This window comes from Pseudomonas sp. MF4836, assembly GCF_002018875.1.
In the GTDB taxonomy this organism is placed as follows: domain Bacteria; phylum Pseudomonadota; class Gammaproteobacteria; order Pseudomonadales; family Pseudomonadaceae; genus Aquipseudomonas.
The window spans coordinates 229,348-285,549 of record NZ_MVOL01000005.1; the positions used below are offsets into that span (position 1 = coordinate 229,348).

Genomic DNA, 56,202 nt, shown 5'->3' on the forward strand with positions numbered 1-56,202 from the left:
TCCGGTAAGCCTGCGTTATGCCATGGGCGCCGGGGTCGGCTTGTTCCTTGGGCTGATCGGCCTGAAAACCGCAGGCATTGTCGTCGATAGCCCGGCCACTCTGATCAAGCTCGGTTCGTTGCGCGAACCCGGCCCATTGCTGGCAGCAATCTGCTTCCTGATGATCGCCGTACTCAGCTACCACCGGGTGTTCGGCGCGATCCTGATCAGCATCATCGCCGTGACCGCAGCCGGCTGGGGCCTGGACCTGGTGCATTACAACGGCATTCTCTCGACCCCGCCGAGCCTGGCCCCGACCTGGATGGCAATGGATATCGCCGGGGTGTTCAACGTCAGCATGATCAGCGTGGTCCTGGCCTTTCTGTTTGTGCACATGTTCGACACCGCCGGCACCCTGATGGGCGTGGCCCAACGCGCTGGGCTGGTCAACGCCGATGGCCGGATCGAAAACCTCTCCCGGGCTCTCAAGGCCGACAGCGCGTCCAGCGTATTTGGGGCCATGGTCGGGGTGCCGCCGGTAACCAGCTACGTCGAAAGCGCCGCGGGGGTCGCGGCAGGTGGTCGGACTGGTCTTACCGCGGTCACCGTCGGCGTGCTATTTATCGCTGCCATGTTCTTTGCACCGCTGGCCGGCATGATTCCCGCTTATGCCACCGCCGGCGCATTGATTTACGTGGCGATGCTGATGATGGGCGGCATGGCCCATATCAATTGGGACGAGGCTACGGACAGCATTCCGGCGATCGTCACGGCAATCATGATGCCGCTGACGTTCTCAGTGGCCGATGGCATCGCCCTGGGCTTTATCACCTATGTGGTGCTGAAGGCCGGGACCGGCAAGCACAAGGAAATTTCCGTCAGCCTGTACGTGCTGTGCGCGATCTTTATCGCCAAGTTCATTTTCTTGTAGGCGACACCGGTTTTAACCGCCTCACCCCGTCGGGTGGGGCTTTTGTGCATTGGGAGGAAAGTGATGAGTGTGGAAACCTGGCTGCTGTTCAGCGGCGCGGCGCTGGTGGTAATCCTGATTCCGGGGCCCCTGTCTTTGCTGATGATCAGCAACAGCCTGAACTACGGCTTGCGCCGTTCGTACCCGGCGTTTCTCGGCGGGGTGTTTGCTTCGATCTGCCTGCTGAGCGCTTCGGCGCTGGGCCTGGGTGCGTTGCTGCTGGCCTCTGAACAGCTGTTCAGCGCCCTGAAAATCGTCGGCGCGCTGTACCTGTTCTACCTCGCCTGGCAGAGCTGGCAACAATCGCGGCAGCCTTCCCGGGGGGCCCATGTGCCCGAGGCTGCACCGACTCCGCGCTTTCGTGCACTGTTTGGGCGCGCATTCGTCCTGGGGGCGAGCAATCCCAAGGACATCCTGTTCTTCGCCGCCTTCCTGCCGCAGTTTCTCAGTGCCGAGCAGCCGTTCCTGCCACAGCTGCTGATCATGATCGCCACCTGGACCGTGCTCGACCTGCTGTGCAAGCTGGCCTACGGCCTTGGCGCACACGGTGCCGCGCGCTATCTGCGCAGCGGCAAGGGCCAGAGCTGGTTCAACCGCATCAGCGCCGGGTTGTTCAGTGGCGCCGGTGCGGCATCGCTGCTGAGCCGCTGAGGACAACATCGGCGAGCCGCCTCCTGCGGGGGGCGGTTGCCGGCAACGGTTTTCAGCAGACGAAAAAAAGCCCGCAGTGTGAGCGGGCGAAAGACCAAAGAAGCTATTTGCGCAGGATTCTTGGGGGAGCCTCCTAGCTTCCTCTATAGGTCGAATAGCTGTAGGGCGAAATCAGCAGTGGCACGTGGTAATGGTCCTGCTCGGCCGAGATACCGAAGCGCAGCACCACCACATCGAGGAACGCCGGCTCAGGTAGCTGAACGCCACGGGCGCGGTAGTAGTCCCCGGCGTGGAATTGCAATTGATAAACCCCGGAACGGTAGTCATCGCCTTGCAGCAAGGGTGCATCGCAACGGCCGTCGCTGTTGGTCAGGGCGCTGGCGACCAGCTCCAACTGGGCTCCCTCGACCCGGTACAGTTCAACCTTGATTGCGCTGCCAGGGCAGCCATGTGCGGCATCCAAAACGTGTGTAGTCAAACGTCCCATTGATTGTGCGTGGCTGGCGCGCTTCAAGCACCCAGACCTCGCGCCTCCCGGAGTCAGTTAATAAGGAGGCCGCACCCTTTCAGGGCCTGAAAAAATGCGGCGAGCGACTGATTAAGACATTTTTCAAAAAAATTGTACACAATAAAAATCACAAATTAAGTCACCTGACAGCCATAAAGCGTTTAACCACCGTCCGGCGGGCACACCATGGGAATAGAAGGTTTATTGTCGATTAGCTGACCAGTCAGGCAGGTTTCTTGCAGTATCACAATGCGCCAGTAACCGATGAAAAATGCAAAAATTCAGGCTTACAATGTGATTACAGTTTTGTATACAATCACTCCATCGCAGTGACGCCAGCCTGGCTTTTCTTTTTCAGGCCACGCCACGCCACCGTTATCACGCACAAGAAGGAAGACTGCAGTGAGCGCTGACTACCCACGCGACCTGATCGGTTACGGCTCCAACCCACCTCATCCTCACTGGCCGGGTAATGCCCGGATTGCCCTGTCCTTCGTGCTCAATTACGAAGAAGGCGGCGAACGCAACATCCTGCACGGCGATAAAGAGTCGGAAGCCTTCCTCTCGGAAATGGTTTCGGCACAACCGCTGCAGGGCGAACGCAACATGAGCATGGAGTCGCTGTACGAGTATGGCAGCCGTGCCGGCGTGTGGCGGATTCTCAAGCTGTTCAAGGAATTCGACATCCCCCTGACCATCTTCGCCGTGGCCATGGCCGCCCAGCGCCACCCGGATGTGATCCACGCCATGGTCGATGCCGGCCACGAGATCTGCAGCCATGGCTACCGCTGGATCGACTACCAGTACATGGATGAGGCCCAGGAGCGCGAGCACATGCTCGAAGCGATCCGCATCCTCACCGAAATCACCGGTGAACGCCCACTGGGCTGGTACACCGGCCGCACCGGCCCCAATACCCGGCGCCTGGTGATGGAGGAAGGAGGCTTCCTCTATGACTGCGACACCTACGACGATGACCTGCCGTACTGGGAGCCGAACAATCCTACCGGCAAGCCGCACCTGGTGATCCCCTACACCCTCGATACCAACGACATGCGCTTCACCCAGGTCCAGGGTTTCAACAAGGGCGATGACTTTTTCGAGTACCTCAAAGACGCCTTCGACGTCCTGTATGCCGAGGGCGCGCAAGCACCGAAGATGCTTTCTATCGGCTTGCACTGCCGCCTGATCGGCCGCCCGGCGCGCCTGGCCGCCCTCAAGCGATTTATCGAGTACGCCAAGAGCCATGACCAGGTGTGGTTCACCCGCCGCGTAGACATTGCCCGTCACTGGCATGACGTACACCCTTTCCAGGGAGCCGCCAAATGACTGCGTTCCAGACCTTGAAACCGTCGACCCTGAGCCGTGACGAATTCGTCAAAGCCTTCGCCGACATCTACGAACATTCGCCATGGGTGGCCGAAAAGGCCTTCGACCTGGGCCAGGACGCTTCGATCGACGAGATCGAAACCCTGCACCAGCGCATGAGCGACATCCTGTTGAGCGCCGATCATGCCAGCCAGCTGGCCCTGATCAACGCTCACCCGGACCTGGCCGGCCGTGCCGCCGTCCAGGGCCAACTGACCGAAGCCAGCACCAACGAACAAGCGGGCGCCGGTATTCACCAATGCACGGCCGAAGAGTTTTCTCGCTTCACCGAGCTGAACGATGCCTACAAGGCCAAGTTCAAGTTTCCCTTCATCATGGCGGTAAAAGGCAGCAACCGGCATCAGATCCTCGCGGCGTTCGAAACGCGCATCCACAACTCGGTGGACACCGAATTCAAATGCGCGCTGGCGGAGATCAACAAGATCGCCCTGTTCCGTTTACTGACCCTATAGCGACCTTAGCCCGAGAAATCACCACGTACGCAACGGTTTCCCAGGGCTCTGCAAGCATCCCCAGCCACTTTATTAAAGGCAGACAAGAAGAATGAAAGCTTACGCCGTACCTTTCGAGAAGTTCGTCAACCTGGCCGATGCCCGCCTGGGCACCAAGATCATTTCGGTGACCGATGACTGGTTCGCCGATGCCAACCGGATGTTCCAGCCGACCCCGGCCGTATGGAAGGAGGGCGTTTTCGATGACAACGGCAAGTGGATGGACGGCTGGGAGTCGCGCCGCAAGCGCTTCGAAGGCTACGACAGCGCAGTGATCCGCCTGGGCGTGCCAGGTTCGATCAAGGGCGTGGACATTGACACTTCATTCTTTACCGGCAACTTCCCGCCTTCGGCCTCCCTGGAAGCCTGCTTCCTGGCCTCCGGCGAGCCCAATGAAAACACCCAGTGGGTGGAAGTGCTGTCGGCCGTCGAGCTGCAAGGCAACAGCCACCACTACCACGAGATCAGCAACGACCAGGCCTTCAGCCACCTGCGGTTCAATATCTACCCGGACGGTGGCGTGGCCCGCCTGCGGGTGTACGGCATTCCGTTCCGCGACTGGTCGGCGATTGGCGACAACGAACAGGTCGACCTGGCCTCGGCCCTCAACGGTGGCCGCGCCCTGGCATGCTCCGATGAACACTTCGGCCGTATCAGCAACCTGCTCAACCCGGGCCGCGGGATCAACATGGGCGATGGCTGGGAAACCGCACGTCGCCGTACCCCTGGCAACGACTGGGTGATCGTCGCCCTCGGCCATGCCGGCGAAGTCGAGAAAATCGTCGTCGATACCCTGCACTTCAAGGGCAACTACCCGGACAGCTGCTCGATCCAGGGTGCCTTTGTCAAAGGCGGCACCGACAGCCAGATCGAAACCCAGTCGCTGTTCTGGCGTGAACTGCTGCCGAGCCAGAAGTTGGAAATGCACGCCGAACACACCTTCGCCGAGCAGATCAAGGCCCTGGGCCCAATCACTCATATCCGTCTGAACATCTTCCCGGACGGTGGCGTCAGCCGCCTGCGGATTTTGGGCAAGGTCGCTAAATAAGCAGTGCCCCGCGGAGAGGGAGCGTGCTCCCTCCTCCCCACAACAGCAGAACAAACAACACAGAATCCGGATAAGAGACAGCCATGCGCACACTGATGATCGAACCCCTGACCAAAGAAGCCTTCGCCCCCTTCGGTGACGTGATTGAAACCGACGGCAGCGACCACTTCATGATCAACAACGGTTCGACCATGCGCTTTCACAAACTGGCGACGGTCGAAACCGCTACGCCGGAAGACAACGCGATCATCAGCATCTTCCGCGCCGACGCGCAGGACATGCCGCTGACCGTGTGCATGCTGGAGCGTCACCCGCTGGGCAGCCAGGCTTTCATCCCGCTGCTCGGCAACCCCTTTCTGATCGTGGTCGCGCCACTTGGCGATGAACCTGTATCGGGCTTGGTCCGCGCCTTTGTCAGTAATGGCAGGCAGGGCATTAATTACCATCGCGGCGTTTGGCACCATCCGGTGCTGACGATCGAAAAGCGGGATGACTTCCTGGTGGTTGATCGCAGTGGCACAGGCAATAACTGCGATGAGCATTTTTTCAAAGAGGATGAGCGTTTGATCCTCGCCCCCCACCAATAAGAGAAGGTCTGATCACCCGACAACAAGGGTGACAGGCGAGAGGTAAAGACTGTGGAAGCACATCTGTTGGAATGGCTCAACCTGAGCGTGCGTTGGGTACACATGATCACCGGCGTGGCCTGGATCGGCGCATCGTTCTACTTCGTCTGGTTGGAAAACAACCTCAACCGCGTCAACCCCAAGGATGGACTGGCCGGCGACCTGTGGGCGATCCACGGCGGCGGTATCTACCACCTGGAAAAATACAAACTGGCCCCGCCGACCATGCCGGACAACCTGCACTGGTTCAAATGGGAAGCCTACTTCACCTGGATGTCGGGGATCGCGCTGCTGTGCGTGGTGTTCTACTCCAACCCCACGTTGTACCTGCTGGCACCGGGCAGCGGCCTGAGCGGCCCTGAAGGCGTGGCCATCGGTATCGGCTCGCTGTTCATCGGCTGGTTCGTCTACTCCTTCCTCTGCGACTCGGCCCTGGGCAAGCGCCCAGCCCTGCTCGGCCTGATCCTGTTTGTGCTGCTGATTGCAGCCGCCTACGGCTTCAGCAAGGTATTCAGCGGTCGCGGTGCGTACCTGCATGTCGGCGCCATCATCGGCACCATCATGGTCGGGAACGTGTTCCGCATCATCATGCCGGCCCAGCGCGCACTGGTCGCCGCCATCGCGGAAAACCGCACCCCCGACCCGGCACTGCCGGCCAAGGGCCTGCTGCGCTCGCGCCACAACAACTACTTCACCCTGCCGGTGCTGTTCATCATGATCAGCAACCACTTCCCGAGCACCTACGGCAGCTCGTACAACTGGCTGATCCTGGCCGGGATCGCGGTGTTGGCAGTACTGGTACGTCACTACTTCAACACCCGCCACAACAGCCACAAGTTTGCCTGGACCCTGCCCGTGGCAGCCCTGGGCATGATTTGCCTGGCGTACGTCACCGGCCCGGCGACCGCCCCCACCGCCGCACCGGTGGCCAAGGCCGCGGGCCAGATCGACTACCAGCCTCTGCCGGAAACCGCCCTGGGCGGTGGTGCCAAACCCGCTGTACCGGCCGCGCCAGCCGCCGCGACCCAGGCGTCCAGCGCCGGGCCCGCGTTCGATAAGGTGCACAGCGTGATCCAGGAACGCTGCGCAGTCTGCCATTCAGCCAAGCCCACCAGCCCGCTGTTCAGTGCCGCGCCAGCCGGGGTGATGTTCGATACACCGGAGCAGATTCGCCAACAGGCCGCACGCATCCAGGCCCAGGCCATCACCACGCAGATCATGCCCCTGGGCAATATCACTCAGATGACCCAGCAGGAACGTGACCTGATCGGTGCCTGGATCAACCAGGGGGCACAGACCAACTAAGTAATGCCGAGAAAGGCTGCGCTACCGGAAACGGTACCGCAGCCTTTGTTGCACAAGGCTGTGGGCAACCACACAGCCGCTAAATCACAAGAATAAAAAAGACCTGAGGTGTTGCATGTCCGAGTTATCCGAACCGCGCATCCCCGACGCGCCTGCGATTCAGCGCCTGCCGCTGCTGCAACTGATCCTGGTTGGCTTGCAGCATGTATTGCTGATGTACGGAGGTGCGATTGCGGTGCCGCTGATCATCGGACAGGCCGCAGGCCTGAGTCGTGAAGAAATCGCCTTCCTGATCAATGCCGACCTGCTGGTGGCCGGCATTGCCACTGTTGTTCAATCCCTCGGCATCGGCCCCATGGGCATCCGCATGCCGGTGATGATGGGCGCCAGCTTCGCCGCCGTCGGCAGCATGGTAGCCATGGCCGGCATGCCCGGTATCGGCATGCAGGGGATCTTCGGTGCCACTATCGCCGCCGGCTTCTTCGGCATGCTCATCGCGCCGTTCATGTCCAAGGTGGTGCGTTTTTTCCCACCCCTGGTCACCGGTACGGTCATTACCTCCATTGGCCTGTCGCTGTTTCCGGTGGCCGTGAACTGGGCCGGGGGCGGCAGCAACGCCGCTCAGTTCGGCTCCCCCATCTACCTGGCTATCGCCGCCCTGGTCCTGGGCAGCATCTTGCTGATTCACCGGTTCATGCGCGGCTTCTGGGTCAATATCTCGGTGCTGATCGGCATGGGCCTGGGCTACGTGCTGTGCGGGCTGATCGGCATGGTCGATCTCAGCGGCATGGCCGAGGCGCCCTGGCTGCAGATCGTCACGCCGCTGCATTTCGGCATGCCGCAGTTCCACCTCGCACCGATTCTTTCGATGTGCCTGGTGGTGGTGATCATTTTTGTCGAATCCACTGGGATGTTTCTGGCCTTGGGCAAGATCACCGGCCAAGAGGTCACACCCCGCATGCTGCGCCGTGGCTTGCTGTGCGATGCCGGCGCGTCATTTTTTGCCGGTTTCTTCAACACCTTCACCCACTCCTCGTTCGCCCAGAATATCGGCCTGGTGCAAATGACCGGCGTGCGCTGCCGTTCGGTGACCATCGTCGCCGGCGGCTTGCTGATCGTCCTCAGCCTGCTGCCCAAGGCGGCATTCCTGGTGGCGTCGATTCCAGCCGCGGTGCTCGGCGGTGCGGCCATCGCCATGTTCGGCATGGTGGCGGCCACCGGCATCAAGATTCTCCAGGAGGCCGACATCGCCGATCGCCGTAACCAGTTGCTGGTGGCGGTGAGTATCGGCATGGGCCTGATCCCGGTGGTACGTCCGGAGTTCTTCGCCCACCTGCCGCAGTGGATGAGCCCGATCACCCACAGCGGGATCGCCATGGCGACCTTGAGCGCCCTGACGCTGAACCTGTTGTTCAACATCCTCGGCGGCCATGAGCGCGCCGCCGAAAATGCCCGACACGCCCACCCGCACTGATCGCCAATCGGGCGAGCAACGCCTCGCCCCGCTCACCTGCTGCACCGCACGCCCACCCCGGTCGACACCCGGGGGCTGGCGCCGGCCCCCTACGCCCTGACAATAAAAACAACAGAGGCCACAGGATGCGCGCTCCACACTCTCGCTGCCTGACGAGCACCGAACCGTCGGTGGCCATCAACCAGCCCTGGAGGGCTGTGCCAGCGCCTGGGCCGCAAAATGCCCGGCATTGGCCACGTGAGGACTCCCCCTCTTTGCGTACCCCAGTCCAAAGCCAGGCCAAACATGCCCCAAAGTTGTTTCAAGTGCGCTGTTGCGGGGCACTTGAGCCAGGTCACGGGAGCCAGTATTCTCCGCGACCGCGCATATCCGGTGAAAAAAAAAGCCCGGATCTAAAACCTGACCAGAAAGCCAACTTACCCAGGCCCTGGACAGTATCAAGGCGCATTGAATTCAAGCCGAATCCACTCTCAATCGACTGTTTCGCTACAGCCGAGCGGGAGTTTTTTTGCTTTTTAAGCGCATTGGCTCAGCTCTTGCTATCAGCAATAAAGCTGACCGAATGGATGACTTTTACTGCAATTAAAAAGGCGCCACACCAGAGCGCCCATTTGAAAAAACGTCGGACCACTTAACTTTGGGAGCAACCGAATGAAACATACGTGCACACGCCTGATGCTTGCAGGATCCTTGCTGGCCGGGGGCCAGGCCATGGCCGGCGACCTGTTGCAATGGCAAAACAACAGCCTGACTTACTTGTACGGCAAGAACTTCGAAGTCAATCCACAAATCCAGCAGACCGTCACTTTCGAACACGCCGATGGCTGGAAATACGGCGACAACTTCTTCTTCCTCGACCGCATCTTTTACAACGGCAAGGAAGACGGCAACGTCGGCCCGGATACGTACTACGGTGAGTTCAGCCCACGCCTGTCGTTCGGCAAGATATTCGACCAGAAACTGGAGTTCGGCCCGATCAAGGACGTGCTGCTGGCACTGACTTACGAGTTTGGTGAAGGCGATAACGAGTCATACCTGATCGGCCCGGGCTTCGACCTGGCGATCCCCGGCTTCGACTACTTCCAGCTCAACTTCTACCAGCGCCACACCGAAGGCAGCCGCCCGGGCGACAACGTCTGGCAGATCACGCCGGTGTGGTCCTACACCATTCCAGTGGGCGACTCGAACATCCTGATCGACGGCTTCATGGACTGGGTGGTGGACAACGACAAAAACGCCCGTGGCACCTACCACGCCAACCTGCACTTCAACCCGCAGATCAAGTACGACCTGGGCAAGGCGCTGAACTGGGGTGAGAAGCAGTTGTACGTCGGTGTCGAGTACGACTACTGGAAAAACAAATACGGGATCGAGGATTCGCGCAACTTCGAAACCAACCAGGACACCGCCAGCCTGCTGGTCAAGTACCACTTCTAAGGTCGTGGATGGTGCGGCTTGCCTCGGTGCCTGAGGCAAGCCGCGTCGAGCCGGTGCTCAGGAACTGCGCGATCCCGGGCTCTGCCAAAAGGCCGGATCGGCGTTTTTCAGGCGTTCGACCGCGTTATGGATATGGGTCAGAGCCGCCTGCCGCGCGCCTTCCACATCCCTTGCGGCAATGGCCGCATATACGGCGAAATGCTCGGTACGCACCGTACTCGCCAGATCCCGCCGCCGCTCTTCATTGGAGCGCGTGATGCGGATCGCCTCCTTGATGAACTGCGCAATGAATTCATGCAACGAGGGATACAGCGGGTTGCCCGTGGCCTGGGAAATCGAAAAGTGAAAGGCCAGGTCCTGCTCCACTCCATCAAGGCCCGCCTGCTCGGCCGCATCGATGGCCAGCAAGGCCTGATGGATGGCCTGCAACTGTTCCGGGGTATGCCGCTGCGCCGCCAACGCTGCCGCCTCGCCTTCGATGCCGCGCCGCAACTCGGTGACCCGCAGCACCGCCTCGATCGAGCCGCGCACATCCAGGTCAATGGTGAAGGCCTTGATATGGGCCCCCTCGCTGACCACCGTGCCGCTGCCCTGGCGCACCTCCACCAGGCCGGCTGATTTCAGGCGCGAGATCGCCTCGCGAATCACGGTACGGCTGACACCAAAACGCTCGGACAACACCGGTTCAGTCGGCAGGCGCGAGCCCGGCAGCGCCTCGCCGCTGGCGATATGCGCCTTGAGCGCGGCCGTCACCTGATCCGCCAGCGTGCCCTTGGCCGAGTCCTTGAGCGACGCCAGGGAGTCGACGCGGGAAGAGTTATCAGGCTTGGACATGGGTATCTCTGTATTCAAATGGGCTAACGGTACTGGATTTCCGTTAAGCCGTCGCGTCCGGTCGCCGACCATTGAATTCGTATGATGTATTATGATATCTAAGACACCTCAGCGAGTCCGATAAAAACAAAATCACCCAAAACAAGAAACTAGGATGGGTAAAGACATGCCTGAATCACTGACGCAAACTGCTGCCCGCTCACCCACTGCCTCCCTCGAGGATGTGGCCTACCGCAAAGTTGCCTGGCGCATCCTGCCCCTGCTGTTGCTGTGTTACCTGGTGGCCTACCTGGACCGGGTCAACGTCGGTTTTGCCAAGTTGCAGATGTCGCAAGACCTGCAATTCTCCGAAGCGGTCTATGGCCTTGGGGCCGGGATCTTCTTCATTGCCTACTTCCTCGTGGAAATTCCCAGCAACCTGATCCTGCACCGGGTCGGCGCCCGCCTGTGGATCGCCCGCATCATGATCAGCTGGGGCATCATTTCCTCGTGCATGGCCTTCGTCACCACGCCGACCTCGTTCTACGTGATGCGCTTTTTGCTGGGCATCGCCGAGGCCGGGTTTTACCCAGGGGTGATTCTCTACCTCTCGTACTGGTTCCCCTCCAGCCGTCGCGGCAAGATGTACGCCCTGTTCGCCACCGCCGTGCCGCTCTCGGGGCTGATCGGCGCGCCCTTGTCCGGCTGGATCATGACCGCCCTCAACGGCTTGCATGGCTACGCGGGCTGGCAATGGATGTTCTTTCTCGAAGGGCTGCCGTCGATCCTGGTCGGTGGCCTGGTGATCTACTGCCTCAGCGACCGCATCGCCGATGCCCGCTGGCTGACCCGCGAACAGAAAACCCTGCTGCAAACCCGGATCGAAGCCGAGACCGATGGCCATCAGGTGCACAGCGTCCGCCAGGTATTCCGCCAACCGCGGATCTGGCTGCTGACCGCGATCTACTTCTGCATGATCGCCGGCTTCTACACCGTGGGTTTCTGGCTGCCGTCGCTGATTCGCCAGGCGGGCGTCAGCGATGTGTTCGAAGTCGGCATGCTCACCGCGATTCCCTATGCCGCTGCGGCGCTGACCATGGTCCTGATCTCGCGCAGCGCCGACCGCCTGCGTGAACGTCGCTGGCACCTGGCGTTGACCGCCGTGCTGGGTGGTGTCGGGCTGATGATCTCCGCGACCTGGAGCGACAATTTCACGGTGTCGATGATCGGCCTGACCCTGGGCGCCATGGGTGCCTTCAGCACGCTGCCACTGTTCTGGAGTTTGCCGACGGCCTTCCTCGGCGGCACGGCTGCCGCAGCCGGCATCGCCCTGATCAACTCCTGGGGCAACCTCGCGGGCTTTGTCTCGCCCTACCTCATGGGCTTTCTCAAGGACCTGACCCACAGCACCACGATCGGCATGTACGTCATGGCCAGCGCGTTGTTCATCGGTGCCCTGCTGGTCTTCAGAATTCCCGGAAAACTCGTCAATCGCTGATAGTTGGAGTCACTCATGAATATTCTCGTCACCGGCGCGGCCGGCTTTCTCGGACGGCGCCTGATCGAAGCCCTGCTGCAACTCGGCTCGCTCGCTGATCGGCACGGCCAGTTGCAGCCCATCACCCGCATCACCGCGTTCGACCGCGAACCTGTGCAAGGCATCACGGACCCTCGGGTCCTGGTCAAAGGCGGAGACATCACCGATGAACAGGTGCTGGCCAACCTGATCGACGCCGATACCGACAGTATTTTCCATTTGGCGGCCGTGGTTTCGAGCCAGGCCGAAAGCGATTTCGAGCTGGGCATGCGCGTCAACTTCAGCGCCACCCAGGGCCTGCTGGAGCGGGCGCGGCAATTGGGCACCTGCCCGAAGTGGGTCATGACCAGCTCGGTGGCGGTGTTCGGCGGGCAACTGCCCCAGGTCGTCGACGACGATCAGGTCTGGGCGCCGCAAAGTTCCTACGGCACCCAGAAAGCCATGAATGACCTGCTGCTGGCCGACTACAGTCGCCGCGGCTTCGTCGATGGCCGCAGCCTGCGCATGCCGACCATCGTCGTGCGCCCGGGCAAGCCGAACCTGGCAGCGTCAAGCTTTGCCAGCGGCATCATCCGCGAACCGCTCAATGGCCTGGCCAGCGTCTGCCCGGTGCCTTTGAGGACCCGACTGTGGCTGATGTCGCCAGCCCAGGCCATTGCCAACCTGATTCATGGCCATGAGCTGGCGGCGCAGCGCCTGACTGAAGGCCGGGTGATCAACATGCCCGGCCTGTCGCAGACGGTGGAGCAGATGATCGGCGCCTTGCGCGAGGTCTCGGGCGACGAGGTGGCGCAACGCATTGAGCTGCGTCCGGATGCCAGCATCGAGCGGATTGTCGGCTCATGGCCCGGAGAGTTCAGTGCCCGCTACGCCCGTAGCCTGGGGTTTACCGCCGATGAGAATTTTGCCAGCGTGATCCGCCAGTTCATCCGGGATTACCCGCCCCAGTGACTGGGTTTGCCTCTCCTGCCAACCCCGCGGGAGAGGCGGCCGCCAACCCGAGAAAGCGCGACAACTCCTCGCGCTTGGCCAAGGCGTCCTTGCGTCCCAGCTCGATCAGTTCGCTGCAATATCCGGACTCGAACAACAGATAGCTGAGCACCCCGGCGCCGCTGGTCTTGGTGGCCCCCGGGCCACGCAAGAACACCCTCAGAGGCGCCGGCAATTCCTGGCGGTGACGGGCGGCGATCTCGTCGATCGGCTGGCTCGGGGCAATTACCAGCACCTCGACCGGCGCCACACCCAGGCCATTGCCCACGAACTCCGGAGGTAACAGGCGGCCGAACTGATTGAGCCGTTGCAACAGTTCGATATCGCTTTCAAGACTGTCAATAAAGGTGCTGTTGAGCATGTGCCCGCCGATCTGCGCCAGGGTCGGCTGCTGCCCGGTGTAGGAGCGCGGCCCGGCAGCATCCGAGCCTCGCGGGTTGCCGCTGACGCCCACCACCAGCACCCGCCGTGCGCCCAGGTGCAACGCCGGGCTGATGGGGGCCGACTGGCGTACGGCGCCGTCGCCAAAAAACTCCTGGTCGATCTTGACCGGCGCAAACAGCAACGGAATCGCCGAGCTGGCCAGCAAATGCTCCACCGTGATCCGCGTAGGCACGCCGACACGACGATGGCGCAACCAGGCATCAATCACCCCGCCGCCCTGATAGAAGGTCACTGCCTGCCCCGACTCGTAGCCGAATGCCGTCACCGCCACCGCGTGCAACTGGTTTTGCTCGATGGCTTCCTGGATACCCGACAGGTGCAACTGATCATTGAGCAAGTCGCGCAATGGCGAGCTGTTGATCAATGCCACGGGAACCTGGGCACCGAGGCCCAGCAGGCTATGGCCGACAAACCGACTGGCCTGGCTGATCACGCCGGGCCAGTCGCTGCGCATCACCTGGTGGCTGCGAAAGTTCTGCCAGAACGCCGTCAGACGCTGGATGGCCGCAGTAAAATCCATGGCACCGCTGGCCAGGCTGACCGCATTGATCGCGCCAGCCGAGGTGCCGACGATCACCGGAAAGGGGTTGGCGGCGCCCGCCGGCAGCAACTCGGCAATCGCCGCCAGCACCCCCACCTGATAAGCCGCACGGGCACCACCGCCAGACAGAATCAGACCTGTGACCGGTTCAACTGGGCTCATCGCAACACTCCGTCCATGGCGTTCAAGGGGGCCTGAAAGAAATCAACTCAACCGCGTTTGGCGTAGAGCTTGGGCTCACCCGGCGGCCGGCTCTTGAAACGCCGGTGGGCCCAGAGGTATTGCTCCGGGCATTCACGCAAGGCGGCTTCGACCCACTGGTTGATGCGCAGGCAGTCGGCCTCTTCGGTTTCACCGGGGAAGTCGCTGAGCGGTGGGTGGATCACCAACCGGTAGCCGCTGCCATCGGCCAGGCGTTGCTGGGTGAAGGGCACGACCAGCGCTCGGCCCAGGCGGGCGAACTTGCTGGTGGCGGTCACAGTGGCGGCCTGAATCCCGAAGAACGGCACGAAAATGCTCTGCTTGGCGCCGTAGTCCTGATCAGGTGCATACCAGATCGCCCGGCCCGCACGCAGCAGCTTGAGCATGCCGCGCACGTCCTCGCGCTCAACCGCCAGGGAATCCAGGTTATGCCGCTCGCGACCGCGACGCTGGATAAAGTCGAACAGCGGGTTTTTATGCTCGCGGTACATACCGTCGATGGTGTGCTGCTGGCCGAGCAGAGCGGCGCCGATTTCCAGGGTGGTGAAGTGCAGAGCCATGAGAATCACGCCCTTGCCCTCACGCTGCGCCTGCTTCAGATGCTCCAGCCCTTCGACGTGGGCCAGACGTGCCAGGCGCGGCTTGGACCACCACCAACTCATGGCCATCTCAAAGAAGGCGATACCGGTGGAGGCGAAGTTTTCCTTGAGCAAACGCTTGCGCTCGGCCACTGACTTCTCGGGGAAACACAGCTCCAGGTTGCGCTTGGCAATCCGCCGCCGGTCGCCGGCCACCCGATACATCAGCGCCCCCAAAACACGGCCCAGGCAGACTATAAAGGGATAAGGCAGCTGGACCACCAGCCACAACAGGCCCAGGCCCAGCCACAGCGGCCAGAAACGCGGGGATAAAAATGCAGCTCGAAAACGCGGGCGATCCATTACAGATTCCGGACAGACAACAAGGCCGCGCATTCTACATCGGTTCGACCCGGCTTGCGGCTCGCGGGCGTTCTCGTTATAAGTCTCGGCACTTTTAGTGACAAGCCGCTTTATGCCGACCATGAGCCAAACCGAATCGCTAGACCAAGATCCTGTGTTCCAGTTAAAGGGCAGCATGCTCGCCATCACGGTGCTGGAACTGGCCCGCAACGACCTTGAAGGCCTCGATCGCCAATTGGCCGCGAAGGTGGCACAGGCCCCGAACTTCTTCAGCAACGCCCCGCTGGTGCTGGCCCTGGACAAACTGCCGGCCAGCGAAGGTGCAGTCGATCTGCCGAGCCTGATGCGCGTATGTCGCCAGCATGGCCTGCGTACCCTGGCGATCCGCGCCAATCGCATCGAAGACATTGCCGCGGCCATTGCCGTCGACCTGCCGGTGCTGCCGCCCTCCGGCGCCCGCGAACGGCCGCTCGACCCGCAGGAAAACGAGCTGCGCAAAAAACCGGAAAAACCGCCGGAACCGACCATCAAGCCGACTCGCATCATCACTTCGCCAGTACGTGGCGGGCAGCAGATCTATGCCCAGGGTGGCGATCTGGTAGTGGTGTCCTCGGTCAGCCCGGGCGCGGAACTTCTGGCCGATGGCAACATCCATGTATACGGCCCCATGCGCGGTCGCGCACTGGCGGGCGTCAAGGGTGATACCAAGGCCAGGATTTTCTGTCAGCAGTTGAGCGCTGAACTGGTCTCCATCGCTGGCCAGTACAAGGTTTCCGAAGACTTGCGACGTGATCCGTTATGGGGTGCGGGCGTGCAGGTCAGCCTGTCGGGTGACGTGTTGAACATCACTCGTCTTTAACGGATACTGCCGCATTTTCCAAGCATCTCTAAAACGTAGCGAAAACGGCTCAAACGAAGTGGGAAATTGGCAATAGGCGGTGTTTACCGAGGGTAAATCCTGCTGCTGACCGAACTCCAGCCCAGGCTGTCCGACTGAAGTAGTTTTCAAGAGATGTTTTTCAGGGGCTAAAAGTCCTTTTTCCTTAGGGGTGAAACACCTTGGCCAAGATTCTCGTGGTTACATCCGGCAAGGGTGGTGTGGGTAAGACCACCACCAGCGCCGCTATCGGTACCGGCCTCGCTCTGCGCGGCCACAAAACAGTCATCGTCGACTTCGACGTCGGCCTGCGTAACCTCGACCTGATCATGGGCTGCGAACGCCGCGTGGTGTACGACTTCGTCAATGTGGTCAACGGCGAAGCTAACCTGCAGCAAGCCCTGATCAAAGACAAGCGCCTGGAAAACCTCTACGTACTGGCCGCCAGCCAGACTCGCGACAAAGACGCGCTGACCGTCGAAGGCGTGGAAAAAGTCCTGATGGAACTCAAGGAAACCTTCGAGTTCGTGGTTTGCGACTCCCCTGCCGGTATCGAGAAAGGCGCTCACCTGGCCATGTACTTCGCCGACGAAGCGATTGTCGTGACCAACCCTGAAGTGTCTTCGGTACGTGACTCCGATCGCATGCTGGGCCTGCTGGCCAGCAAATCGCGCCGCGCCGAAAAAGGCGAAGACCCGATCAAGGAACATTTGCTGCTGACCCGCTACAACCCCGAGCGCGTCAGTAACGGCGAAATGCTTGGCGTCGAAGACGTCAAGGAAATCCTCGCCGTGACCCTGCTGGGTGTCATTCCGGAATCTCAAGCGGTGCTCAAGGCCTCCAACCAGGGCGTGCCGGTCATTCTCGACGACCAGAGCGACGCCGGTCAGGCGTACAGCGATGCCGTCGATCGTTTGCTGGGCAAAACCGTGGAACATCGGTTCCTTGATGTCGAGAAGAAGGGATTCTTCGAGCGCCTGTTTGGAGGTAGATAATGAATCTTTTTGACTTCTTTCGTGCCAATAAAAAGGTAAGTACCGCGTCGGTAGCGAAAGAGCGTCTGCAGATTATCGTGGCGCATGAACGCGGCCAGCGCAGCACCCCCGATTACTTGCCGGCCTTGCAGAAGGAGCTGGTGGAAGTGATCCGCAAGTACGTAAATATCGGGTCCGATGATGTGCACGTCGCCCTGGAAAACCAGGGTAGCTGCTCGATTCTGGAACTCAATATCACCCTGCCGGATCGCTGATCGATCCCGCTGGAGCCACGGCGGCTCGGGACCTGGTGCACTGCATCAGGCTTCCGAGCCGCCGTTGGCGTTTGTTACGAGGCTGTTTTAATGCCGCTGTCGAATATCCGCATCATCCATCAGGACGCCGCCGTACTGGTGGTGAACAAGCCCACCCTGCTGCTCTCCGTGCCCGGCCGGGCCGATGACAACAAGGACTGCCTGATTACCCGCCTGCAGGAAAACGGCTACCCCGAAGCGCGAATCGTCCACCGCCTGGACTGGGAAACCTCCGGCATCATCCTGCTGGCTCGCGACCCCGACACCCATCGCGAACTCTCGCGCCAGTTTCATGACCGCGAAACGGAAAAAGCCTACACCGCACTCTGCTGGGGCCAGCCGGAACTGGACAGCGGCAGCATCGACCTGCCCCTGCGCTACGACCCGCCGACCAAACCACGCCATGTGGTCGATCACGAATTTGGCAAGAACGCCCTGACCTTCTGGCGCGTGCTGGAACGTTGCGGCGACTGGTGCCGGGTAGAGCTGACACCGATCACCGGGCGCTCGCACCAGCTGCGCGTGCACATGCTGTCCATCGGCCACCCCCTGCTTGGCGACGGCCTGTATGCGCACCCACAAGCCCTGGCCGCCTGGCCACGGCTGTGCCTGCACGCCACCATGCTCAGCTTCACTCACCCGCAAAGCGGCGAGCGCTTGCGCTTCGAGTGCCCGGCGCCGTTCTGATGCTTGCCGGAGTGAGCGCCCGTCTCAAAAAAGCCCCTCATCCCAGGGGCTTTTTTGAAACACCTTGTAGTGAAAGAACTCAAAAAAAATGTAACTTAAATGTGAATTTTTTGTGAAATAATGTGAAAAGTTTCGGATCCAAAATTGAAGAAATAAAGGCGGGATGCCAGCGTGCTCAGCAGTATGAATCTTCACATTGATTACCCTTTCACGTTTTCCTTTCTGAACACTACCTTGCATCTTCGTGAGAAACCCTCCAGCAAGGTCGCTCAAGCGCTCAAAAAACTCATCAAACATCGCCACGAAAAAAAGCAGACCCGTGCCAGTGCCCCCCTGAGTACCACCGATACTTCACTGTTCGCCAAAGTCCAGCCCCTGGACAGTTTCAAGGCGAAAGTCCGCGTGACCCTGGGCAAGCCACAACGCAACGGGCGTTTCGACTGGCCCCTGGAAGAGTTGATCAACACTCAGGAAGCCCAGAGTCGCGGGGTCAACATGCCTCCACTGCAGGGTTATGGCTACACCAAGGGTCGCCTGGGGCTGACCCACGAATACTTCATCATCACCCACCTGCTGGAAGACCATATAAACGGCGTGGAGTGGCTGCAAAAGCACCCTGAGAGGGTCGAGCAGTTCGTGCGCGACGCCTTCGCCCTGCTGGGTTCCCTGACCCAGAAAGAAATCATCCACATGGATTTCTGGGCCGGCAATATCATGCTGCCGCCTACTGTCGACGCTGAACTCAAAGTCATCGACTTCGAAAACTGCTTTGCCAGGCCTGCCCAACACCACAGCGAAACCCTGGGCTTTCAACTGGGTTTTTTCTATCGGCGGGAAATCTACAAACTGATTACCGAAGCCGATTACGATCGCCTGGTCGATGAGTATGTGGGCCAGCAACAAAACGTCTCATCAGAGAAATTCCACGCGTTCTACCAGCCCAGCAAACACGAGCACGTGGGGCGCAAGCAACGGCGCGACGTCTATCTCAGCGGCCAACTGGTGGTTGGCTGAGCCGCGGGGGCAAGCGGACAACAATCGCCGCGTTGTCCCTGCAATGCCTTGGGCCAATACGTTAAACTCGCGCCACTGCTGTCTGGAGCTACTTATGCGCGAAGAGTTGAACCAAGGCCTGATCGATTTCCTCAAGGCCTCCCCTACCCCTTTCCATGCCACCGCCAGCCTTGTCCAGCGCCTGGAAGCGGCAGGTTTTCAACGTCTCGACGAGCGCGAGCCGTGGACCACCGAAGCCAATGGTCGCTATTACGTCACTCGCAATGACTCCTCGATTGTCGCGTTCAAGCTGGGCCGGCATTCGCCGCTGCAGGGCGGGATTCGCCTGGTCGGCGCCCATACCGACAGCCCGTGCCTGCGGGTCAAGCCGCAGCCGGAGTTGCAGCGCCAGGGCTTCTGGCAGCTGGGTGTCGAAGTCTATGGCGGCGCGCTGCTGGCGCCGTGGTTCGACCGCGACCTGTCGCTGGCCGGGCGCGTCACCTTCCGTCGTGATGGCAAGGTTGAAAGCCAACTGATCGACTTCAAGGCGCCGATCGCGATCATTCCCAACCTGGCCATTCACCTCAACCGTGAGGCCAACCAGGGTTGGGCGATCAATGCCCAAACCGAATTGCCGCCGATCCTGGCCCAATTTGCCGGTGACGAGCGCGTGGATTTCCGTGCCGTGCTCACCGATCAGCTGGCCCGCGAGCATGGTTTGAACGCCGACGTGGTCCTCGACTACGAGCTGAGCTTCTACGACACCCAGAGCGCGGCGATCATCGGCCTGCATGGCGACTTTATCGCCGGCGCGCGCCTGGACAACCTGTTGTCCTGCTATGCGGGCCTGCAAGCCCTGCTGACCGCCGAGACCGATGAAACCTGCGTACTGGTGTGCAACGACCACGAAGAAGTCGGTTCCTGCTCGGCCTGCGGTGCCGATGGACCAATGCTGGAGCAGACCCTGCGCCGACTGCTGCCGGAAGGTGATGAGTTCGTACGCACCATTCAGAAATCGCTGCTGATCTCTGCGGACAATGCACACGGCGTGCACCCCAACTATGCCGACAAGCACGATGCCAACCATGGCCCGAAACTCAACGCTGGCCCGGTGATCAAGGTCAACAGCAACCAGCGCTACGCCACCAACAGCGAAACCGCCGGCTTCTTCCGCCACCTGTGCATGGCCGAAGAAGTGCCGGTGCAGAGCTTTGTGGTGCGCAGCGACATGGGATGTGGTTCGACCATCGGCCCGATTACCGCCAGCCACCTGGGCGTGCGTACCGTGGACATCGGCTTGCCGACGTTCGCCATGCACTCGATTCGTGAACTGTGCGGCAGCCACGACCTGGCGCATCTGGTAAAAGTGCTGAGCGCGTTTTACGCCAGCCGCGAGTTGCCATAATCCTGTAGCCGCTGCCGAGGCACTAGGCTACGCGGGCCGAAATGGGCGCAGTGGAAGTGTCAGTTTTATTGGACCAGCGCAGCCTTCGGCAGCGGCTACAGGTTTGTTTCTGATACACATCAATCCGGGTCACAGTAAAGCGACCTAGACTTATTAGTACTCTCTCTGACAAGGCAGTCGCCATGATCTCGATGTCGTCGTTTCACTCCATGCTCATTCCGATCCTGACCGGGATGATCCTGCTGGCCATCGGCTTCAACTTCCGCGACAAAAACGCCGGGGTGTTCACCATGTGGGTGGGCATGCTGCTGATTCTCGGCACAGTGGTCTACAAGATCCTCGCCAAACTCGCCGAATAAATCAGCCCGCCAAGCTCGCATTGGCCCGGACTGCCTCGTACACTCGGTCGATCCGCTATTGTCCGAGGTTGCCCGCCCAGTGTTCGCTCGTCTGTTCCGCCTGCCCTACTGCCTGCTTGTCTGCCTGCTGACCCTGCTGCCGCTGACAGCTGCCCAGGCGGTCGGCCTGCCGGGGCTGCTCAATAACTCGAGCAAGACCCAGGCCCAGGCCGACCAGCCACTGGGGCAATCCCTGGATGAAGTGATCAAGTCACTGGAAAACGACCAGCAACGGGCGAAGCTGCTGGCCGATCTGAAAAAGCTGCGCGACACCACGAAAAAGGCTCAGCCGATCAGCGAGGAAGGCGTGCTCGGCCTGATAGGCGGCACCCTGGCGAGCCTGGAAAAACAGTTCTCCGGTGCCGACAGCCCGATCAACCGCTGGTCCGCAGAATTCGACCAGGCCAAGGACGAACTCTCGGCGCTGATGCTGCCCGCCAGCGAATGGCTGCCGATCATCTTTGCCTTTGCCATGATCCTGATGCTCTGGAGCCTTCTGGCCGCCGCGCTGATCTGGATCAGCCACCGGGTCCGCCTGCGCTTTGGCCTGACCGAGGAACTGCCGCAACACCCCAAGACCTGGGACATGCTGCGCTTTGCCCTGCGCAAGCTCGGCCCCTGGCTGATCGCGCTGTTGATCACGGTGTACATGAGCTACGCCCTGCCTTCCTCCCTGGGCAAGGACCTGGCCATGGTCCTGGCGTATGCGCTGGTGGTCGGCACCTTCTTTTCGGCGATCTGCGTGGTGGCGTTTTCGGTGCTTGACGGCCCGCATCGTCACCGCGCGCTCTACATTCTGCGCCGTCAGGCATTCCGCCCGCTGTGGTTGATCGGCAGTTTTGCCGCCTTTGGCGAAGCCCTCAGCGACCCGCGCCTGGTGGCCAGCCTGGGCAGCCACCTGGCGCACACCGCCGCCACGCTCGCCAATGTGATGGCGGCGCTTTCCACGGCAGTGTTCATCCTGCGCTTTCGCCGCCCGATCGCCCACCTGATCCGTAACCAGCCACTGTCGCGGCGCCTGACCCGCCGTGCGCTGAGCGATACCATCGAAATCATTGGCACGTTCTGGTACTTGCCAGCGCTGCTGCTGGTAGGCATCTCGCTGTTCGCCACCTTCGTTTCCGCCGGCGACACCAGCACCGCCCTGCGTCAATCGCTGATCTGCACCGTGCTGCTGGTACTGTGCATGGTGATCAACGGCCTGGTGCGACGCCACTCGCTCAAGCCCCTGCGCGGACACAAGCGCCATGCGCTGTATTCCGAACGCCTGAAAAGCTTCTGCTACACCCTCGCCCACCTGCTGGTCTGGCTGGCGTTTATCGAGTTGGGATTACGGGTCTGGGGCATGTCGCTGATCCGCTTCACCGAAGGCGAGGGCCACGAAGTCAGCGTCAAACTGTTCAGCCTCGCCGGCACGCTGATCTTCGCCTGGCTGATCTGGATCCTCAGCGACACCGCCGTGCATCACGCCCTGACCCGCTCGCGCAAAGGCCTGGCCAATGCCCGCGCGCAGACCATGATGCCGCTGATCCGCAACGTGCTGTTCGTGGCCATCTTCATCATTGCCACCATCGTCGCCCTGGCCAACATGGGTATGAACGTCACGCCGCTGCTGGCCGGTGCCGGTGTGATCGGCCTGGCGATCGGTTTCGGGGCGCAGTCCCTGGTGGCCGACCTGATCACCGGCCTGTTCATCATCATCGAAGACTCCCTGGCTATCGATGACTACGTCGACGTCGGCGGCCACCTCGGCACCGTCGAGGGCCTGACCATCCGTACCGTGCGCCTGCGGGACATCGACGGCATCGTGCACACCATCCCGTTCAGTGAAATCAAGAGCATCAAAAACTACTCCCGGGAGTTCGGCTACGCGATTTTCCGCGTGGCCATCCCCTACAACATGGAGATTGATGACGCCATCAAGCTGATGCGCGATGTCGGCCAGAAGATGCGTTCCGACCCACTGCAACGGCGCAATATCTGGTCGCCCCTGGAGATCCAGGGTGTAGAGAGCTTTGAATCCGGCAGCGCGGTGCTGCGCGCACGCTTCAAGACCGCGCCGATCAAGCAATGGGAAGTGTCACGGGCCTTCAACCTGTCGCTCAAGCGCCACCTCGACGCCGCAGGCCTGGATCTGGCGACCCCACGCATGAGTATCCAGGTGATCACCGGCGCCGGTGGTGCAGAAAAAGAGTAAGCCCCTCCCTCCTGCACGCCGATCACTTGGCCAGTGGCCGGTATCAGGCCACGTCGACCCCGACATGGATCGCATCATGGCGCCAGAACTCCAGATCACAATCGATCAGCCGCTCGTGCTGGTCGTAGTTGACCCGGGCAATGCGCAATCCGGGGCTGCCCACCGACACCCGCAAGGCCGCCGCCGCCTCCACCTGCAACGAGGTCGGCACGATCTCGAAGCGCACCCGCCCGTAATGCAGGTCGTAGTGCCGGGCGTAGAGTTCGGTGATCGACTGGTTCAGGTCAAGATCGAGGATCTTCGGAAAGTACTGCGGGTTCAGGTAGTGCTCGACATACAGCACCAGCCGCTCATCAATGCGTCGCGCTCGGCAGATCTGGATCACGCTGGATAACGCCGGCAGTTGCAGCCAGGCACAGACCGCCGCCGACGCCGGCTGCAAGCGTGCGGAGATGACCTCGGTGGAAGGTACCCGTCCCTGGGCACTGACCATGGCGTGGAAGTGGCTGCGCTGCATCAGGTTGTAAGCCAGCCGTGGCGGCGAGACAAACCAGCCGCGGCGCTCCTCGCGATAAATCTGGCCCTGGGCTTCCAGCTGCAACAACGCCTCACGCACCGTGATACGGGTGGTGCCGAACAACTCACTGAGTTTGCGCTCGGCCGGCAGCTTGCTGCCTGCCGCCAGCAGGCCATGGTCGATCTGTTCCTGCAGGACCTGGCCAATGGCGGTTACCGCTTTTGTTGCATCGATGCGCATCAACGTTACCTATCTGGACTAGACCAGCACTGTTACAGGGCAGCCAGCCTGGCAAACAAGGCCTCTGCAAGTCGCCCAAAGCCTAGGCAATACATATGACTGACAGATGACAAAGCCGCCGAACGGCTGTTGCAGACACCTGCAATTACTTCGCCAAGTCCTTTCATTTCAGCTGTTTAGCCATGGTCTACGCTTATCTCGCGGCGCCCAACCTGCGGCCATCAAAAACCTTGCAGGACTGATGCCGACATCAAAGTGTCATCCAGCACGCCTAAATTGGCTCAGGTATTGCTGACCTAGACCAACCCAACCGCAAACGTCGATAAAAACGCAGCGTTGAACACGCCCAAAGGAGCTTCGGATGAAACAGCTTTTCCTGGCATCACTGTTAGGCTCGACCATTGCCATGTGCACCGCAGCCATGGCGGCTGATACCGATTTGAAAACCCTGGAAGCCGCTGCGAAAGCGGAAGGTGCGGTCAACAGCGTCGGCATGCCCGATGACTGGGCCAACTGGAAAGGCACCTGGGACGACCTGGCCAAACTCTATGGCCTCAAGCACATCGATACCGACATGAGCTCGGCCCAGGAAATCGCCAAGTTCGCGGCCGAAAAAGACAATGCCAGCGCCGACATCGGCGACGTCGGTGCCGCCTTCGGCCCGATCTCGGTCAAGCAGGGCGTGGTTCAGCCTTACAAGCCAAGCACTTGGGCCCAGGTCCCGGATTGGGCCAAGGACAAGGACGGCAACTGGGCCCTGGCCTATACCGGCACCATTGCCTTCATCATCAACAAGAAATTGCTGCACGGGTCCGAAGCGCCGAAAAGCTGGGCCGACCTAGAGAAAGGCAAGTACAAGGTTTCCATCGGTGACGTCAGCACCGCCGCGCAAGCCGCCAACGGTGTATTGGCCGCCGCCATCGCCAAGGGCGGCGATGAAAAGAACATCCAGCCGGCCTTGCTGCTGTTCGCCGAAATCGCCAAGCAGGGACGCCTGTCCCTGGCCAACCCGACCATCGCCACCATGGAAAAGGGTGAGGTCGAAGTCGGCGTGGTCTGGGACTTCAACGGCTTGAGCTATCGCAACAAGATGGTCAACAAGGACGACTACATCGTGATGATCCCTTCGGACGGTTCGGTGATCTCCGGCTACACCACCATCATCAACAAATACGCCAAGCACCCGAACGCCGCCAAACTGGCACGCGAATACATCTTCAGCGACGCCGGCCAGACCAACCTGGCACGGGGCAACGCCCGGCCGATCCGTGCCGAACACCTGACTCTGCCGGCCGAGGTCCAGGCCAACCTGCTGCCTAACGATCAGTACAAACACGTCACGCCGATCAAGGACCCCGATGCCTGGGAAAAGACCTCCAAAGGTCTGCCGCAGAAGTGGCAGGAAGAAGTGATCATCAACATGCAGTAAGGCTGTAATCCCCTGGGGCCGGGTTGCCGGCTCCTGGCGGTTCAACGCTGTATCTGATCCGGAGTCCTGCAACCCATGAAGCACAACGTCATCCTGGTGGTGCTCGACGGCCTGAATTACCAGGTCGCCCGAGATGCCATGGGCCACCTTCAGGCTTACTGCGGTGCAGGGCGCGCAGCGCTGTACCAGCTCGAATGCGAACTGCCCGCCCTGTCTCGCCCGCTCTATGAATGCATCCTCAGCGGGGTACCGCCGATCGACAGCGGCATTGTGCACAACAATGTCTCGCGGCTATCGACCCAACGCAGCATCTTCCATTACGCCCGGGATGCCGGGCTCAGTACCGCCGCGGCGGCCTATCACTGGGTCAGCGAGCTGTATAACCGGACGCCCTTTGTCGCGGCCCGTGATCGGCATACCGACAACCCGGAGCTGCCCATCCAACAGGGGCACTTCTACTGGAATGATCACTACCCGGACTCGCACCTGTTCGCCGACGCCGAGCACCTGCGCTTGCGCCACGCGCCGAACTTCCTGCTGGTGCACCCGATGAACATCGACGATGCCGGGCACAAGCACGGCTTCGACACCGCGCAGTACCGCAACAGCGCACGCTCGGCCGACATCATCCTGGCCGACTACCTGCAAGGCTGGCTCGACGCCGGTTACCAGGTGCTGGTGACCGCCGACCACGGCATGAACAACGACCGTTCGCACAATGGCCTGTTGCCCGAAGAGCGCGAAGTGCCGCTGTTCGTGATCGGTGATGCGTTCAGTTTCAACCCTGACGCCGCGCCCACGCAGACCCAATTGTGCGGCACGGTCTGCGAGTTGCTCGGCGTCCCCCACGACAAACCTGCATGCCGGGAGCTGTTGAAGTGAATTCAGTCACCCGTGGTAAATGGCTGGCGATCCTGTGCCTGGTGCCTTTCGCCCTGTTCTTCATCGTGTTCCAGATCGCGCCGCTGATCTGGGTCATGATCAACAGCCTGCGATCGGAAGAGTTCGGCTGGGGCCTGGCCAACTTCAGCAAGATCTTCAACTCCAAGTTTTACCTGCAATCGATCCAGTACAGCCTGGAGCTGGCGTTCTGGTCCAGCACATTCGGCATCGTCATCGCGGTGCTCGGCAGCTACTCGCTGCGTCGCGTGGATTCCAGATTGCGCAACTTCGTGAACGCCTTCGCCAACATGACCAGCAACTTTTCCGGCGTGCCCCTGGCCTTCGCGTTCATCATCCTGCTGGGCTTCAACGGCACCATCACCCTGATGCTCAAGCAGTCGGGGATCATTCAAGACTTCAACCTGTACTCCAAGACCGGGCTGATCATTCTCTACACCTACTTCCAGATTCCCCTCGGCGTCCTGCTGCTGTACCCGGCGTTCGATGCCCTGCGCGAAGACTGGCGCGAGTCGGCTTCCCTGCTCGGGGCCAATGGCTGGCAGTTCTGGCGCCACATCGGCTTGCCCGTGCTGACCCCGGCCCTGCTCGGCACGTTCGTCATCCTCCTGGCCAATGCCCTGGGCGCCTACGCCACGGTATTTGCCCTGACCACCGGTAACTTCAACGTGCTGCCGATCCGCATCGCGGCGATGGTGTCGGGGGATATTTCCCTGGACCCGAACATGGCCAGCGCCCTGGCCATGGTGCTGGTAGCGCTGATGACCCTGGTGACCATCGTTCATCAGTTGCTGCTGAAGAGGAGCTACCATGTCTCGCGCTGAACAAGGCTCCGCCCACCTCTACCACCGGGTAGTGGTCTACCTGCTGTTCGTGATCCTGTTGCTGCCCCTGGCCGGGACCCTGATCTACTCCCTTGCCAGCAGCTGGTCGGCGACCATCCTGCCCAGTGGTTTCACCTTCAAGTGGTTCGTGCAGCTGTGGAGCGATCCGCGTTTTCTGAGCGCATTCGGCCAGTCACTGCTGGTCTGCGTCGGCGCCTTGATCCTGTCGGTGGTGCTGATCCTGCCGTTGCTGTTTGTCGTGCATTACCACTTCCCCAAGCTCGACGCGCTGATGAATATCCTGATCCTGCTGCCCTTCGCGGTGCCGCCGGTGGTGTCGTCGGTCGGCCTGTTGCAGCTGTACGGTTCAGGCCCCTTCGCCATGGTCGGCACGCCGTGGATCCTGATCGGCTGCTACTTCACCGTTGCCTTGCCGTTCATGTACCGGGCGATCACCAACAACCTGCAGGCAATCAACCTGCGCGACCTCATGGATGCGGCCCAATTGCTGGGCGCCAGTACCTGGCAGGCGGCGATCCTGGTGGTGCTGCCGAACCTGCGCAAAGGCTTGATGGTGGCGTTGCTGCTGTCGTTCTCGTTCCTGTTCGGCGAGTTTGTGTTCGCCAACATCCTGGTCGGCACCCGCTATGAAACCCTGCAGGTCTACCTCAACAACATGCGCAACAGCAGTGGCCACTTCACCAGTGCGCTGGTGATCTCGTACTTCCTCTTTGTCCTGGTCCTGACCTGGGCCGCCAACACTTTGAACAAGGACAAAAGCCAATGAGCTATGTCAGCGTCCAGCATCTGCAAAAAAGTTACGGCCAAAAAGGCGCCGCCGCCACGCCGGTGTTCAGCGACATCAATTGCGAAATCGCCAAGGGCGAGTTCGTCACCCTGCTCGGCCCCTCCGGCTGCGGCAAATCCACCCTGCTGCGCTGCATCGCCGGGTTGACCCCGGTGGACGCCGGCAAAATCCTTCTCGAAGGCCAGGACATCGTGCCGCTGAGCCCGCAGAAACGCGGAATCGGCATGGTGTTCCAGAGCTACGCGCTGTTCCCCAACATGACCGTGGAACAGAACGTCGCCTTTGGCCTGCGGATGCAGAAGGTCAACACCGACGACAGCCACAAGCGCGTGCTCGAAGCCCTGCAATTGGTCGAACTCAATGAGTTTGCCGGGCGCTACCCCCATCAGTTGTCCGGCGGCCAATGTCAGCGCGTGGCCCTGGCCCGCTCCCTGGTGACCCGCCCGCGCCTGCTGCTGCTCGATGAGCCGCTGTCGGCCCTGGATGCGCGGATCCGCAAGCACCTGCGCGAGCAGATCCGGCAGATCCAGCGCGAGCTGGGCCTGACCACGATTTTCGTGACCCATGACCAGGAAGAAGCCCTGACCATGTCCGACCGGATCTTCCTGATGAACCAGGGGCGGATCGTCCAGAGCGGCGACGCCGAGACCCTCTACACCGCGCCAGTGGATGCATTCGCCGCCGGGTTTATCGGCAACTACAACCTGCTGGACGCTGAGAGCGCGAGCCGCTTGCTGCAACGGACGATCAGCGGACGCATCGCGATTCGCCCGGAGGCCATTGAACTCAGCCGCAGCGGCGAGCCTGACGCCCTGGTGCGCAGCCACAGCCTGCTGGGCAATGTGATTCGCTATCGCGTGGAAGCCCGGGGCGTGGAATTGGTGGTCGATGTGCTCAACCGTTCGGCGGCCGACCTGCATGCCGACGGCCAGCGCCTGGCACTTTCCATCGATCCCTCGGCCCTGTGTGAGGTAGCCTGATGCCTTTGACAGCAACGCTTCTGAAGAGAGACCTGCACTGATGGCCCTGGCAATTTTTGATCTGGACGAAACCCTGATTCACGGCGACTGCGCCACCCTCTGGAGCGAGCAGATGGGGCGCCTGGGCTGGGTCGACAGCGAGTCGTTCATGCGCCGCAACCACGAGCTGATGGACGCCTACAGCCACGGCAAGCTGGCGATGGAAGAGTTCATGAGCTTCAGCCTGGAACCCATGGCCGGGCGCACCCCGGAAGAAGTCGCTCACCTGGTAGGACCCTGGGTCGAAGACGTGATCGAACCGATCATCTACAGCGACGCCTGCAAGGCCATCGCCGCCCATCGCCAGGCCGGTGACCGGATCCTGGTGATCTCGGCCTCGGGCACGCACCTGGTCAAGCCGATTGCCGAGCGCCTAGGCATCGATGAAGTGCTGGGGATCGAGCTGGAAGTCACCCACGGGGTCTACAGCGGCAACACCGTCGGTACCCTGACCTACCGCGAGGGCAAGATCACTCGGCTCCTGCAATGGCTGGATGAAGAAGAGGAAAACCTCGAGGGCGCAAGCTTCTATTCCGACTCGCGCAACGATTTGCCGTTGCTGCTCAAGGTCGACCACCCCCACGCGGTCAACCCCGACCCGGTGCTGCGCGAACATGCCGAAAAAGCCGGCTGGCCGATTCATCACTGGAAGTAACCCAGCGCCTGATAGGGCCGCGGCTACCCTCTCTGGAGCCGCTGCCGAAGGCTGCGTCGCCCCTCGACAACGCCGCATCTCAACAGCGATTTCCTACCGCCCGACACCGCCAGGGCAGCCTCACGGCAGCGGCTACGAGTGACGGTCAAACCAAGGTGGGATCAATCACCAGCACCAGCTTGCCCGAGACCTGATTGGTCGCCAGTTCGGCAAATGCCGCTTCGGCATCCTTGATCGGGTAGGCCCTGGCCAGTTGCGGGCTCAGGCGCCCTTCGGCGAACAGGGGCCAGACGTGTTGGCTCAGGTCGCTGAACAGGTCCGCCTTGAATTGCTCGTCGCGGCTGCGCAAGGTCGAACCGAGCAATTGCACACGCTTGGCCAACACCTGGGCCAGGTCCAATTTCGCCTCGCGCCCCCCCATCAAGCCAATCAGTGCCCAACGCCCGTCACGGGCCAGCAGCTTGAGGTTGAGCGCGGCATAGTTGGCACCGACCGGGTCGAGAATCACATCAAACGGCGCGAAATCATTCAGGCCTTCAAGGCCATCAGTACGCACCACGCCCCCCTGTGCGCCCAGGGACTCACAGTACGCCAGACGCTCGGCCGAACCGACGCTGACCCAACAGGGATTGCCAAAGGCCTTGCACAGCTGGATCGCCGCCGAACCGACGCCACTGGCACCGGCGTGCAGCAGAACCTTTTCCCCAGGCTTGAGCGCCGCCAGCTGGAACAGATTCAACCACGCCGTGCTGTACACCTCCGGCAAGGCCGCCGCCTCGGCCAGGGACAGGCCTTCCGGTACCGGCAATACATGACGGGCATCGACCACCACTTCCTCGGCCATGCCGCCGCCAGCCAACAGTGCACACACCCGGTCGCCGATCTGCCACGACGCCCCCGGCCCCACCTCGCTGATCACTCCGGAGCATTCCAGCCCCAGCACCTGGCTCGCACCGGGCGGCGGTGGATAGAGCCCGGCCTTCTGCAGCAAATCGGCTCGATTCAGGCCGGCAGCGGCCACCCGGATGCGAACTTGACCTACATCACACGCAGGGCTCGGCTCTTCAACCCACTCCACTTGACCTTCAACGCCTTGCAATGCTTTCACAGTGCCTCCATAGTGAGTCTGGACTGAGCCCGATGCTGTAGCGCCGGGCTTTTTGCATTATGCGACCGGCCCTTATGGAACCGGCGACTTCAAAGACGGCCTAATATGCGTTATCAATTGCCCCCGCGTCGAATCAGCATGAAGCATTTGTTCCCCAGCACCGCCCTCGCTCTTTTCATTGGTATTGGCCTGTTGCCGATGTCGGCCAATACGTTCGCAGCCAATAGCTGGGACAAACTTCAGCCTGATCGCGAAGAGGTGATTGCCAGCCTTAGCGTCGTCGAGCTGCTCAAGCGCCACCATTACAGCAAGCCTCCGCTGGATGATGCGCGTTCGGTGATTATCTACGACAGCTATATCAAGCTGTTGGACCCTTCGCGCAGCTACTTCCTGGCCAGCGATATCGCCGAATTCGACAAGTGGAAAACCCAGTTCGACGACTTCCTGAAAAGCGGCGACCTCAACGCCGGGTTCACCATCTACAAGCGCTACCTGGACCGGGTCAAAACCCGTCTCGATTTCGCCTTGGCAGAGCTGGACAAGGGCGTCGACAAATTCGATTTCACCACCAAGGAAACCTTGCTGATCGATCGCAAGGACGCTCCCTGGCTCAAGACCACCGCAGAGCTCGACGACCTGTGGCGCAAACGCGTCAAGGATGAAGTCCTGCGCCTGAAGATCGCGGGCAAAGAGCCCAAGGCCATCCAGGAACTGCTGACCAAGCGCTACAAGAACCAGCTGGCGCGCCTGGACCAGACCCGTGCCGAAGACATCTTCCAGGCTTATATCAACACCTTCGCCATGTCATACGATCCGCACACCAACTATCTGTCGCCAGATAACGCGGAAAACTTCGACATCAACATGAGCCTGTCGCTGGAAGGCATCGGCGCCGTGTTGCAGAGCGACAACGACCAGGTCAAGGTCGTACGCCTGGTGCCGGCTGGCCCGGCAGACAAGACCAAACAAGTGGCACCGGCAGACAAGATCATCGGTGTCGCCCAGGGCGACAAGGAAATGGTCGACGTGGTCGGCTGGCGCCTGGACGAAGTGGTCAAGCTGATCCGTGGCCCGAAAGGCACCCTGGTGCGCCTGGAGGTGATCCCGGCCAGCAATGCGCCAAACGACCAGACCAGCAAGATCGTGCCGATCACCCGCGAAGCGGTGAAGCTCGAAGACCAGGCGGTGAAGAAGTCGGTCCTCAACCTGAAACAGGACGGCAAGGACTACAAGCTCGGGGTGATCGAGATCCCGGCCTTCTACCTGGACTTCAAGGCCTTCCGTGCCGGCGATCCGGACTACAAGAGCACCACTCGCGATGTGAAGAAACTGCTGACCGAGTTGCAGAAGGAAAAAGTCGACGGCGTGGTCATCGACCTGCGTAACAACGGTGGCGGCTCGCTGCAGGAAGCCACCGAGCTGACCAGCCTGTTTATCGACAAAGGCCCGACCGTACTTGTGCGCAACGCTGATGGTCGCGTGGATGTGCTGGAAGATGAGAACCCGGGTGCCTTCTACAAAGGCCCGATGGCGCTGCTGGTCAACCGCCTCTCGGCGTCGGCCTCGGAGATTTTCGCCGGTGCGATGCAGGACTACCACCGCGCGTTGATCGTCGGCGGCCAGACCTTCGGCAAAGGCACGGTGCAAACCATTCAGCCGCTCAACCATGGCGAGCTGAAGCTGACCCTGGCCAAGTTCTACCGGGTTTCCGGGCAGAGCACCCAGCATCAGGGCGTACTGCCGGACGTCAACTTCCCATCGATCATCGACACCAAGGAAATCGGCGAGAGCGCCCTGCCCGAAGCCATGCCGTGGGACACCATTCGTCCTTCGATCAAGCCTGCGGTAGACCCGTTCAAACCGTACCTGGCACAGCTCAAGTCGGAACATGAAGCACGTTCGGCCAAAGACGCGGAATTCGTCTTTATCCGCGACAAGCTGGCCTTGGCGCAGAAACTGATGGCCGAGAAGACCGTCAGCCTCAACGAAGTCGAACGCCGCGCACAACATGCCGACATCGAAGCCAAGCAACTGGCCCTGGAAAACGCCCGCCGCAAGGCCAAGGGCGAGGACCCGCTGAAAGAGCTGAAGAAAGAGGACGAAGACGCACTGGCCGCCGCCGAACCGGACAAGACCAAACCGGAAGACGATGCCTACCTCAGCGAAACCGGGCGCATCCTGCTCGATTACCTGAAGCTCAACACCTCGGTCGCCAAGCACTGACAATGATGGCAATTTAATGCTGACGCTCCTCGGAGCGTCATCAAACAGTCATCATTCTGTCGTGAAATAAAGGACCGGGCGCTGCTCTTGAATCAAGGGCTCGCCCGGTCCTTTTTTTTTCGACAGAGATTGCCATGACCACGACCGAACAGCTGAGTGCCTTGAGTTCAATCCTGGCTCAAAGCGGTCTGCACAGCCTGTTCCAGCCCATCATCAGCTTCTCCGAACGTCGAATCCTGGGTTATGAAGCCTTGAGTCGCGGCCCCTCCAACAGCCCGCTGCATTCGCCGGTAGCGCTGTTCGCCGTGGCCCGCCAGGCCGGACGCCTCAGCGAATTGGAAATAGCCTGCCGTCACAGTGCCTGCAAACGGTTCAGCGAGCAGCAGCTGCCCGGCAAACTGTTCCTCAATGTCTCCCCTGAATCCCTGCTTGAAGCCGCCCACCAGCCTGGCCGGACCTTGCAACTGCTGGAGGACTTCGGTATCCCGCCGAGCCAGGTGGTCATCGAGCTGACAGAGCAGACGCCAATCGATGATTTCGGCCTGCTGCAAAACGCACTGCACCATTACCGCGACATGGGCTTCTCGATTGCCCTGGACGATTTGGGCGCCGGTTACTCTAGCCTGCGCCTGTGGTCGGAACTGCGTCCGGACTACGTTAAAATCGACCGCCACTTTATCGACGGCATTCATCAGGACGCGTTGAAGCGCGAATTCGTTGGCTCGATTCTGCAAATCGCCAGGGCCTCCCGGGCCCAGGTTATCGCCGAGGGCATCGAACTGGCGGAAGAATTGGCGGTGCTGACCGAGATGGGCGTCGATCTGATTCAGGGCTATCTGCTTTGCCGCCCGCAAGAGCAGCCCCCCCGGGACGCCCGCGCCATGCTGCCCAAGCACGAGAGCAGCACGGTAGCCTTGAGCGATGAAAGCCCCGACCTTAGCGCCCTGCTCAACGAGCAACCGGCAGTGGCGCGTAATACGCCGACCGCCACCGTACTCGAGGCCTTCCGCTCCCAGGCCAACCTGAACTCGCTGGCGGTGCTGGATGAGCGCGGCCAACCCTGTGGCATCGTGCACCGTCATTCGCTGTCCGATGCCCTGCTCAAGCCCTTCGCCACCGACCTGTTCGCGCGCAAGCCCATCAGCCGGCTGATGAACGACGACTTCTTGGCCGTCGAGCTGAGTCAATCACTGCAGCAGGTCAGCCGGCTGATCACCAGCCGCGCACGCCAGCGCATCGAAGAAGACTTCATCATCACCCTCAACGGCGGCTACCTGGGCCTGGGGCGGGTAATCGATGTGCTGAAACTGATCACCGAGCTGAAAATCCAGCAGGCACGCTATGCCAATCCGCTGACCCTGCTGCCGGGTAATGTGCCGATCCAGCAATGCCTGACGCGCCTGCTGCAACAAGGGCGGGAGTCGGTGATCTGTTATGTGGATATCGACAGTTTCAAACCCTTCAACGATATCTACGGCTACGGCCGCGGCGATGAAGTGCTGCTGTGCCTGGCGCAATGCCTGAACGATCGTGTTGACCCCAGTCGCGACTTTGTCGGGCATATCGGCGGCGATGATTTTTTGCTGGTGCTGGGCCCCGAGGATTGGCGCAAGCGCTTGAGCCAGCTTCTGGATGATTTCCACAGCCAGTGCCGACGCTTCTACCGTGCCGAACACCTGGAAGCCGGATGCTTCATCGCGCCCAACCGCCAGGGCGTGCGCCAGGAATTCGCCCTGCTGTCATTGTCGATCGGGGTGGTGCATCTGCATCCAGAGGCCTGTGGACAACTCGACTCCAGCCAGCTCGCCGAGCTGGCCTCCCAGGCCAAACACCACGCCAAGAATGTGCTGGGTTACAGCATCCATGTGATCGACAGCCTGGACCTGGCGGCCACACTCAGCGCTGAGGGAGTGCAGGATCCGGTGGATTCAGCTGCGCAAGCTTGAGCTCGGCCAACGGGTGCCCGGCCTTGGCCGCCATGGTCCACCAGCGCGCGGCTTCGGCCGGGTCAGGTGCCTTGCTGGCTGTGCCGGCGAGGCTGATCACCCCGACCTGATAAGCAGCCTTGCCGTCCCCGGCCAACGCCGCCAGACGCAACAGGCGCACACCTTCCTCGCGAGCACCGAGCCCCTGGCCACGAAAAGTCAGGATATGCCCGTAGAAGCTCTGGGCACCGACATCGCCGAGGTTGGCCATGCGCGCAAATTGCCCTTCCAGCCAGTGCCAACTGCGCGGTTGCCGCACCAGCCATGACCAATGAAACAACCGGCGCGCCAGCCAGTAGCCGAAACGCGCCTTGAGTCGCCAGAACATGTCAGGCCTCCGCTGATTCGGGGTACTCGTATTCGAACACCCGCACCACTTCCGAAGCATGCCAGGAGGCCGCGGCTACACCGTCGGACGGCCCGGAAAAACGCCCGAGACGCTCGACACACTCAAAAAAACCGGTGCGTGGCAGGCGACTGGCGCCCTGGCTGATGACCAGCGAACTGCGCAGCGGTTGTTCCGCGCGCGCATCCAGAGCCGCCAAGTGTTCGAGCGCGGCGGTCAGGGTCTGCATGGCGGGGCTGGGTAACTGCAGGCGCTCAAGGAGCGCACGATAAGTAAGAAGATGACGCTGTCGACGGGCCTGATCCAGTTCACCCAACAGCCCATCCCAATGCTGACGACTGATCCTTACACTCACGGTTGCTCCCTCCACCCCGGCACCGTCAGTTCCCAGGCCAGGCTGCGGCGAATCGCAGCGTCGGGTAGACGCTCGCCGCTTTCAATCAGGGCCAGGTAAGACGGGCTGATGCCTACTTTGCGGGCCAGCGCCTCAATGGCGATGCCCTTCCCTTCGCGCAAATTGCGTAGTTGATCCAAACCAGGAAGGACCTGGCCTGGTGCGGCCGCGTGGATGACGGAGTCCGGGCGCGGCGATGGGTCGGTGATCCCTGCTGCTGTCAATAAAGCCTGATACTGAGCCCATGGCACAACCGCATATTCGGGCTCGCCATCGCGTGCAATTATCTGAATATCCATTACTACCCCGTAGGACAACGACACTTAGCGAGTCGGACTTTTCCCTTGAAGTGTAATCCTAACAGTCGCCAAGGTCGCGGGGAGCATCATTGTATGGATCCGTTGCGCAGGATTCAGTCTTTCTTCGGAGCCTCGAGTTGCAATTGCTCCGGGGTATCGGGCAAACGTTCAACCACGGCGAGCTTCTCCGGCAGTTGGCGATTACGCCAGGCGCGGAAGGCATTGAGTTCGTCGTCCAGGGTTTTCATCACCCAGGCCAGCACGGCGATGTCGTCGATCATGCCGAAAACCGGAATGAAGTCGGGAATCGCATCCAGCGGACTGAGGAAATACATCAGGCCAGCCACAATTGAAATCATCGACTTGGGGCTGATCGCTCGATATTCGCCACGCCAGTAGGCCAGGCACAGGGCCTGGAGCAGTCGCAGGTCGTCCTTGAGCTTGCCGAGGCGATTGCCCTGGCTGGCGCCTTTGCTCGCCACGGCGAACAACAGGGTAGGCAGGCGACCACGGCTGAGCAGCCTTCCGGCGAGGGGCAGGAAGCGGGAAAAATTCCACGGCGCTTTCATCTTCACTCCCACTGAAATGTTATCCACACAAATTGTGGATAACCTTGTGAACAGAGCTATTTTTCACGGCTGAAAGCCCCGTTTCATAAGGGCTGAGCTCAGATCGGGCGTTTTTTACTCACATAAAAAAACCCATTATTTCATTGACTTGGCAGCCTTGTGCGGCTACCCACTGCTTACCTCTTGATCAGACTGCGCCTTGCAGCGTCCGTTCGCATTTTTTACCAGCATCAAGCGCCAGATGCGACAACGCCCCGTCAAGCGGGGCGTTGTTTCAAACACAGACGCGTATTACTTGGCGGCGTCTTGCTTGGCTGGATCTTTGATACCCAGCAGTTCCAGCTCGAATACCAGCACCGAGTTGGCTGGAATCGCCGGGCTCGGGCTTTGCGCGCCGTAAGCCAGGTCGCTAGGGATGTACAGCTTGTACTTCTCGCCAACGTGCATCAGTTGCAGGCCTTCGACCCAACCCGGGATCACGCCGCTTACCGGCAGATCAATCGGGCTGCCACGCTCGACGGAGCTGTCGAACACGGTGCCGTTGGTCAGGGTGCCGGTGTAGTGAACAGTCACTACGTCAGTCGGCTTGGGCTGAGCGCCGTCGGCCTTCTTAAGCACTTCATACTGCAAACCGGAAGCGGTGGTGGTCACACCAGACTTCTTGCCGTTCTCTTCGAGGAATTTCTTGCCGGCTGCAGCCGACTCTTCGCTGACCTTGGCCATGCGCTCTTCTGCACGTTTTTGCAGGGCAGCGAAGGCTTCGACCAACTCGTCATCTTTCAGCTTCTGTTCTTTCTTGCCGACGGCATCTTCGATGCCCTGGGCTACCGCTTTGGAATCCAGATCATCCATGCCTTCCTGGGCAAGACTTTTGCCCATGTTCAGGCCAATACCGTAGGAAGCTTTTTGCGCCGGGGTTTTCAGCTCTACGCTGGTCTGCGAGTCACAACCCGCAAGTACCAGGCTAACCAGGGCCACCGCCGCCGCCAACCGATGCTGTTTCATGCTATTTCCTTGTTCATGCGCCAAAAGGGCAATCGAATAAAGCCGCGAGCTTATCAGGCGCCCACAACCAATGGCTACCGGCATGAGAGCAACAAACCCTGGATTAGTTCACGTCTTAAAGCGCATTTAATCAGCCTGCAAAGGCCAGGCCGGCACCCGCCGCCAAAGCCCGCGGGCGGCCTGATTACGCGATAATGGCGACTTGCCCAGCCTGGTGCCCTAGTGCATAAGGAAACAAAATTCGACAAGGATGTTTAACTTGCGCCTTTTCTACCGTGTATTGACCCTGATCGCACTGCTGCTCGGAATTATCCTAGCCGTCGTCCTGTACTACGTCGCCAACCCCAGATTGCCGGCCTATCAGCCGCCGCAACAGGTGCACTACCTGGAACAGTGGAGTGCTGCCGACCGCCAGACCTACTACTTCACCCCCCAGGGCACCCAGGTCAAAGGCCTGCGTTATGAGTGGTTCGGCGCCCTGGAGTTGCCGTTTTCCGAGCAGCGCTTCGCGGCGCCCGAGTACTTGGCGCTCTTCGGCTTCCTGGTGGACCCGGCGCAGAAAGCCACGCCGAACAACCCGGGCAATCTGCCGGTGGGCTTTGCCCGCCACCAGAACCCGGGCAACCCGGCGCAGTACCTGGACATCACCTGCGCCGCCTGCCACACCGGCGAGCTGCGCTTCAATAACCAGGCACTGCGCATCGACGGCGGTTCGGCCCAGCATGTGCTGCCCTCCAGCGTGCCGACCCTGCGTGGCGGCAGTTTTGGTCAGGCATTGGTGGCCAGCCTGGCCGCCACCTATTACAACCCGTGGAAATTCGAGCGCTTCGCGCGCAATGTACTGGGCGATGATTACGAGGCCCAGCACCAACAGCTGCGCAAAGATTTCAAGTTGTCGCTGAACAACTTCCTGCGCGTGGCCTGGAACGATACCCACCGGGGCCTCTATCCAACCGAAGAGGGCCCGGGACGCACCGATGCCTTCGGCCGTATCGCCAATGCCAGCTTCGGCGATGCGATCACTCCCGATAACTACCGCGTCGCCAACGCCCCGGTGGATTACCCGCAACTGTGGGACATCTGGACCTTCGACTGGGTGCAGTGGAACGGTTCGGCCCAGCAGCCCATGGCCCGCAACATAGGCGAAGCCCTGGGAGTGGGCGCCACCCTGAATTTCTTCGACGCCAACGGCCAGCCGCTGCAGAACGAAGCACGTTACCCCTCAAGCGTAAGGGTGCGGGACCTGAACCTGATTGAAGAAACCCTGCAGCGCCTCAAGCCGCCAGCGTGGCCGCAGGAGCTGTTCGGCGCCATCGACCTGCCGCTGGCGGCCAAGGGTCGTGGGCTGTTTAACGAGAACTGCGCCGGCTGCCATGTGCCTCCCGTGACCCAGGTCAACGGCCGCCCGGTCCAGCAATTGAAGATGCTGCCAGTCGAGGTGATCGGCACTGACCCCAACAGCGCCAACAACATTGCCGACCAGCGCTACGACCTCAGCGCCCTGAAGTGGGACGCCGCGCAACTGGCAGCGTCCAATGTGCAACTGCACCCGACGCCCACCGAGGCGCTGGACATGAGCCAACTGTCGGTAGCCAAGGGCCTGGCCTACGTCACCGCCTTTGTCGAGGAGCGTGCCTACCGCGATGCCCAGGTCACCCCCGAAGAGCGGCCCCAACTTGACGGTTTCGGCCTGCCGATCGGCGTACGCGAACTGCGTGCCTACAAGGCCCGGCCGCTGGCGGGGGTGTGGGCCACGCCGCCGTTCCTGCATAACGGTTCGGTGCCAAGCATCTATCAGTTGCTGTCGCCTCAGGATGAGCGCGCCTCCACCTTCTATAGAGGCACCTTCGAATACGACCCGCGCCACCTGGGTTATCGCACCGAGGCTTTCGCCAATGGCTTCGTGTTCGACACCCGAATCAGCGGCAACCACAACAGCGGCCACGAATTTCGCTCGGGGGCACGGGGCAACGGGGTGATCGGTCGCCGGCTGCAACCCGAGGAACGCTGGGCCCTGCTCGAATACCTGAAGGTCCTGGGCGGGCCGCTGGAACCACAACTGCCATGATGATCGACTTCGTTAAAAGGATTGCCCCATGCTGATAACCCTCTGGCTACGCGTCGGTGCCCTGCTGGGCAAGACTCTACTCTGGCTGCTGGGCCTGGGACTGCTCGGTTGGGCCCTGTCCAGCGCCTGGTTTGCCTGGCACCACAGCGGCGCAGTCTCGGCCCAGGAGCAGATTCCGCCGGGCGAGGCGGCCATGACCCAGGGCATCATCCAGACCGCCGTGCGCATCGTCGACCAGCACCGCGAAGGCACTCGCTACCTGCGCGATGCCCACGCCAAGGCCCACGGCTGCGTCAAGGCCGAGGTCCAGGTGCTGGAGCAACTGGCCCCCGAGTTGCGCCAAGGGGTCTTCGCCGAGCCGGGCAAGATCTGGCAAGCCAACATCCGCTTATCCAACGGCAATGCCTACCCGCAGTTCGACAGCATCCGCGATGCACGGGGCATGGCGATCAAGCTGCTCGACGTGACGGGGCCACAACTGCTCAAGGAGCAACCGCTGCGCACCGAGCAGGACTTTGTGATGTTCAACCATCCCAACTTCTTCGTCAGCGATGTGGCGGAATACGCGCAGAACGTCGCGGCCCAGGCCGACGGCAAGAAGGTCCTGGCGTTCTTCCCCGGCTGGGATCCGCGCAGCTGGCAGGTGCGTCATCTGTTTATCGCCCTGGCTACCCTGTCACCAGCACCTACCAGCCCGACCCAGACCACCTACTTCTCGGTATCGCCCTACAAGTTCGGCAGCGCCAACGCCAAATTCCGGGTCGCGCCGGATCCGGCGAGTTGCCCGAGCTACGAGCTGCCGGCGCAGAATCAGGACCTGCCCAACTTCCTGCGCAGCGCCCTGACCCAGCAACTGTCCACCGACCGGGTGGCGGCCTGCTTCGTGTTGCAGATCCAGCGCCAGGACCCGAGCAAATACATGCCGCTGGAAGACACCAGCATCGAGTGGCGCGAAAGCGATGCCCCGTTCGAGACCGTGGCCCGGGTCAGGATTGCGCCCCAGGATTTCGATACCCCGGCGCAGAACCTGGCCTGCGACAACCAGTCCTTCAACCCCTGGTTCGGCCTGGAAGAACATCGCCCGATTGGCGGCATCAACCGCCTGCGCAAAGCGGTATATGAAGCCGTCAGCGACTACCGCCACAGCCGCAACGCCGAGCAGTGATCAGCGCCGCGCAGCCCTCAGGGTTTACCCAGGACCTTGCTGAAGGTCTGCGACGAGGGTTGCAGCCAGCGCGCCTGAACCAGCAGCGGGATGACGGCGGCGTCCGGTTCAACCCGCCCATCCACCTGCACGCGCTGGCGTTGCAGGTCGGCCTCGACCTTGAAACCGTGTTCGCCAGGCAGCTGCAAGACTGCCAACAGTTGCAGCCCATCCCGGCATTGCAGTTCGATCCGGGTGCTGCCCAGGTTGATCTGCCATGGGCTCAGCAGCGCGAGCTCGCTGCCCAGTAATTCACCTTCAGCGCTGCGACAACGACGCCCGGCGCCATTGACCTGGAGCCGCCCCTGCCAGCGCCCGTCCAGCACCCATGCCGTCGCGGGCATCGCGCTGGCCGCACGCGGTGCCAACTGCACCTGCCAGTTCCAGGGCCAGCCGCGGACCGAGCCCTCCCAGAACCGTTGTTGAAACCCCAGGTTCAACCGCACCTCCCGCGCCCAGGGTCGGACCTCCCACTCCAGCGGCCCCAGGCTTGCGAACCGGGTCGCCCGGCCCTGCCACACACTGCCCGAGACTCCGTCGGGCTGCCATTGCGCTGGCCAAGGCACCTGGCGGGCGACAAAGGCTGCCGGCAGTTCCAGCAACAGGGTCAAGGCAAACACCAGAACGCCCCAGGCGATGTGGCGGCTCATGCCCCCTCAACCCCGGCGGCCAGCTCCAGGCTGAAGGCGTAGCCTTGCGCGCCACGCTCCAGGCTCCACTGCATCGGGCGCCCGCCCTGTTCCTGCACCGTGCGCAGCAACTGCTGCAAGGCTTGGGGACCGGGCAGTTCACCCTGCAACTGCCAGCGTTCGCCCTGGCGTTCGACATGGGTCAGGACCCACTGCCGCGAGGCGGCCAGGGCCTGCCAGTGTTCATTGGAAAACACCGGGCGCGGCGCCAGGGTGCGCGCCTGCTGGGCCAAAGCCTGCCACTGGCGCGCCTCTTGCCAGGCCGCCAGCAGGGGCCGGGTCAAGAGCACCAGCAGCAACAGCAGCACCAGGGCCCAGCCGACCAGCACGCCATAACGCCGGGCCGGGGCCAATTGCTTGAAGCTGTCCAGGTACGCAAGCATCCGTACGCTCATGGCTGTTCCCCCAGATCAAAGCTCAACTGCAGGTCAGCGCCAGGGCCCTGGGGCTCGGCACGCCATTGCGCCCCGGCTGCCTGGGCCATCGCCTGCCACTGAGCCGGCTCGGGCCGCACCCCGCTGCCACTGAGGCCCACGCGCCAGAGCCGGCCGTCAAAATGATTGCTCGATACCGACCAGCCCGGCTGTTGTTGCAACCAGCCCGACAGTGCCTGCTCCAGGGTGACGATCTGCTGCTGACGCACCCGCCAGTCGGTGTCCTGATTCTGCAACCGAGCGAGCGCCCCCCGCGCCTGGAGCGGGCTGCTGGACGGCCCGGCCACGGCCTTGACCTGAGCCTTCCAGTCAGCGAGCTGCTGCCAGGTCTGCAGCAGATAAACCGCACCCCAGCAGACCGCCAGCAACGCGCAAGCAAGCAGCAAGCGGCGCTGCAACCCGGTCATCAGCGCAGAGCGACGCCCGTGGCCAGGCTGCGGACGCGCGCCCTCCAGCACCCCGGGCACCTGCTCCAGCGCTGCCAGTCGCGAGGGCCAGGTGCCTGCAATCTGCTCCACGGGCAACTCACGCCAGGCCTGCGGCAAAGTCGCGCCCAGCACCTGTGGCCACACCAGCCACTGCCCGGGCTGCGCCTGGCCACCGCGCTTGAGACACAGCAACTGCTCGCGCTGCCAACACACGCCGTGCCCGGGTTCGGGCTGCGGCAACAATTGCAGCTCGGCCCAGCCCTGGGTGATCTGCACCCCCAGCGCCGCACATTCGGCCAGCCACTGCTGCACCTGCTGGCGCTGCATCACCAGCAGCTCGAGGTGCCCGCAATCCCGGGACAGACAACTGACCAGCAACTGCTCGGCAGGCTGTTGCCCATAGTCTTCGAACAATTGCGGCCACTCATGGCGCTTGAGCCCCGGGGGCGCCGGCAGGCAGAAATGGCTGCAATCGAGCGCTGGAATGATCAAGGCCCCGGGCAGCTCCAGATAGGCGGCCGGCGGCGGCCAGTCACCGCTGGATCGAGGCTGCTGCGCGGCGTAGTGCAGCCATTGCCAGCCAACGTCGGCGCTGGTCGGCGGCCGCACCAGCAGCCACTGTCGCGGCTTGGCCCGCAGACGCTCAAACATGCTGCGGCTCATGGCTGGGTGTCGGGCAAGGCGAAGGTACAGACATAAGGCGCTCCTTGGTGCTCGAACTCGATCCGCACGCCACGGTTGGGCTGGGCGGCAACGGTGGAAGGAAAGGCCAGCCAGCGCGTGCCCTGATAAAAACTGAAGGTGGCCCGGTCGATGTTTTCCAGCGACTCACGCAACTCCCAGCGCGGCATGCCGGCCGCGTAAAGGTCGGCCGAGGTCAGGAGATTCAGGCGCCGTTGCCGGGGGTCGAACACCAGGCGCTGGCGCTGCACCCGGGATGTGGCGTCAGCCGCTGGCCAGGCGCCCAGTGCTACCCACTGCAAGTGGCCGAGCCCGGGTTGCCAATCCAGCCAGGTCAGCCCCAGTGGCAGACGCTGTTCATACAACTGACGCAGCACCAGGGCATCGAAACGCCGCTCCAGGGCCAGGCAGAACTCCAGCACCCGGGGCTCGCTGCCAGGCTCTTCAAGGCGCTCGCGAACCTTGATCCAGCCATTGACCAGGGCCGCCAGCAGCACCCCGAGCACCGCAGTCAAGGCCATCGCCACCAGCAACTCGATCAGGGTCAGGCCGCGCTGCGCCGCCCTCATGGGCGCACCAGAAACAGGCTGAACCGGCCCAGGGGCTGGCGCTGCTCGGGGTCGGCGAACAGCGTCAGCTCTCCGCGCCGCAGGCGGTTGACCCCGGTGTTGCCCAGCACCAATTGCCAGTGACAGGTGGTGTGGCCCTGGCGCAGTTCGCCACTCACCGCGTTGATCTGCGGCCAGTAGCGTTCCACGCCAAAGCGCGCCTCCAGCTCCCGGGCGCACAAACTGCCGACACGGTGTTGCGCCACCGCCTGGTGGGTGGCGATGCGCTGGCGCAACAGCTGGCTGACCATCACCGCCATCAGTGCGGCGATCCCCAGGGCGACTGTGACTTCGAGCAAGGTAAAACCTCGTTGGCGCTTCATGGCTGGATCGCAATCTCCAGGGTGTTGTCGGCGCGCCATTGCCAGCGCTGGCTGCCCTCGGGCCAGCGCCAGGTCAAGGCCACGGGGCGGGCCAGTCCGGAGGGGGTGAAAATCACCTGCGGCTCGGCGCTGCGAGGCCAGTCGGGCTGCAACTGGGCCGGCCAGGGCGTGGAGCGTGCACCCTCGACGCGCCAGGCTCCCCGGCCCTGCGCCACCTGCCAGCGCACGAACTCCGGCTGCCGGCCGTTCCAGCGCAAGCCCAGCAGTTGTCCGCCATGCCGGGCCTGGGCGGCTTGGGCCCGGGCGTCATTGGCCAATTGCGCCAGAGCCTGGCGCATCGGGGCCTGGCCGGCATCCAGCGCAGCCACGCCGAGGGCGCTGAACAACCCGACGATCAGCAAGACCACCAGCATTTCCAGGAGCGAGAAACCGTCGCAGCGCGGCATGCCTAGAGGTCCCAGCTACCAATGTCGGCGTCGGTGCCCTCGCCCCCTTCCTGGCCGTCGGCACCCAGGGAGAACACATCCACCCGACCATGCTGGCCCGGGGTGCGGTAGCGGTAGGCGTTGCCCCATGGGTCCTGGGGCAGGCGCCGGATATAGCCATCGGCGCGCCAGCTGCGGGGCAACGGCTCCACGCTCGGCTTGCTGGTCAGGGCCAGCAGCCCCTGCTCGGAACTGGGGAAGCGCAGGTTGTCCAGGCGGTACATGTCCAGGGCCTGCTCGAGGGTCGCCAGGTCCGCCAGGACTTTCTGGCGCATGGCTTTGTCCTGGCTGCCCAGGACGCTGGGGGCGACCACCGCGATCAGCAGGCCGATGATAAAAATCACCACCATGATTTCCATCAGGGTGAAACCGCGCTCGCGGCGCTTGAACACACGATTGCCAGGCATGGCATGGATCTCCTTTTTCAGAAAGTAAGGCCTTGGTTGAGCTGCATGATCGGCAGCAGCACCGCCAGCACGATGAACAACACCACCGCCCCCATCAGCAGAATCATCAGCGGTTCGAACAGCGCCAGCAGCAGATCGACCTGCCGCGCAAAACCGCGCTCCTGGTTGTCGGCAACCCGTTCGAGCATGTCGGGCAAGGTGCCGCTGGCCTCGCCGCTGGCCACCATATTCAGCAGCATCGGCGGGAAATACCCACTGGCGCTCAGCGCCCGGTACAGGGTCACGCCGCCTTCGACCTGCTCGCGCACGGTTTCCAGAGCCTGGTGAATCTGCCGATTACCCACGGTGGCGGTCGCCACTTCCAGGGATTCGAGCAACGGCACACCGCTGCCCAGCAAAATCGCCAGGCTGCGCGAGACCCGAGCGCTTTCCAGCACCGACAACAGCGTCCCGACCCGTGGCAGGCGCAATGCCAGGCGGTCGCGGCGCAAGCACCACGACGCCTGGCGCAGCAACAATCGGGCGCCCAGCCCCAGCACCAACGCCAGGGCCAACAACCAGGGGCCGAGCAGCACCAGGCCTTCGCTGGCGCCGATCAGCACTCGGGTAATCAGGGGCAGGCTCTGCCCGGTATGGCTGAACTGCTCGGTGAGTTTGGGCACCACAAAAGTCATGAGGCCGATCACCACCGCCAGCGACACCAGGATCAGCACCGCCGGGTACACCAGGGCGGTGCGAGCCTTGTGCCGTTGCTTCTGCACCTGCTCCAGGTGCTCGGCCAGCCGCTCCAGCACCGGGGCCAATTTGCCGGAGCGCTCGCCGGCCTCGACCAGTGCGCAATACAGGGTGTTGAACTGCCCGCCCTGGCGCCGCAGGCTCTGGGCCAGGCTCAGGCCTTCGCCCAGGGCTCCGCGCACCGCCACCAGCAGGTTGCGAATCGCCGGCTCCGCAAGCTGGCGCTCCAGGGTCGCCAGGGCATCCACCAGGGGAATGCCGGCACTGAGCAAGGTCGCCAACTGCCGCGTCAGCTCGCACAGTTGCCCATGGTTCAAGCGTTGCCCGCGCGGGCTCGACAGGCTCCCGCGCTGCACCTGCAAGTCGCGGGCGAACAAGCCCTGCTCGCGCAGCAACTGCCGGGCATGGCGCTCGCTCTCTGCCTGGATGCTGGCTTTGCGGCTGCGCCCGAGCAGGTCCAGGGCCTGGTAGCGATACGTCGGCATCAGTCACGCACCGCGCGCAGTACTTGCTCGAGGCTGGTCTGGCCCAGGCGCAGGCATTCGGTGGCCATGGCCGTGAGGCTCTGGCGCTTGTCCGCCAGGTAGTCGTGCATGGCCATTTCGCTGGCACCGTCGTACAGCAGGCTGATCAGCCCGGCATCCAAAGTGATGAATTCGTAGAGCCCGATGCGTCCGTTGTAGCCGCTGCCCTGGCAGTCTTCGCAGCCCTGAGGGTGAAAGCTCTGCTCCAGCTGCGCCAGTTCCGGCCACAGCTGGCGCTCGGCAGCCTGCAACGGCACGGGGGTGGCGCAATGGCACAAGCGCCGCACCAGGCGCTGGGCCATGACGCCCTTGAGGCTGGAGGCAATCAGGAAGGGTTCGATGCCCATGTCGCGCAAGCGGGTCACGGCGCCCACCGCGCTGTTGGTGTGCAGGGTCGACAGCACCAGGTGCCCGGTCAGGCTGGCCTGCACCGCGATCTGCGCGGTCTCCTGGTCGCGAATTTCACCGAGCATGATCACGTCCGGGTCCTGGCGCAGAATCGCCCGCAGGCCACTGGCGAAGGTCATGCCGGCCCGGGGGTTGATCGCGGTCTGGCCGATGCCGGTGATCGCGTATTCCACCGGGTCTTCGACGGTGAGGATGTTGCACGAACCGTCGTTCAGCGCATTGAGGCTGGCATAGAGGGTGGTGGTCTTGCCCGAGCCGGTGGGCCCGGTGCTGAGCAGAATGCCGTTGGGCCGCGACAGGCAGGCACGCAGCGCCTGCTCGACCTCGGCCGGCATGCCCAGGTTGTTCAGGTCCAGCAGGTTGGCCTGCTTGTCGAGCACCCGCATCACCACCCGTTCGCCGTGGATGCCGGGCAAGGTCGAGACCCGGATATCCACCTCGCGACCGCCCGAGCGCAGGGTGATGCGCCCGTCCTGGGGCTGGCGTTTTTCGGCGATATCCAGGCGTGCCATGACCTTGATCCGCGACACCAGCATCGCTGACAGGGCCCGGGGCGGGCGCAGGATCTCACGCAAATGGCCATCGACCCGCAGCCGCACCACCAGGCTCTGCTCGAAGGTTTCGATATGGATATCCGACGCCCGCAAACGCAGGCCCTCGGCGAACAACCCGTTGATCAGGCGGATCACCGGCGCTTCGTTGTCGCTTTCGAGCAGGTCCTCGATCCGCGGCAACTCGCTGATCAGGCTGTCGAGGTCAACCTGCTCGCCAATCCCTTCGATCAAGGCCGCGGTGGCCGACTCCCCGGCCTGGTACAGGCTGCCCAGGCGCACTTCGTACTGGGCCGGGTCCAGGTGCTCGACCGCCAATGGCAGGCCATGGACCCGCAACACTTCCTGCAAGGCATCGGTGTCGACATCCTCGCGCAGCAAAAGGCTCCAACCATCCTGGCCCGGCACCCGCGCCAGGCCGGCCTGGCGTGCCAGCCGATAGGGCAACAGGCTGCTTACCATGTGCCGGCATCCAGGCGCTCGCGGCTGGCGGGGAACAACTGCAGCAAGGCATTGCTCTGCGAAAGCGCCGGCAAGGCCAGGGACGTGTTGACCTTGAGGTTGCGATATTTTTCGCTGCTGAGTTGGGCCAGGGTCTCACCGTCACGCATGATTCGCGGGCGGATAAACACCATCAGGTTCTGCTTGGTGCGCTGGCTGGAAGTGGAGCGGAACAGCCGGCCCAAGCCCGGAATATCGCCGAGCCAGGGCACGCGCTGGTCGCCGGATTTGGCTTCGTCGCCGATCAGCCCGCCGAGCACCACCAGGCCGTTGTCCTCGACCATGACCTTGGTCTTGATCTCGCGCTTGTTGGTGATGACATCGCTGGCGCCGGCACTGTCGGCAATCGAAGACACTTCCTGAACGATGTCCAGGCGCACGGTGTTGTCGATATTGATCTGCGGTTTGATCCGCAGCTTGATCCCCACTTCCTTGCGCTCGATGGTCTGGTAGGGGTTGGTGTTGTTTTGCGTGACCGAGCCGGTGACGAAGGGCACTTCCTGACCCACCAGGATCGACGCCTCGGCGTTGTCCAGGGTGAGCAGGGTCGGAGTCGACAGCAGGTTGAAGCCGCTTTCGCTTTTCAGCGCATTGAGCAGGGCCAGGAAATTCAGCCCGCCACCGCTCAGGTTGCCGACCCCGGCAGTCACCCCCGGGACATTCGCCAGGAGCTTGCCCAGGCCGGCGGTGTCGTTGCTGGAGGCGGCGGCCGCCAGGCTGGTGATGCTGGCGCCGCTGCCGGTGAAGTTGACCGCACCGCCGCCGAAGGAGTCGCCCATAAACAGCCACTGCACCCCCAGCTCCTGGGCACGAGTGTCGGAGACTTCGGCAATGATCGCTTCGACCACCACCTGGGCGCGGCGGATATCCAGCTGTTCAACGATGGTGCGGTAGGCGGCGATTTCACTGTCCGGACCCACCATCACCACGGCGTTGGTGCCCTCCTCCGACTCCATGCGGATCCCCGAGGTGCTGACCGCCACCTGCTTCTGCTCGCCTTCGGCCGGTGGCGCGCCGGCCGCCGTGTCCTGGGTCAGGCCGCGCAGCACCTTGACCACCTCGGCCGCATTGGCGTGGCGCAGGTACATCACTACGGTGTTGGAACTGCGCAGCGCGCTCTGGGGTTGGTCCAGCTGCTTGAGCAGGGTCCGCACCCGCTGCCGGCTATCGGCACTGCCGCGCACCAGCAAGGCGTTGCTGCGTGGGTCGGCAATCACTTGCGCGCTGTCGGCGCCCTGTTCCCGGGCCAGCAGGCGGGTCATCAACTGCGCGGTGTCGTTGGCGCTGGCGTTGACCAGGGGCAACACCTCCAGGGGTTCCTGGCTGACCTGGTCGAGCTGCAACAGCAGGCTGTCGATGCGGTCCAGGTTGCTGCGCCAGTCGGTGATCACCAACAGGTTGGCCGAGGGATAGGGGGTAATCACCCCGACCCGGGGGTCGATCAGCGGCTTGAGGATGTTCAGCATCTGCTCGCTGGCGGCGTTGCGCACGCTGAACACCCGGGTCGCCATGCCGTCATTGACTTGCGGGTCCTGGCGCGAGGACTCCACCGGCACCGGCTCCAGGCGCGCCGCCTGGTCGGGCACGATCTTCACGCTGCCATTGGGCAGGTCGACCGCGGCAAACCCCTGGGCCCGCAGTTGGGCGAGAAAGATGTCGTAGATCTCTTCGCTGCCGAGCATCTCGATGCTGCGCACCGTGACCTTGCCCTTGACCCGGGGGTCGATGATGAAGGTGGTGCTGGTGATGCGCGACACGCTGTCGATAAAGTCGGTCAGCTCGGTGTCGATGAAGTTGACCTCATACAAGGCCTCCTCTTCTTCGGCGCCGGCCGGAATAAAACTCAAGCTCAGGCACAAGGCCGTCAGGCCCAGGCATTTATTGATCATGTGCATAGTCGGTTCATTCCTGGCGCGTGAGGCCGATCACCGGCCGCCGGGGCGGCCACGGCAGGCGTTCGTGCTGCCCTTGATTGTCGAAAATCAGCCCGCGCTCATCGATGTCGTGCAAGACGATGCCCGGGGCCAGGCGCTGACCAAGGGTCAACGTCCGTTCTTGTTGCTGGTAACGCAGCACCACCACCGTGGCGCGCAGCTGGCTGGCCTTGAGGCTGCCCAGGTAATCGACCTTGAGCGTGGTCAGCGGCAAGTCGCTGCCTGGCGCCTGGCGCGGTGCCCAATGCCGCTGGAGCAGGTCGGCCACCGGAGCCGGTTGCGGATACTGCGGCGGCGGTTGCGCGGCGCCGTGCCAGAGTTGCAGCACGCAGCGCGCCGCCAGCCAGGCCAGCAGGGTCACCAGCACCAGGTTGAACAGGCCGCCGGCACGGCTCAACTGATCAGGCTCCGTGGGTGCCACCCGGGATGACCCTGCACGTAACGCACGTGCGGCAGTTGCAGCGGCGCCAGTTGCCAATCCGCCGGCCGCTCGCGCAACCAGCCTTCCAGGTGTTGCCACAGCGGTTGCCCGGCCTCGGCGTCAAAGCCCAGGCCGAAGGTCCGGCATTGGCCGAGCGGTTCGGCAAACTCGCTGACCCGCTTGCCGCTGGGGCTGTAGGTGACCTGCCAGGGCTGGCCGAGCCAGCGCGGCAGATCCTGGCTGTTATCCAGCAGCAACGGCTCGCCAAACAGTTGCTCGGCCGCGTTCTCCAGCACCTGGCGTACCTGCTGCGCCGGCACGTCGACCACCGGCGCCGGGTAGCTGCCACTCAGGCTGATCAGGTGTTCGCGGGTAATCATCTGGCCCCGCGCCAGGGGGCTGTCGTAGCGCAACCCCGGCAGCAGCACCGCGCTGTCGGGCTGGCTCGCCAGTGCCTGGTGCAACAGGCGGTCCCAACTGCCGCCGCGCACATCGCGGCGCCAGAGGTTTTCCGGGGCCCGGGCCAAGGGTTGATCGAGCCAGCCGGCGTGGGCCGCCCGCTGTTGTTGCAGGCTTTGGCGCAGGCGTTGGGCATGGGCTTGTCCGCCAGCATCCAGGGCATTGTTGAAGGCCGGGTAGAAGCGCGCTTCGAACCGCCACTGCCCGGCCTGGGCCTGGCAACGGATACGAAACGCGCCGCTGGCCCGGGCCCCGCCCAGCAGCACCGGGACCCGTTTGCCCGAGCCTTGCAGGATTTCCACCGGTTGCGGCCACAGGTCCTGACCCCGGGCACAGAGCACCAGATCGACCTGGCTCAGGCGCTCGGCCAGCCAGAACCCCGGACCAGTGCCGACATCGGCCAGGGCCACCACCAGGTCGGCTTCGGCCCGGGCCTGAGTCAGCACCGGCTGCAGGCTGTGCAGCCATTGCTTGAGGGATGCTTTCTGATCCCGGGCATAGGGATCGGTGATCCCGACCACGGCGATGCGCACGCCGCCACGGCGGAACACACTCATGCCGGGGGTGGCCAGGCGTTGCGCGCTGTCGCTGGCCAGCCCGGCGCCCAGTACCGGATGGCCGAACTGGTGGTACAGCCCCTGGCATTGGTCCGGCCAGAGCACACGTTCATCGCTGCTGACTCGCACTTCGCTGCCAAGCAAGGCGCTGCCCTGGACTCCGGAGACCCCTCGGGTCAGGTAGGCCAGGCCACTGCCGTTCCAGCACTGGCCGTTTTCCAGGGTCAGGCTGTTGCCGTGGCCGGACTCCTCACGCAAGCGTTGCAGCAGCGCACCGAGCACTGCGTAGCCGCCGGTTTCCACGCCATCGCTCAAGGCCGCATCAAGCAGGCCATCGAGCGGGCTGCCGCCGGCTTGGGCAGAACGGGCATTGGCCCCGGTGATCCAGGGTGCTTGGCCGATACGTGTCGCCGGCCCCAGGCGAGTGGCGGGCACCACCGGGCGACCCGGCTGGCGGGCGTCGAGGGTATCGGCGACATACAACAGATCCACCGGCTGGCTGTCGCTCGGCCCCGCCGCAGCCCCCAGGCTGGAGCAGCCGGCGAGCCAGGGCGCACAGGCCCCGAGCGTCATCCATCCCAATACATCGCGCCGCACCATTGAAGCCATTGTTCTCTCACCCTGAGGCTAACTCTTCACAGGGGCGGCATAGTGGCGGGCAATTAATGACGGTTTAATGTCAGTTTTTTAACAGGGCTGAAATCTGCGGCCTTGTAACAAAAGGAAATAAAAGAAAGCAGGTTAAATCCGTTTTTAACAAAACCGCCAAAGAATCATCACACTCGGCTCTTACAGTCCCGGTTCCTTTCAAACCAACCGTGATCTACAAAGGACCTGATGAAATGAGTCGAGAGACTGGCGACAACCAGAATCGCAATCTGAGCCTCAACGAGCCGATGGAATCGGTACTCACTACCTACCTCAGCCGTCGCAGCGTGGTACGTGGCGGGCTCGGCGCCGCGATCGCCATGATTGCCGGCACCGGCCTGACCGGCTGCTTTGACAGCGACAGCGGCTCAGACAACGACAGCACGCCGCCACCGACCACCAAGCCAGCACTGAAACTGGGCTTCAACTCGATCCCCGGCTCCCTGATCGACGCCTGCACCGTGGCCGCCGGCTACACCGCCCATGTCCTGGCGCCTTGGGGCACGCCGTTGAACAGCACCGCCGCCGCCTGGAAAAGCGACGGCAGCAACACCTCGACCGACCAGGCCAACTCGGTGGGCATGCACCACGACGGCATGCGGTTCTTCCCGATCAATGGCAGCTCCACCGACGGCCTGATCGCCATCAACCACGAATACATCGACCAGGCCGCCCTGCACCCGGCCGGCGCCACCCTGATCGGCGGCATTCGCCCGGTCGAGGAAGTGCGCAAGGAGATCAACGCCCACGGCGCCGGCGTGATGCGCGTGACCAAGATCAGCGGCCGCTGGCAGGTGATTGAAAACGACCCGCTGAACCGCCGCTTCACCACCGCCACGGTGATGGACCTGTCAGGCCCGATGAAAGGCACCGACCACGTCAAGACCAAGTTCTCGCCCACCGGCACCCAGACCCGCGGCACCAACAACAACTGCGGCAACGGCTACACGCCGTGGGGCACCTACCTCACCTGCGAGGAAAACTGGCCAGGGATCTTCATCAATAAAAGCGGCGCCCGGCCGGCAGACCAGGTGCGGATCGGCGTCGGCACCACCAACGGCAACTATCGCTGGGAAACCGCCGCCGGCGACCCGAGCGAAGTGGCCGAAGAGTTCAGCCGTTTCGACGTGACCCCCACTGGCGCCACGGCCACCGACGACTACCGCAACGAAGCCAGCACCTATGGCTATATCGTCGAGATCGACCCCTACAACTCCGCCACGCGCGCGGTGAAACGCACCGCCCTCGGTCGGTTCCGCCATGAAGGCTGCTGGCCGGGCCTGACCACCGCCGGCAAACCGGTGGTGTTCTACAGCGGCGACGACTCGCAGAACGAGTACCTGTACAAGTTCGTCTCCACCGCCCTGTGGGACCCGGCCGACGCCAACCCCAGCGATCGCCTGGCCACCGGCACCAAGTACATGGACAGCGGCAAGCTGTACGTGGCGCGCTTCAACGCCGACGGCAGCGGCGACTGGCTGCTGCTCGACGTGGCCAGCGCCACCACCGACGGCAGCACCCTGGGGGCGAAATTCACCGACCTGCCGGGGATCATCCTCAACACTCGGGGCGCCGCCGACGCCGTGGGCGCCACGCCCATGGACCGCCCGGAATGGACCTCGGTCAACCCGCTCAATGGCGACGTCTACCTGACGCTCACCAACAACACCAGCCGCACCGTGGCCAACGCCGCCAACCCGCGCGTCAACAACAAGCACGGGCACATCATTCGCTGGCACGACGCCGACAATCAGATCGCCTTCACCTGGGACATCTTTGTCTTCGGCGCCAACGCCGCCGGCACCCCGGACATCAACCGCTCCGGCCTGACCGTACTCAACCAGTTCGCCAGCCCGGACGGCATGAGCTTCGACAGCCGTGGGGTGATGTGGATCCAGACCGACAACGGCGAATCCACCCTCACCAGCTACACCAACGATCAGATGCTGGTGGTGATCCCCACCAACCTGGTCGATGCCCAGGGCAAACAGGTGCCGGTCAACGCCCAGAACCAGGTCGACCTGCGGCGCTTCTTCGTCGGGCCCAACGGCTGCGAAGTGACCGGCGTGACCTTCACCCCCGACAACAAAACCGTGTTCGTCAATATCCAGCACCCGGGCAACTGGCCGTCCACCGATGTGGCCACCGATGTCACGGTCGGCACTGTGCGCCCCCGCGCATCCACGGTGGTGATCCAGCGCAGCGATGGGGGTGAACTGGCAATCTGACAACCGCCCCGCCACCACAAAAGCCCCGACTGGTTCGGGGCTTTTGCCGTCTGCCCTATAAAGGCAGCGGTTCGCGCGAACGCAGCAGCATGCCCTGGGCCGGCACCCTGGCATGCCACTTGACCACGCCCTGGGCTTCGACCCGGTATTGGCTGCGAAACAGCTGGCCGTCCAGATCGATCTCCAGTTGCAGCAGAAAGTGATCGCCATTGAGCTGCAAGCCTTCACTGATCCGCTCGAACGTCGGGTCATCCAGCGCTCCCAGGGCCTGGCGCAGATCGCCGGCATCGCGATAGCCCCCGGCAGGGCGTGCACTGACCAGGCGAGTCAGCAGCGAGCGCGAGACCTCGCCCTCATACAGCGCATCCAGCAGCGGCAGCATATCCAGGCTCAAGGCATTGGCGTTCAGGCGCCAGCCCGAAGTTTCGGCCAGGGCGCACAATTGCGGGTAGCGCAGCGCCCGACCGGCATCGGCGGTCAGCAGCAGGTTCAACTCGCTGATATCGCCCATCAACTGATTGGCCGCCAGGCGCGGCGGCAACTGGCGCAGGTATTCGTTGCTTTCCGCACCTTGCAGGCGCGTCTGCTGGTCGGCGTCGAGCCAGTCGGCCAGGGTCTGCGTCAGGCGTTCAGCGGCCATGTCGGCCCCCAGCAACTGCACCAGCTGGCGTTGCGCACGCTCGGCCTCGGGGCCAATCAATGCATTGACGTTGAAACAGCTGTGCAGGTCGCGAATTCGAATGCTCGCCTTGCCGCCCTTGAAGTCATAGCTCAGGGGCTGCCCGCGCAGGGCCTGCCAGAACAGCGGGCTGGCGCGCCATAACGGGTCCTGCAGCGCCTGCTCGGTGAAGGCCAGCGCCGCCCGCTCGATAGCCCGCGCCTGCACCCGTTGCTGGATCAGCCGCACGCTGCCGACCTCCTGCCGCCCCTGCTCGACCATCCACGCCATGCCCCCCGCCAGCATTGCCAGGGCCACCAGGACCATCAACAACGCTGCCCCTTGCTGCCGCTTTCCGAACATCGCCACGCCGCCTTTGTTGAACAACAGGCGACAGTCAACACAGTGGATGTTTCAGCCAGGTGGCAGGCTCACACAAATCCCCCGAAAACGTCACCGCAGCGTCACAAAGCCTCGGCAAACTGCGCCTTTATATTTCAAATCAATGGCTTGGAGCGTCGATATGGGTGGTATAGGGATTTGGCAACTGGTCATCGTGCTGCTGATCGTGATGATGCTGTTCGGCACCAAACGCTTGAAAGGGCTGGGCAGCGATGTGGGCGAGGCGATCAAGGGGTTCCGCTCATCGATGGGCAACGAGCCCGGTGCCCAGCAGGACCCGGCAAAAACCGGGCTTGAGGTGGACGCCGCGCACAATCGATCCGCAGACAGCAAACACTGATGTTCGATATCGGCTTCAGCGAACTGCTGCTGGTCGGCCTGGTGGCTCTCTTGGTGCTGGGCCCGGAACGCTTGCCGGTTGCCGCGCGCAACGCCGGCTTGTGGCTGGGCCGGGCCAAACGCGCGATGAATACGCTCAAGGCCCAGGTGACCCAGGAGCTGGATAACGAGCACCTGCTCCAGGGCCTCGACCAGGCGCCTCTGCGGCAACTGGAACAGCAACTGCGCGACGGCATCCGCCTGGAGGCCCCGCCCCCGGGGGCGCCGCAACCCGAGAGCGGCACCCCATCAGGACACCCCACCCCATGAACGACTTGCCCTTGCCTGCTCGACGCCTGTCGGTGACCGGGCACCTGACTCAATTGCGCTCGCGCCTGCTGCGTTGCGCCCTGGCCATCACCCTGGTGTTCTGCGCCTTGTTTCCCTTCGCCCAGACCCTGTACAGCTTCGTCTCGCAGCCGCTGCGCGAATTCCTGCCCGCCGGCGCCAGCATGATCGCCACCGGCGTGACCTCACCGTTTCTGGCACCGCTCAAGCTGACGATGATGATTGCCCTGTTCATCAGCATGCCGCTGCTGCTGCATCAGGTTTGGGGGTTGATCGCACCGGCGGTGTATCGCCAGGAACGGCGGATTGCCGCGTGGTTGCTGGCCGTCAGCGTGCTGCTGTTTTACGGCGGCATGGCGTTTGCGTTTTTCCTGGTGTTCCCGATGATGTTCGGCTTCTTTACCAGCGTCACGCCGGACGGCGTGGCAATGATGACCGACATCGCGCTGTACCTGGATTTCATTCTCGCGCTGCTGCTGGCGTTCGGCCTGGCCTTTGAAATTCCGGTGGCGACCTTCCTGGTGATCTGGGCCGGCATCACCGACGTGCAGACCCTGCAAAAAAGTCGGCCGTACGTGATCGTCGGCTGCTTTGTGGTCGGCATGCTGCTGACGCCGCCAGACGTGTTTTCGCAAACCATGCTGGCGGTGCCGATGTGGATGCTGTTCGAGG

At 62.5% G+C, this 56,202-nt stretch carries 57 protein-coding genes (2 of these 57 cut by a window edge); 33 read left to right on the top strand and 24 right to left on the bottom strand.

What is annotated here, in order from left to right; all coding sequences use genetic code 11:
* Positions 1–910 carry the 3' portion of an NCS2 family permease gene (locus MF4836_RS13690; RefSeq protein WP_020299589.1) on the top strand. The gene continues 440 nt to the left of window position 1, outside the view, so 910 of the gene's 1,350 nt are visible here — the last part of the coding sequence; its start codon lies off the left edge, out of view; its stop codon occupies positions 908–910.
* A 63-nt stretch (positions 911–973) separates the two neighbouring features.
* Positions 974–1,600 carry a LysE family translocator gene (locus MF4836_RS13695; RefSeq protein ID WP_078470740.1) on the top strand — a complete coding sequence of 209 codons (627 nt, stop codon included), beginning with the start codon at positions 974–976 and terminating at the stop codon, positions 1,598–1,600.
* Between the two features lie 133 nt (positions 1,601–1,733).
* Here the strand turns inward: MF4836_RS13695 and uraH are convergent, their stop codons facing one another.
* A complete protein-coding gene (gene uraH / locus MF4836_RS13700) occupies positions 1,734–2,087 on the bottom strand; it encodes a hydroxyisourate hydrolase (protein WP_078470741.1) in 354 nt (117 codons plus the stop codon).
* 423 nt (positions 2,088–2,510) lie between these two features.
* Between uraH and puuE the strand changes: the two genes are divergently transcribed.
* The 7 genes from puuE (at position 2,511) to MF4836_RS13735 (ending at position 9,878) form a co-directional block, all read left to right on the top strand.
* Positions 2,511–3,437 (top strand): allantoinase PuuE, encoded by a 927-nt coding sequence (gene puuE, locus MF4836_RS13705; RefSeq protein WP_078470742.1) that lies wholly within the window; start codon positions 2,511–2,513, stop codon positions 3,435–3,437.
* Complete coding sequence (gene uraD, locus MF4836_RS13710) at positions 3,434–3,949, top strand: 2-oxo-4-hydroxy-4-carboxy-5-ureidoimidazoline decarboxylase (protein WP_078470743.1); 516 nt, start codon at positions 3,434–3,436, stop codon at positions 3,947–3,949. Before puuE ends, uraD begins: the two co-directional genes overlap by 4 nt.
* Before the next feature lie 91 nt (positions 3,950–4,040).
* Positions 4,041–5,036, top strand: a complete 996-nt coding sequence (gene alc / locus MF4836_RS13715) for an allantoicase (protein WP_020299584.1) — start codon at positions 4,041–4,043, stop codon at positions 5,034–5,036.
* Between the two features lie 83 nt (positions 5,037–5,119).
* On the top strand, positions 5,120–5,623 hold the full coding sequence (locus tag MF4836_RS13720; RefSeq protein WP_020299583.1) for an ureidoglycolate lyase: 504 nt from the start codon (positions 5,120–5,122) through the stop codon (positions 5,621–5,623).
* Positions 5,624–5,674: 51 nt separating this feature from the next.
* Positions 5,675–6,967, top strand: coding sequence for a urate hydroxylase PuuD (locus MF4836_RS13725; RefSeq protein WP_078470744.1), 1,293 nt, complete (start codon positions 5,675–5,677; stop codon positions 6,965–6,967).
* Between the two features lie 115 nt (positions 6,968–7,082).
* Positions 7,083–8,441: a nucleobase:cation symporter-2 family protein gene (locus MF4836_RS13730; protein WP_078470745.1), complete on the top strand. Its 1,359-nt coding sequence runs from the start codon at positions 7,083–7,085 to the stop codon at positions 8,439–8,441.
* A 651-nt stretch (positions 8,442–9,092) separates the two neighbouring features.
* On the top strand, positions 9,093–9,878 hold the full coding sequence (locus MF4836_RS13735; RefSeq protein WP_078470746.1) for an outer membrane protein OmpK: 786 nt from the start codon (positions 9,093–9,095) through the stop codon (positions 9,876–9,878).
* A 57-nt stretch (positions 9,879–9,935) separates the two neighbouring features.
* Here the strand turns inward: MF4836_RS13735 and MF4836_RS13740 are convergent, their stop codons facing one another.
* Positions 9,936–10,712, bottom strand: coding sequence for a FadR/GntR family transcriptional regulator (locus MF4836_RS13740; RefSeq protein WP_238596149.1), 777 nt, complete (start codon positions 10,710–10,712; stop codon positions 9,936–9,938).
* 166 nt (positions 10,713–10,878) lie between these two features.
* Between MF4836_RS13740 and MF4836_RS13745 the strand changes: the two genes are divergently transcribed.
* Positions 10,879–12,189 (top strand): MFS transporter, encoded by a 1,311-nt coding sequence (locus MF4836_RS13745; protein ID WP_043228745.1) that lies wholly within the window; start codon positions 10,879–10,881, stop codon positions 12,187–12,189.
* A gap of 15 nt (positions 12,190–12,204) precedes the next feature.
* Complete coding sequence (gene denD / locus MF4836_RS13750; protein ID WP_078470747.1) at positions 12,205–13,179, top strand: D-erythronate dehydrogenase; 975 nt, start codon at positions 12,205–12,207, stop codon at positions 13,177–13,179.
* On the opposite strand, the gene MF4836_RS13755 is transcribed toward denD, so the two are convergent.
* Both MF4836_RS13755 and MF4836_RS13760 read right to left on the bottom strand, forming a co-directional pair.
* The gene (locus MF4836_RS13755) at positions 13,154–14,365 is read right to left on the bottom strand and encodes a patatin-like phospholipase family protein (RefSeq protein WP_078470748.1); all 1,212 of its coding nucleotides are present in this window, start codon (positions 14,363–14,365) and stop codon (positions 13,154–13,156) included. The two genes, denD and MF4836_RS13755, sit on opposite strands and share 26 nt — an antisense overlap.
* A 47-nt stretch (positions 14,366–14,412) precedes the next feature.
* Complete coding sequence (locus MF4836_RS13760) at positions 14,413–15,345, bottom strand: lipid A biosynthesis lauroyl acyltransferase (protein WP_078470749.1); 933 nt, start codon at positions 15,343–15,345, stop codon at positions 14,413–14,415.
* Positions 15,346–15,466: 121 nt separating this feature from the next.
* On the opposite strand from MF4836_RS13760, the gene minC reads away from it, so the two are divergent.
* The 8 genes from minC to MF4836_RS13795 all read left to right on the top strand — a co-directional run bounded on the left by minC (position 15,467) and on the right by MF4836_RS13795 (position 23,190).
* Complete coding sequence (minC, locus tag MF4836_RS13765) at positions 15,467–16,204, top strand: septum site-determining protein MinC (RefSeq protein ID WP_043228749.1); 738 nt, start codon at positions 15,467–15,469, stop codon at positions 16,202–16,204.
* Positions 16,205–16,404: 200 nt separating this feature from the next.
* Positions 16,405–17,217: a septum site-determining protein MinD gene (gene minD / locus MF4836_RS13770; RefSeq protein ID WP_020295538.1), complete on the top strand. Its 813-nt coding sequence runs from the start codon at positions 16,405–16,407 to the stop codon at positions 17,215–17,217.
* Positions 17,217–17,471: a cell division topological specificity factor MinE gene (gene minE / locus MF4836_RS13775; protein ID WP_019693048.1), complete on the top strand. Its 255-nt coding sequence runs from the start codon at positions 17,217–17,219 to the stop codon at positions 17,469–17,471. Before minD ends, minE begins: the two co-directional genes overlap by 1 nt.
* A 90-nt stretch (positions 17,472–17,561) precedes the next feature.
* On the top strand, positions 17,562–18,197 hold the full coding sequence (locus tag MF4836_RS13780; RefSeq protein WP_078470750.1) for an RluA family pseudouridine synthase: 636 nt from the start codon (positions 17,562–17,564) through the stop codon (positions 18,195–18,197).
* Between the two features lie 171 nt (positions 18,198–18,368).
* Entirely contained in the window at positions 18,369–19,211 is an 843-nt protein-coding gene (locus MF4836_RS13785; protein WP_078470751.1) for a lipopolysaccharide kinase InaA family protein, read from the top strand.
* A 94-nt stretch (positions 19,212–19,305) separates the two neighbouring features.
* Positions 19,306–20,595: a M18 family aminopeptidase gene (locus MF4836_RS13790; RefSeq protein ID WP_078470752.1), complete on the top strand. Its 1,290-nt coding sequence runs from the start codon at positions 19,306–19,308 to the stop codon at positions 20,593–20,595.
* 182 nt (positions 20,596–20,777) lie between these two features.
* Positions 20,778–20,954 (top strand): hypothetical protein, encoded by a 177-nt coding sequence (locus MF4836_RS35520; RefSeq protein ID WP_020295542.1) that lies wholly within the window; start codon positions 20,778–20,780, stop codon positions 20,952–20,954.
* A 79-nt stretch (positions 20,955–21,033) separates the two neighbouring features.
* Positions 21,034–23,190: a mechanosensitive ion channel family protein gene (locus MF4836_RS13795; RefSeq protein ID WP_078470753.1), complete on the top strand. Its 2,157-nt coding sequence runs from the start codon at positions 21,034–21,036 to the stop codon at positions 23,188–23,190.
* A 43-nt stretch (positions 23,191–23,233) separates the two neighbouring features.
* On the opposite strand, the gene MF4836_RS13800 is transcribed toward MF4836_RS13795, so the two are convergent.
* The gene (locus tag MF4836_RS13800; protein WP_020295544.1) at positions 23,234–23,947 is read right to left on the bottom strand and encodes a UTRA domain-containing protein; all 714 of its coding nucleotides are present in this window, start codon (positions 23,945–23,947) and stop codon (positions 23,234–23,236) included.
* Positions 23,948–24,308: 361 nt separating this feature from the next.
* Between MF4836_RS13800 and MF4836_RS13805 the strand changes: the two genes are divergently transcribed.
* From MF4836_RS13805 to MF4836_RS13830, 6 genes are all read left to right on the top strand, one after another.
* Entirely contained in the window at positions 24,309–25,376 is a 1,068-nt protein-coding gene (locus MF4836_RS13805; RefSeq protein WP_078470754.1) for an ABC transporter substrate-binding protein, read from the top strand.
* Positions 25,377–25,451: 75 nt separating this feature from the next.
* Positions 25,452–26,258: an alkaline phosphatase family protein gene (locus MF4836_RS13810; RefSeq protein ID WP_078470755.1), complete on the top strand. Its 807-nt coding sequence runs from the start codon at positions 25,452–25,454 to the stop codon at positions 26,256–26,258.
* The gene (locus tag MF4836_RS13815) at positions 26,237–27,100 is read left to right on the top strand and encodes an ABC transporter permease (protein WP_178102940.1); all 864 of its coding nucleotides are present in this window, start codon (positions 26,237–26,239) and stop codon (positions 27,098–27,100) included. Before MF4836_RS13810 ends, MF4836_RS13815 begins: the two co-directional genes overlap by 22 nt.
* On the top strand, positions 27,087–27,887 hold the full coding sequence (locus MF4836_RS13820) for an ABC transporter permease (RefSeq protein WP_078470757.1): 801 nt from the start codon (positions 27,087–27,089) through the stop codon (positions 27,885–27,887). Before MF4836_RS13815 ends, MF4836_RS13820 begins: the two co-directional genes overlap by 14 nt.
* Positions 27,884–28,888, top strand: coding sequence for an ABC transporter ATP-binding protein (locus tag MF4836_RS13825; RefSeq protein ID WP_078470758.1), 1,005 nt, complete (start codon positions 27,884–27,886; stop codon positions 28,886–28,888). Before MF4836_RS13820 ends, MF4836_RS13825 begins: the two co-directional genes overlap by 4 nt.
* A gap of 40 nt (positions 28,889–28,928) precedes the next feature.
* Positions 28,929–29,582 carry an HAD family hydrolase gene (locus MF4836_RS13830; RefSeq protein ID WP_020295550.1) on the top strand — a complete coding sequence of 218 codons (654 nt, stop codon included), beginning with the start codon at positions 28,929–28,931 and terminating at the stop codon, positions 29,580–29,582.
* 145 nt (positions 29,583–29,727) lie between these two features.
* Here MF4836_RS13830 and MF4836_RS13835 read toward each other — a convergent pair whose 3' ends face one another.
* Positions 29,728–30,690, bottom strand: a complete 963-nt coding sequence (locus tag MF4836_RS13835; protein WP_078470759.1) for a zinc-binding dehydrogenase — start codon at positions 30,688–30,690, stop codon at positions 29,728–29,730.
* A 138-nt stretch (positions 30,691–30,828) separates the two neighbouring features.
* On the opposite strand from MF4836_RS13835, the gene MF4836_RS13840 reads away from it, so the two are divergent.
* Together MF4836_RS13840 and MF4836_RS13845 are read left to right on the top strand one after the other, a co-directional pair.
* The gene (locus MF4836_RS13840; protein ID WP_177326754.1) at positions 30,829–32,913 is read left to right on the top strand and encodes a carboxy terminal-processing peptidase; all 2,085 of its coding nucleotides are present in this window, start codon (positions 30,829–30,831) and stop codon (positions 32,911–32,913) included.
* Positions 32,914–33,047: 134 nt separating this feature from the next.
* A complete protein-coding gene (locus MF4836_RS13845; RefSeq protein ID WP_078470760.1) occupies positions 33,048–34,859 on the top strand; it encodes a bifunctional diguanylate cyclase/phosphodiesterase in 1,812 nt (603 codons plus the stop codon).
* On the opposite strand, the gene MF4836_RS13850 is transcribed toward MF4836_RS13845, so the two are convergent.
* The 5 genes from MF4836_RS13850 to MF4836_RS13870 all read right to left on the bottom strand — a co-directional run bounded on the left by MF4836_RS13850 (position 34,810) and on the right by MF4836_RS13870 (position 37,511).
* Positions 34,810–35,226, bottom strand: a complete 417-nt coding sequence (locus MF4836_RS13850; protein ID WP_078470761.1) for a sel1 repeat family protein — start codon at positions 35,224–35,226, stop codon at positions 34,810–34,812. The two genes, MF4836_RS13845 and MF4836_RS13850, sit on opposite strands and share 50 nt — an antisense overlap.
* A gap of 1 nt (position 35,227) precedes the next feature.
* Positions 35,228–35,599 carry a hypothetical protein gene (locus MF4836_RS13855; protein ID WP_003179080.1) on the bottom strand — a complete coding sequence of 124 codons (372 nt, stop codon included), beginning with the start codon at positions 35,597–35,599 and terminating at the stop codon, positions 35,228–35,230.
* Positions 35,596–35,937, bottom strand: a complete 342-nt coding sequence (locus MF4836_RS13860; protein ID WP_078470939.1) for a helix-turn-helix domain-containing protein — start codon at positions 35,935–35,937, stop codon at positions 35,596–35,598. The genes MF4836_RS13855 and MF4836_RS13860 overlap by 4 nt, the downstream gene beginning before the upstream one ends.
* A 113-nt stretch (positions 35,938–36,050) precedes the next feature.
* Positions 36,051–36,506, bottom strand: coding sequence for a YkvA family protein (locus tag MF4836_RS13865; RefSeq protein ID WP_020295557.1), 456 nt, complete (start codon positions 36,504–36,506; stop codon positions 36,051–36,053).
* 291 nt (positions 36,507–36,797) lie between these two features.
* The gene (locus MF4836_RS13870; protein WP_020295558.1) at positions 36,798–37,511 is read right to left on the bottom strand and encodes an FKBP-type peptidyl-prolyl cis-trans isomerase; all 714 of its coding nucleotides are present in this window, start codon (positions 37,509–37,511) and stop codon (positions 36,798–36,800) included.
* Positions 37,512–37,770: 259 nt separating this feature from the next.
* Here MF4836_RS13870 and MF4836_RS13875 point away from each other — a divergent pair, with 259 nt between their 5' ends.
* Both MF4836_RS13875 and MF4836_RS13880 read left to right on the top strand, forming a co-directional pair.
* Entirely contained in the window at positions 37,771–39,579 is a 1,809-nt protein-coding gene (locus tag MF4836_RS13875) for a di-heme-cytochrome C peroxidase (RefSeq protein WP_102047910.1), read from the top strand.
* A 28-nt stretch (positions 39,580–39,607) separates the two neighbouring features.
* On the top strand, positions 39,608–40,744 hold the full coding sequence (locus tag MF4836_RS13880; protein ID WP_078470763.1) for a catalase family protein: 1,137 nt from the start codon (positions 39,608–39,610) through the stop codon (positions 40,742–40,744).
* A gap of 17 nt (positions 40,745–40,761) precedes the next feature.
* Here MF4836_RS13880 and gspN read toward each other — a convergent pair whose 3' ends face one another.
* From gspN to MF4836_RS13940, 12 genes are read right to left on the bottom strand one after another with little or no spacing between them, the layout of a single operon-like run.
* Positions 40,762–41,433, bottom strand: coding sequence for a type II secretion system protein N (gene gspN, locus MF4836_RS13885; protein ID WP_078470764.1), 672 nt, complete (start codon positions 41,431–41,433; stop codon positions 40,762–40,764).
* The gene (gene gspM, locus MF4836_RS13890) at positions 41,430–41,867 is read right to left on the bottom strand and encodes a type II secretion system protein GspM (RefSeq protein ID WP_078470765.1); all 438 of its coding nucleotides are present in this window, start codon (positions 41,865–41,867) and stop codon (positions 41,430–41,432) included. Before gspM ends, gspN begins: the two co-directional genes overlap by 4 nt.
* Entirely contained in the window at positions 41,864–42,985 is a 1,122-nt protein-coding gene (locus MF4836_RS13895) for a GspL/Epsl periplasmic domain-containing protein (RefSeq protein WP_078470766.1), read from the bottom strand. Before MF4836_RS13895 ends, gspM begins: the two co-directional genes overlap by 4 nt.
* An 8-nt stretch (positions 42,986–42,993) precedes the next feature.
* Positions 42,994–43,584: a prepilin-type N-terminal cleavage/methylation domain-containing protein gene (locus MF4836_RS13900; RefSeq protein ID WP_078470767.1), complete on the bottom strand. Its 591-nt coding sequence runs from the start codon at positions 43,582–43,584 to the stop codon at positions 42,994–42,996.
* Positions 43,581–43,946: a type II secretion system protein gene (locus MF4836_RS13905; RefSeq protein WP_078470768.1), complete on the bottom strand. Its 366-nt coding sequence runs from the start codon at positions 43,944–43,946 to the stop codon at positions 43,581–43,583. Before MF4836_RS13905 ends, MF4836_RS13900 begins: the two co-directional genes overlap by 4 nt.
* Positions 43,943–44,392 carry a type II secretion system minor pseudopilin GspH gene (gspH, locus tag MF4836_RS13910; protein ID WP_078470769.1) on the bottom strand — a complete coding sequence of 150 codons (450 nt, stop codon included), beginning with the start codon at positions 44,390–44,392 and terminating at the stop codon, positions 43,943–43,945. Before gspH ends, MF4836_RS13905 begins: the two co-directional genes overlap by 4 nt.
* Before the next feature lie 2 nt (positions 44,393–44,394).
* Positions 44,395–44,838, bottom strand: coding sequence for a type II secretion system major pseudopilin GspG (gspG, locus tag MF4836_RS13915; RefSeq protein ID WP_020295567.1), 444 nt, complete (start codon positions 44,836–44,838; stop codon positions 44,395–44,397).
* A gap of 17 nt (positions 44,839–44,855) precedes the next feature.
* The gene (gene gspF / locus MF4836_RS13920) at positions 44,856–46,058 is read right to left on the bottom strand and encodes a type II secretion system inner membrane protein GspF (RefSeq protein WP_078470770.1); all 1,203 of its coding nucleotides are present in this window, start codon (positions 46,056–46,058) and stop codon (positions 44,856–44,858) included.
* A complete protein-coding gene (locus tag MF4836_RS13925; protein ID WP_078470941.1) occupies positions 46,058–47,506 on the bottom strand; it encodes a GspE/PulE family protein in 1,449 nt (482 codons plus the stop codon). Before MF4836_RS13925 ends, gspF begins: the two co-directional genes overlap by 1 nt.
* 5 nt (positions 47,507–47,511) lie before the next feature.
* Entirely contained in the window at positions 47,512–49,452 is a 1,941-nt protein-coding gene (gene gspD, locus MF4836_RS13930) for a type II secretion system secretin GspD (protein ID WP_102047908.1), read from the bottom strand.
* Positions 49,453–49,459: 7 nt separating this feature from the next.
* The gene (locus MF4836_RS13935; protein ID WP_078470771.1) at positions 49,460–49,888 is read right to left on the bottom strand and encodes a hypothetical protein; all 429 of its coding nucleotides are present in this window, start codon (positions 49,886–49,888) and stop codon (positions 49,460–49,462) included.
* Positions 49,885–51,537, bottom strand: coding sequence for a lipoprotein UxpA (locus MF4836_RS13940; protein ID WP_178102941.1), 1,653 nt, complete (start codon positions 51,535–51,537; stop codon positions 49,885–49,887). The genes MF4836_RS13935 and MF4836_RS13940 overlap by 4 nt, the downstream gene beginning before the upstream one ends.
* A gap of 233 nt (positions 51,538–51,770) precedes the next feature.
* On the opposite strand from MF4836_RS13940, the gene MF4836_RS13945 reads away from it, so the two are divergent.
* Complete coding sequence (locus tag MF4836_RS13945; protein WP_078470773.1) at positions 51,771–53,804, top strand: PhoX family protein; 2,034 nt, start codon at positions 51,771–51,773, stop codon at positions 53,802–53,804.
* A 55-nt stretch (positions 53,805–53,859) separates the two neighbouring features.
* On the opposite strand, the gene gspK is transcribed toward MF4836_RS13945, so the two are convergent.
* Complete coding sequence (gene gspK, locus MF4836_RS13950) at positions 53,860–54,825, bottom strand: type II secretion system minor pseudopilin GspK (protein WP_078470774.1); 966 nt, start codon at positions 54,823–54,825, stop codon at positions 53,860–53,862.
* A gap of 160 nt (positions 54,826–54,985) precedes the next feature.
* On the opposite strand from gspK, the gene tatA reads away from it, so the two are divergent.
* The 3 genes in view from tatA to tatC are tightly spaced (each overlapping or abutting the next) and all read left to right on the top strand, a layout consistent with a single transcriptional unit that may run on beyond the window.
* Positions 54,986–55,204 (top strand): twin-arginine translocase TatA/TatE family subunit, encoded by a 219-nt coding sequence (gene tatA / locus MF4836_RS13955; RefSeq protein ID WP_020295575.1) that lies wholly within the window; start codon positions 54,986–54,988, stop codon positions 55,202–55,204.
* Positions 55,204–55,512: a Sec-independent protein translocase protein TatB gene (gene tatB, locus MF4836_RS13960; RefSeq protein ID WP_078470777.1), complete on the top strand. Its 309-nt coding sequence runs from the start codon at positions 55,204–55,206 to the stop codon at positions 55,510–55,512. Before tatA ends, tatB begins: the two co-directional genes overlap by 1 nt.
* Positions 55,509–56,202, top strand: partial view of a twin-arginine translocase subunit TatC gene (tatC, locus tag MF4836_RS13965; protein ID WP_078470778.1) — the 5' portion only. It continues 71 nt past the right edge of the window; only the first 694 of its 765 coding nucleotides appear in the window; it begins with the start codon at positions 55,509–55,511; the stop codon falls past the right edge of the window. The genes tatB and tatC overlap by 4 nt, the downstream gene beginning before the upstream one ends.

Coding starts and splice junctions, on each gene's coding strand:
- MF4836_RS13695 (WP_078470740.1), top strand. CDS start 974: ATGAGTGTGGAAACCTGGCTGCTGTTCAGCGGCGCGGCGCTGGTGGTA.
- uraH (WP_078470741.1), bottom strand. CDS start 2,087: ATGGGACGTTTGACTACACACGTTTTGGATGCCGCACATGGCTGCCCT.
- uraD (WP_078470743.1), top strand. CDS start 3,434: ATGACTGCGTTCCAGACCTTGAAACCGTCGACCCTGAGCCGTGACGAA.
- alc (WP_020299584.1), top strand. CDS start 4,041: ATGAAAGCTTACGCCGTACCTTTCGAGAAGTTCGTCAACCTGGCCGAT.
- MF4836_RS13720 (WP_020299583.1), top strand. CDS start 5,120: ATGCGCACACTGATGATCGAACCCCTGACCAAAGAAGCCTTCGCCCCC.
- MF4836_RS13730 (WP_078470745.1), top strand. CDS start 7,083: ATGTCCGAGTTATCCGAACCGCGCATCCCCGACGCGCCTGCGATTCAG.
- MF4836_RS13735 (WP_078470746.1), top strand. CDS start 9,093: ATGAAACATACGTGCACACGCCTGATGCTTGCAGGATCCTTGCTGGCC.
- MF4836_RS13740 (WP_238596149.1), bottom strand. CDS start 10,712: ATGTCCAAGCCTGATAACTCTTCCCGCGTCGACTCCCTGGCGTCGCTC.
- MF4836_RS13745 (WP_043228745.1), top strand. CDS start 10,879: ATGCCTGAATCACTGACGCAAACTGCTGCCCGCTCACCCACTGCCTCC.
- denD (WP_078470747.1), top strand. CDS start 12,205: ATGAATATTCTCGTCACCGGCGCGGCCGGCTTTCTCGGACGGCGCCTG.
- MF4836_RS13755 (WP_078470748.1), bottom strand. CDS start 14,365: ATGAGCCCAGTTGAACCGGTCACAGGTCTGATTCTGTCTGGCGGTGGT.
- MF4836_RS13760 (WP_078470749.1), bottom strand. CDS start 15,345: ATGGATCGCCCGCGTTTTCGAGCTGCATTTTTATCCCCGCGTTTCTGG.
- minC (WP_043228749.1), top strand. CDS start 15,467: ATGAGCCAAACCGAATCGCTAGACCAAGATCCTGTGTTCCAGTTAAAG.
- minE (WP_019693048.1), top strand. CDS start 17,217: ATGAATCTTTTTGACTTCTTTCGTGCCAATAAAAAGGTAAGTACCGCG.
- MF4836_RS13780 (WP_078470750.1), top strand. CDS start 17,562: ATGCCGCTGTCGAATATCCGCATCATCCATCAGGACGCCGCCGTACTG.
- MF4836_RS13790 (WP_078470752.1), top strand. CDS start 19,306: ATGCGCGAAGAGTTGAACCAAGGCCTGATCGATTTCCTCAAGGCCTCC.
- MF4836_RS35520 (WP_020295542.1), top strand. CDS start 20,778: ATGATCTCGATGTCGTCGTTTCACTCCATGCTCATTCCGATCCTGACC.
- MF4836_RS13800 (WP_020295544.1), bottom strand. CDS start 23,947: ATGCGCATCGATGCAACAAAAGCGGTAACCGCCATTGGCCAGGTCCTG.
- MF4836_RS13805 (WP_078470754.1), top strand. CDS start 24,309: ATGAAACAGCTTTTCCTGGCATCACTGTTAGGCTCGACCATTGCCATG.
- MF4836_RS13810 (WP_078470755.1), top strand. CDS start 25,452: ATGAAGCACAACGTCATCCTGGTGGTGCTCGACGGCCTGAATTACCAG.
- MF4836_RS13815 (WP_178102940.1), top strand. CDS start 26,237: ATGCCGGGAGCTGTTGAAGTGAATTCAGTCACCCGTGGTAAATGGCTG.
- MF4836_RS13820 (WP_078470757.1), top strand. CDS start 27,087: ATGTCTCGCGCTGAACAAGGCTCCGCCCACCTCTACCACCGGGTAGTG.
- MF4836_RS13825 (WP_078470758.1), top strand. CDS start 27,884: ATGAGCTATGTCAGCGTCCAGCATCTGCAAAAAAGTTACGGCCAAAAA.
- MF4836_RS13830 (WP_020295550.1), top strand. CDS start 28,929: ATGGCCCTGGCAATTTTTGATCTGGACGAAACCCTGATTCACGGCGAC.
- MF4836_RS13840 (WP_177326754.1), top strand. CDS start 30,829: ATGAAGCATTTGTTCCCCAGCACCGCCCTCGCTCTTTTCATTGGTATT.
- MF4836_RS13845 (WP_078470760.1), top strand. CDS start 33,048: ATGACCACGACCGAACAGCTGAGTGCCTTGAGTTCAATCCTGGCTCAA.
- MF4836_RS13850 (WP_078470761.1), bottom strand. CDS start 35,226: ATGTTCTGGCGACTCAAGGCGCGTTTCGGCTACTGGCTGGCGCGCCGG.
- MF4836_RS13860 (WP_078470939.1), bottom strand. CDS start 35,937: ATGGATATTCAGATAATTGCACGCGATGGCGAGCCCGAATATGCGGTT.
- MF4836_RS13865 (WP_020295557.1), bottom strand. CDS start 36,506: ATGAAAGCGCCGTGGAATTTTTCCCGCTTCCTGCCCCTCGCCGGAAGG.
- MF4836_RS13870 (WP_020295558.1), bottom strand. CDS start 37,511: ATGAAACAGCATCGGTTGGCGGCGGCGGTGGCCCTGGTTAGCCTGGTA.
- MF4836_RS13880 (WP_078470763.1), top strand. CDS start 39,608: ATGCTGATAACCCTCTGGCTACGCGTCGGTGCCCTGCTGGGCAAGACT.
- gspN (WP_078470764.1), bottom strand. CDS start 41,433: ATGAGCCGCCACATCGCCTGGGGCGTTCTGGTGTTTGCCTTGACCCTG.
- gspM (WP_078470765.1), bottom strand. CDS start 41,867: ATGAGCGTACGGATGCTTGCGTACCTGGACAGCTTCAAGCAATTGGCC.
- MF4836_RS13895 (WP_078470766.1), bottom strand. CDS start 42,985: ATGTTTGAGCGTCTGCGGGCCAAGCCGCGACAGTGGCTGCTGGTGCGG.
- MF4836_RS13900 (WP_078470767.1), bottom strand. CDS start 43,584: ATGAGGGCGGCGCAGCGCGGCCTGACCCTGATCGAGTTGCTGGTGGCG.
- MF4836_RS13905 (WP_078470768.1), bottom strand. CDS start 43,946: ATGAAGCGCCAACGAGGTTTTACCTTGCTCGAAGTCACAGTCGCCCTG.
- gspH (WP_078470769.1), bottom strand. CDS start 44,392: ATGCCGCGCTGCGACGGTTTCTCGCTCCTGGAAATGCTGGTGGTCTTG.
- gspG (WP_020295567.1), bottom strand. CDS start 44,838: ATGCCTGGCAATCGTGTGTTCAAGCGCCGCGAGCGCGGTTTCACCCTG.
- gspF (WP_078470770.1), bottom strand. CDS start 46,058: ATGCCGACGTATCGCTACCAGGCCCTGGACCTGCTCGGGCGCAGCCGC.
- gspD (WP_102047908.1), bottom strand. CDS start 49,452: ATGCACATGATCAATAAATGCCTGGGCCTGACGGCCTTGTGCCTGAGC.
- MF4836_RS13940 (WP_178102941.1), bottom strand. CDS start 51,537: ATGGCTTCAATGGTGCGGCGCGATGTATTGGGATGGATGACGCTCGGG.
- MF4836_RS13945 (WP_078470773.1), top strand. CDS start 51,771: ATGAGTCGAGAGACTGGCGACAACCAGAATCGCAATCTGAGCCTCAAC.
- gspK (WP_078470774.1), bottom strand. CDS start 54,825: ATGTTCGGAAAGCGGCAGCAAGGGGCAGCGTTGTTGATGGTCCTGGTG.
- tatA (WP_020295575.1), top strand. CDS start 54,986: ATGGGTGGTATAGGGATTTGGCAACTGGTCATCGTGCTGCTGATCGTG.
- tatB (WP_078470777.1), top strand. CDS start 55,204: ATGTTCGATATCGGCTTCAGCGAACTGCTGCTGGTCGGCCTGGTGGCT.